At 40.6% G+C, this 57,671-nt stretch carries 49 protein-coding genes (2 of these 49 cut by a window edge); 23 read left to right on the forward strand and 26 right to left on the reverse strand.

The genetic code is table 11. The features are described 5' to 3' along the window. From dcm to KV40_RS33795, 3 genes are all read left to right on the forward strand, one after another. A protein-coding gene (gene dcm, locus KV40_RS26645) for a DNA (cytosine-5-)-methyltransferase (RefSeq protein ID WP_036487612.1) crosses the window boundary here: on the forward strand, window positions 1-735 show its 3' portion. The gene continues 333 nt to the left of window position 1, outside the view; only the last 735 of its 1,068 coding nucleotides appear in the window; its start codon lies off the left edge, out of view; its stop codon occupies window positions 733-735. Between the two features lie 3 nt (window positions 736-738). Next, entirely contained in the window at window positions 739-1,332 is a 594-nt protein-coding gene (locus KV40_RS26650; protein ID WP_036487614.1) for an HNH endonuclease, read from the forward strand. A gap of 124 nt (window positions 1,333-1,456) precedes the next feature. Continuing rightward, complete coding sequence (locus KV40_RS33795; protein ID WP_072013917.1) at window positions 1,457-1,594, forward strand: photosystem II reaction center protein K; 138 nt, start codon at window positions 1,457-1,459, stop codon at window positions 1,592-1,594. 67 nt (window positions 1,595-1,661) lie between these two features. Here KV40_RS33795 and KV40_RS26655 read toward each other — a convergent pair whose 3' ends face one another. Beyond that, window positions 1,662-3,221, reverse strand: a complete 1,560-nt coding sequence (locus KV40_RS26655; RefSeq protein WP_036487615.1) for a BamA/TamA family outer membrane protein — start codon at window positions 3,219-3,221, stop codon at window positions 1,662-1,664. Window positions 3,222-3,228: 7 nt separating this feature from the next. Then, window positions 3,229-3,693, reverse strand: a complete 465-nt coding sequence (locus KV40_RS26660) for a hypothetical protein (RefSeq protein WP_036487616.1) — start codon at window positions 3,691-3,693, stop codon at window positions 3,229-3,231. A 767-nt stretch (window positions 3,694-4,460) separates the two neighbouring features. Here KV40_RS26660 and KV40_RS26665 point away from each other — a divergent pair. Continuing rightward, the gene (locus tag KV40_RS26665; protein ID WP_081942952.1) at window positions 4,461-5,108 is read left to right on the forward strand and encodes a tetratricopeptide repeat protein; all 648 of its coding nucleotides are present in this window, start codon (window positions 4,461-4,463) and stop codon (window positions 5,106-5,108) included. A 142-nt stretch (window positions 5,109-5,250) separates the two neighbouring features. On the opposite strand, the gene KV40_RS26670 is transcribed toward KV40_RS26665, so the two are convergent. Together KV40_RS26670 and psaM are read right to left on the reverse strand one after the other, a co-directional pair. Further along, a complete protein-coding gene (locus tag KV40_RS26670; protein ID WP_036487617.1) occupies window positions 5,251-5,604 on the reverse strand; it encodes a hypothetical protein in 354 nt (117 codons plus the stop codon). A gap of 137 nt (window positions 5,605-5,741) precedes the next feature. Further along, window positions 5,742-5,837 (reverse strand): photosystem I reaction center subunit XII, encoded by a 96-nt coding sequence (psaM, locus tag KV40_RS26675; protein WP_036487618.1) that lies wholly within the window; start codon window positions 5,835-5,837, stop codon window positions 5,742-5,744. Between the two features lie 298 nt (window positions 5,838-6,135). Here psaM and KV40_RS26680 point away from each other — a divergent pair, with 298 nt between their 5' ends. Then, entirely contained in the window at window positions 6,136-6,846 is a 711-nt protein-coding gene (locus KV40_RS26680) for a DUF475 domain-containing protein (protein ID WP_036487619.1), read from the forward strand. Between the two features lie 34 nt (window positions 6,847-6,880). Here KV40_RS26680 and KV40_RS26685 read toward each other — a convergent pair whose 3' ends face one another. The 3 genes from KV40_RS26685 to KV40_RS26695 form a co-directional block, all read right to left on the reverse strand. Continuing rightward, complete coding sequence (locus KV40_RS26685) at window positions 6,881-7,090, reverse strand: hypothetical protein (protein ID WP_036487620.1); 210 nt, start codon at window positions 7,088-7,090, stop codon at window positions 6,881-6,883. 92 nt (window positions 7,091-7,182) lie between these two features. Further along, window positions 7,183-8,814 carry a SpoIID/LytB domain-containing protein gene (locus tag KV40_RS26690; RefSeq protein ID WP_052055995.1) on the reverse strand — a complete coding sequence of 544 codons (1,632 nt, stop codon included), beginning with the start codon at window positions 8,812-8,814 and terminating at the stop codon, window positions 7,183-7,185. Window positions 8,815-8,892: 78 nt separating this feature from the next. Next, window positions 8,893-12,255, reverse strand: a complete 3,363-nt coding sequence (locus KV40_RS26695) for a hybrid sensor histidine kinase/response regulator (protein WP_036487621.1) — start codon at window positions 12,253-12,255, stop codon at window positions 8,893-8,895. Window positions 12,256-12,532: 277 nt separating this feature from the next. Here KV40_RS26695 and purU point away from each other — a divergent pair, with 277 nt between their 5' ends. Next, a complete protein-coding gene (gene purU, locus KV40_RS26700) occupies window positions 12,533-13,387 on the forward strand; it encodes a formyltetrahydrofolate deformylase (protein WP_036487622.1) in 855 nt (284 codons plus the stop codon). 11 nt (window positions 13,388-13,398) lie between these two features. On the opposite strand, the gene KV40_RS26705 is transcribed toward purU, so the two are convergent. Beyond that, complete coding sequence (locus KV40_RS26705) at window positions 13,399-13,833, reverse strand: YraN family protein (RefSeq protein WP_036487623.1); 435 nt, start codon at window positions 13,831-13,833, stop codon at window positions 13,399-13,401. Window positions 13,834-13,943: 110 nt separating this feature from the next. Between KV40_RS26705 and KV40_RS26710 the strand changes: the two genes are divergently transcribed. Beyond that, complete coding sequence (locus tag KV40_RS26710; RefSeq protein WP_036487624.1) at window positions 13,944-14,435, forward strand: pentapeptide repeat-containing protein; 492 nt, start codon at window positions 13,944-13,946, stop codon at window positions 14,433-14,435. 112 nt (window positions 14,436-14,547) lie between these two features. Here KV40_RS26710 and KV40_RS26715 read toward each other — a convergent pair whose 3' ends face one another. Continuing rightward, a complete protein-coding gene (locus KV40_RS26715; protein ID WP_036487626.1) occupies window positions 14,548-15,696 on the reverse strand; it encodes a mechanosensitive ion channel family protein in 1,149 nt (382 codons plus the stop codon). Between the two features lie 22 nt (window positions 15,697-15,718). Next, window positions 15,719-16,816, reverse strand: a complete 1,098-nt coding sequence (locus KV40_RS26720) for a mechanosensitive ion channel family protein (RefSeq protein WP_036487628.1) — start codon at window positions 16,814-16,816, stop codon at window positions 15,719-15,721. A gap of 280 nt (window positions 16,817-17,096) precedes the next feature. On the opposite strand from KV40_RS26720, the gene KV40_RS26725 reads away from it, so the two are divergent. From KV40_RS26725 to KV40_RS26745, 5 genes are all read left to right on the forward strand, one after another. Then, entirely contained in the window at window positions 17,097-20,012 is a 2,916-nt protein-coding gene (locus tag KV40_RS26725) for an RNA helicase (protein ID WP_036487630.1), read from the forward strand. Then, window positions 20,013-21,038: an NAD(P)/FAD-dependent oxidoreductase gene (locus KV40_RS26730; RefSeq protein WP_036487632.1), complete on the forward strand. Its 1,026-nt coding sequence runs from the start codon at window positions 20,013-20,015 to the stop codon at window positions 21,036-21,038. A gap of 48 nt (window positions 21,039-21,086) precedes the next feature. Further along, entirely contained in the window at window positions 21,087-22,334 is a 1,248-nt protein-coding gene (locus KV40_RS26735) for a hypothetical protein (protein WP_036487634.1), read from the forward strand. 1,285 nt (window positions 22,335-23,619) lie between these two features. Beyond that, a complete protein-coding gene (locus KV40_RS26740) occupies window positions 23,620-25,560 on the forward strand; it encodes an Rne/Rng family ribonuclease (RefSeq protein WP_036487636.1) in 1,941 nt (646 codons plus the stop codon). Between the two features lie 35 nt (window positions 25,561-25,595). Then, the gene (locus KV40_RS26745; RefSeq protein ID WP_036487638.1) at window positions 25,596-26,198 is read left to right on the forward strand and encodes a ribonuclease HII; all 603 of its coding nucleotides are present in this window, start codon (window positions 25,596-25,598) and stop codon (window positions 26,196-26,198) included. A gap of 10 nt (window positions 26,199-26,208) precedes the next feature. Here KV40_RS26745 and KV40_RS26750 read toward each other — a convergent pair whose 3' ends face one another. Continuing rightward, on the reverse strand, window positions 26,209-26,787 hold the full coding sequence (locus KV40_RS26750; RefSeq protein WP_036487640.1) for a DUF1997 domain-containing protein: 579 nt from the start codon (window positions 26,785-26,787) through the stop codon (window positions 26,209-26,211). A 122-nt stretch (window positions 26,788-26,909) separates the two neighbouring features. On the opposite strand from KV40_RS26750, the gene pheA reads away from it, so the two are divergent. After that, window positions 26,910-27,755: a prephenate dehydratase gene (gene pheA, locus KV40_RS26755; RefSeq protein WP_036487642.1), complete on the forward strand. Its 846-nt coding sequence runs from the start codon at window positions 26,910-26,912 to the stop codon at window positions 27,753-27,755. A gap of 7 nt (window positions 27,756-27,762) precedes the next feature. Here pheA and KV40_RS26760 read toward each other — a convergent pair whose 3' ends face one another. The 8 genes from KV40_RS26760 to KV40_RS26795 form a co-directional block, all read right to left on the reverse strand. After that, window positions 27,763-28,407, reverse strand: coding sequence for an LON peptidase substrate-binding domain-containing protein (locus KV40_RS26760; RefSeq protein ID WP_036487644.1), 645 nt, complete (start codon window positions 28,405-28,407; stop codon window positions 27,763-27,765). Between the two features lie 191 nt (window positions 28,408-28,598). Beyond that, window positions 28,599-28,916 (reverse strand): 30S ribosomal protein S10, encoded by a 318-nt coding sequence (rpsJ, locus tag KV40_RS26765; RefSeq protein ID WP_018399487.1) that lies wholly within the window; start codon window positions 28,914-28,916, stop codon window positions 28,599-28,601. 128 nt (window positions 28,917-29,044) lie between these two features. Next, on the reverse strand, window positions 29,045-30,274 hold the full coding sequence (tuf, locus tag KV40_RS26770) for an elongation factor Tu (protein ID WP_036487650.1): 1,230 nt from the start codon (window positions 30,272-30,274) through the stop codon (window positions 29,045-29,047). Between the two features lie 26 nt (window positions 30,275-30,300). Beyond that, window positions 30,301-32,376, reverse strand: coding sequence for an elongation factor G (gene fusA, locus KV40_RS26775; protein ID WP_036487652.1), 2,076 nt, complete (start codon window positions 32,374-32,376; stop codon window positions 30,301-30,303). 140 nt (window positions 32,377-32,516) lie between these two features. Beyond that, window positions 32,517-32,987: a 30S ribosomal protein S7 gene (rpsG, locus tag KV40_RS26780; protein ID WP_036487654.1), complete on the reverse strand. Its 471-nt coding sequence runs from the start codon at window positions 32,985-32,987 to the stop codon at window positions 32,517-32,519. 287 nt (window positions 32,988-33,274) lie between these two features. Then, window positions 33,275-33,646, reverse strand: a complete 372-nt coding sequence (rpsL, locus tag KV40_RS26785) for a 30S ribosomal protein S12 (protein ID WP_036487656.1) — start codon at window positions 33,644-33,646, stop codon at window positions 33,275-33,277. A gap of 135 nt (window positions 33,647-33,781) precedes the next feature. Beyond that, complete coding sequence (locus KV40_RS26790; protein ID WP_036487657.1) at window positions 33,782-34,132, reverse strand: iron-sulfur cluster assembly accessory protein; 351 nt, start codon at window positions 34,130-34,132, stop codon at window positions 33,782-33,784. A gap of 120 nt (window positions 34,133-34,252) precedes the next feature. Continuing rightward, window positions 34,253-34,669, reverse strand: coding sequence for a cupin domain-containing protein (locus KV40_RS26795; protein WP_036487660.1), 417 nt, complete (start codon window positions 34,667-34,669; stop codon window positions 34,253-34,255). A gap of 903 nt (window positions 34,670-35,572) precedes the next feature. Between KV40_RS26795 and gltB the strand changes: the two genes are divergently transcribed. Next, window positions 35,573-40,216 (forward strand): glutamate synthase large subunit, encoded by a 4,644-nt coding sequence (gene gltB, locus KV40_RS26800; RefSeq protein ID WP_052055996.1) that lies wholly within the window; start codon window positions 35,573-35,575, stop codon window positions 40,214-40,216. Window positions 40,217-40,315: 99 nt separating this feature from the next. Here the strand turns inward: gltB and KV40_RS35355 are convergent, their stop codons facing one another. Next, window positions 40,316-40,471 carry a hypothetical protein gene (locus tag KV40_RS35355; protein WP_156114202.1) on the reverse strand — a complete coding sequence of 52 codons (156 nt, stop codon included), beginning with the start codon at window positions 40,469-40,471 and terminating at the stop codon, window positions 40,316-40,318. Between the two features lie 337 nt (window positions 40,472-40,808). Between KV40_RS35355 and KV40_RS26805 the strand changes: the two genes are divergently transcribed. Both KV40_RS26805 and ylqF read left to right on the forward strand, forming a co-directional pair. Then, window positions 40,809-42,017, forward strand: coding sequence for an S-layer homology domain-containing protein (locus KV40_RS26805; protein WP_036487662.1), 1,209 nt, complete (start codon window positions 40,809-40,811; stop codon window positions 42,015-42,017). Between the two features lie 161 nt (window positions 42,018-42,178). Continuing rightward, entirely contained in the window at window positions 42,179-43,027 is an 849-nt protein-coding gene (gene ylqF, locus KV40_RS26810; RefSeq protein WP_172657353.1) for a ribosome biogenesis GTPase YlqF, read from the forward strand. A 41-nt stretch (window positions 43,028-43,068) separates the two neighbouring features. Here the strand turns inward: ylqF and KV40_RS26815 are convergent, their stop codons facing one another. After that, entirely contained in the window at window positions 43,069-43,755 is a 687-nt protein-coding gene (locus KV40_RS26815; protein WP_036487664.1) for a phosphatase PAP2 family protein, read from the reverse strand. Window positions 43,756-43,840: 85 nt separating this feature from the next. On the opposite strand from KV40_RS26815, the gene KV40_RS26820 reads away from it, so the two are divergent. From KV40_RS26820 to KV40_RS26830, 3 genes are all read left to right on the forward strand, one after another. Continuing rightward, window positions 43,841-44,116: a hypothetical protein gene (locus KV40_RS26820; RefSeq protein ID WP_253274396.1), complete on the forward strand. Its 276-nt coding sequence runs from the start codon at window positions 43,841-43,843 to the stop codon at window positions 44,114-44,116. Between the two features lie 108 nt (window positions 44,117-44,224). Beyond that, window positions 44,225-45,100 carry an SDR family oxidoreductase gene (locus KV40_RS26825; RefSeq protein ID WP_036487668.1) on the forward strand — a complete coding sequence of 292 codons (876 nt, stop codon included), beginning with the start codon at window positions 44,225-44,227 and terminating at the stop codon, window positions 45,098-45,100. A 60-nt stretch (window positions 45,101-45,160) separates the two neighbouring features. After that, a complete protein-coding gene (locus KV40_RS26830; protein ID WP_036487670.1) occupies window positions 45,161-46,240 on the forward strand; it encodes a glycosyl transferase in 1,080 nt (359 codons plus the stop codon). A 2-nt stretch (window positions 46,241-46,242) separates the two neighbouring features. Here KV40_RS26830 and KV40_RS26835 read toward each other — a convergent pair whose 3' ends face one another. Together KV40_RS26835 and KV40_RS26840 are read right to left on the reverse strand one after the other, a co-directional pair. Further along, window positions 46,243-47,754, reverse strand: coding sequence for a protein kinase (locus KV40_RS26835; RefSeq protein WP_036487672.1), 1,512 nt, complete (start codon window positions 47,752-47,754; stop codon window positions 46,243-46,245). Between the two features lie 128 nt (window positions 47,755-47,882). After that, the gene (locus tag KV40_RS26840) at window positions 47,883-48,431 is read right to left on the reverse strand and encodes a redoxin domain-containing protein (RefSeq protein WP_036487674.1); all 549 of its coding nucleotides are present in this window, start codon (window positions 48,429-48,431) and stop codon (window positions 47,883-47,885) included. Window positions 48,432-48,669: 238 nt separating this feature from the next. Here KV40_RS26840 and sat point away from each other — a divergent pair, with 238 nt between their 5' ends. Next, a complete protein-coding gene (sat, locus tag KV40_RS26845; RefSeq protein WP_036487676.1) occupies window positions 48,670-49,836 on the forward strand; it encodes a sulfate adenylyltransferase in 1,167 nt (388 codons plus the stop codon). 186 nt (window positions 49,837-50,022) lie between these two features. After that, window positions 50,023-52,374, forward strand: coding sequence for a caspase family protein (locus tag KV40_RS26850; RefSeq protein ID WP_052055997.1), 2,352 nt, complete (start codon window positions 50,023-50,025; stop codon window positions 52,372-52,374). Window positions 52,375-52,398: 24 nt separating this feature from the next. Here KV40_RS26850 and KV40_RS26855 read toward each other — a convergent pair whose 3' ends face one another. Both KV40_RS26855 and cimA read right to left on the reverse strand, forming a co-directional pair. Further along, window positions 52,399-54,009: a hypothetical protein gene (locus tag KV40_RS26855; RefSeq protein WP_036487678.1), complete on the reverse strand. Its 1,611-nt coding sequence runs from the start codon at window positions 54,007-54,009 to the stop codon at window positions 52,399-52,401. A gap of 47 nt (window positions 54,010-54,056) precedes the next feature. Further along, window positions 54,057-55,700 carry a citramalate synthase gene (gene cimA, locus KV40_RS26860; protein ID WP_036487680.1) on the reverse strand — a complete coding sequence of 548 codons (1,644 nt, stop codon included), beginning with the start codon at window positions 55,698-55,700 and terminating at the stop codon, window positions 54,057-54,059. 188 nt (window positions 55,701-55,888) lie between these two features. Here cimA and KV40_RS26865 point away from each other — a divergent pair, with 188 nt between their 5' ends. Continuing rightward, complete coding sequence (locus tag KV40_RS26865; RefSeq protein WP_156114205.1) at window positions 55,889-56,425, forward strand: hypothetical protein; 537 nt, start codon at window positions 55,889-55,891, stop codon at window positions 56,423-56,425. Window positions 56,426-56,603: 178 nt separating this feature from the next. Continuing rightward, the gene (locus KV40_RS26870; protein ID WP_036487683.1) at window positions 56,604-57,299 is read left to right on the forward strand and encodes a hypothetical protein; all 696 of its coding nucleotides are present in this window, start codon (window positions 56,604-56,606) and stop codon (window positions 57,297-57,299) included. Between the two features lie 88 nt (window positions 57,300-57,387). Here the strand turns inward: KV40_RS26870 and KV40_RS26875 are convergent, their stop codons facing one another. Next, window positions 57,388-57,671, reverse strand: partial view of a 2-phosphosulfolactate phosphatase family protein gene (locus KV40_RS26875; protein WP_036487685.1) — the end only. The gene runs 454 nt beyond the window's last position; only the last 284 of its 738 coding nucleotides appear in the window; the start codon falls outside the window, past its right edge — the gene reads right to left on this strand; the stop codon is at window positions 57,388-57,390.

The following is a 57,671-nucleotide window of genomic DNA, read 5'->3' on the forward strand; positions in this document are numbered from 1 at the left end:
AGTATTGGCAAACGAGAAGGTTTTTTACATCAAACTCAGGGAACCTTATTTTATTCTATTGCCAAAATTTTAGAAACCAAAAAACCTTTTTGTTTTTTACTAGAAAATGTTCCAGGCTTAGTAACTCACGACAAAGGCAAAACTTTTCAAGTTATTTTACAAACCTTAGATGCTCTTAACTACGATACCCGCTACATAATCTTAAACGCCGCACGATTTCAGCTTCCTCAAATTAGAGATAGAATTTATATAATAGGTTTTCAAAGAGATTATTTAAACAGCAGAATTAATTTTTCTTTTCCTTTAGGAGAAGACAATAACGTGTATATAGACAGGTTTATAGAGCAAGGTGTCGGAAACTATTCAATCAGCAAACATTTACAAAAAACCTATTTATTTAAAAAAGATGATGGTAGACCTCAAATAGTCGATTGCTCTTCCAAAATTAAAGTAAAAACTTTAGTTTCGACCTACCATAAAATTCAAAGATTAACTGGCACATTTGTTAGAGATGGCGAAACGGGAATTAGATTATTAACTCAAAATGAATGCAAATCTATTATGGGTTTTCCTGATAATTTTGTTTTTCCCGTTTCTCGTACTCAAATGTATAGACAATTAGGAAACTCTGTAGCTGTTCCCGTTGTCAAAGCTATTGCCGATCGCATTTATCAAACAATAAGTGCTAATTGTCACTTTGTCCAAAATAATGCTGTTTTAAATAAAAATTTTTGAAACATGGATGAAAATAAAAAACTGTCTCAAAAAGAGTTTATTTTTCAATATTATTTAGAAAGACCCAATCGAGCTATAAAACACCAAGATATTATTCCTAAAATAGTTGAGGCTTGGCAAGAACTTTATGAAACACCTTTGGCAGATCCAGACCGTGCAATTAGAAAACTTTTTGAAGAAGGTAGATTAGTCAAGGTAAAAAAAGGAGTATATAAATACGATCCCAATTATGTGGCAATAGCAAAAGCAGATACTTTTCCCGAAGCAATGAGACAAGAGATATTTGCCAGAGATAATTACAAATGTGTAATTTGTGGTCAAGGTAAAAAAGAAGGACTAGAAATACATGCCGACCATATCAGACCAAGAGAACTGGGCGGCGAAAATACTATTGAAAATGGACAAACTCTTTGTAGTCGCCATAATATGCTGAAAAAAAATCTGCATCAAACAGAAACAGGCAAAAAAATGTTTATCAAACTATACGATTTAGCCAAAAAAGAAAAAGACGAAAGACTGGTAAACTTTGCCTTAGAAATTTTATCGATATATGAAAAGCATAATATAAACGGTCATATATCTTGGCAGGAAGAATAATTAAAAGAAGTATTATCGTTCACCAATATTCAATCGGTATCAAAAGCCCAAGATTGAATAAGACACGAACCATGATAATATTTTTACTATATTTTAAGAAAATTCTTGGAAGGTAGATAAATATATGGAAGCTGCAATGCTATTGGCAAAGCTGCCAGAAGCTTATGCTATGTTTAACCCACTAGTAGACGTTTTGCCCTTGATTCCCTTGTTTTTCCTGTTATTGGCTTTTGTTTGGCAGGCTGCAGTCGGATTCAAATAAATTTAATTTATCGTCTGTTTGTGTTTTAAGGCATCCCATATCAGGGATGCTTTTTTATTGGCTAAACTCAAAAGCGATCGCCAATGGCAAAAATTATTTCACTATCTCCCTCATCATTAAGGGCAAACTCCAATCTCACCGCTCCAACAGGAGTAAGGGCGCGCAAGCCCAAACCGTAACCCAAACCGCTATTAGGCTTATCTCGCACTTGCGCGGGTCGTCCGATAACATCGTCGTTCGTACCTAAATCGCTGCCGTAATCGATAAAAAAAGTGCCACCTACGTCGATATATCTTTTAAATACCCTAAAAGCTGATATTGGATAGCGATATTCTGCCGTAGCTTGAATAAAGCTACGTCCCGTACTTAGTTCCCCCGATCCATAACCGCGTACCGAGCTAGAACCACCCAAAGTAAAAGCTTCATAAGGCGGTACTTCTCCTAAAATAGTTCCTCCCTGAAAATTTAGTACCAAAGTTCGTGCTCCCTCAGTAAAACCAAAGAGATTTAGAGGCAAGTAATGAGTATAGTTAGCCGCCAGACGATTGTAAACAATACTGGCATCGCCAACGGGAATAGATTGGTCGCTACCAAATTGAAGCTTAAAACCTTCGGTAGGGTATTGAGAATTGTTTTGTCGATCTAAAACAGCAGCAAAATTAATAGTCAACAGATCGTCTTGTCCGTCATCACTTACAGTTAAGCGATCGCCCAATTCGTCGCGAGCTTCGATGCTTTTAGAAAAAGCCCTTTCTCTCACAGAAATACGCTGATAGGAAATACCAATCGCGCCGACAAAATCTCTAGCCAGAGGTTGAAAATACTCCATACCACCGCCAATACGATGAATCCAAGGATCGTTATCATCAGGTAGATCGACATCGATATCGCCTTCATCAAACTCAGGCTCTACATTTCGTTGATTGAAAAAATTAATTCCATAACCCGTATCGTGCCTGAGATAATTGCGATAGCCTAGATTAAATCCAAATTTTTGTTCGCCTCCTTCTATACCAAGGCTTGCTTGCTGGTTGGTACCGCCAAGATTTCTCAACCCAAAGCGAACACCTCCAGATGTACCTGTAGAGCTATTAGACAAAGCATGAACTACATTTGGTTTAACCGTACCTTGTAAAGCCGTAGGCGGTTCTAAAGTCAAACCAAAAGCAAAATAGGCAGACTTCTTTTCTGCTACTGTCACTACCATTACGGCTTCATCAGTTGTCGCCCCAGGCTCTAAGGTTAATTTGGCGAGATCGACAATGTCTAGTTTTCTGACTCCATTTAAGCCTTGCAGGGCTAATTTTTGGTTATAAACATCTCCAGGCTGTAGGGCAAATTCACGAATAATAATTGTTGGTTTAGTTTGTCCCGTAGTTATATCGCCGTTTTTATCTACAAAACGTACTTCAATTTCGCTAATAGTTATGTTGTTGCCTGCTGGTACGGTGGTTGTTGTTTCTGTCTGTGACTGAAAACTTGAATTAGATTGACTAACTTTAACAATTCGTTCTGACGATAGGCGATCGCTAGAACTAAACGTTAGTTTTGATTGCGCCAGAGCCGTTTTAATTTCACCAAAACCAACTGCAATAAATGACAAACAAAATAAAGACGACTTAATCATCTATTATTTAAAGCACTTTATGTGTATGTTCGTGCTGTTTGACATTATCTTCAGGACGCACGATATTTTCAGAGTTAAGAACTCTTTTCCGTTCCAAAGAATAGTTAAAATCTTGTTTAATAGTTCCTAAAGGTATATGTTTTTTAGCTTCAGGACGACTTTTGTAGGTTCGAGCGGCAGCTAAAATTCTTTCCTCGAAACGCTCGCACAGACTAGCATCTTGAGGTAGTTCTGAGGGAATTTGAATTTTATCTCCAATTAAAATCTCTCCAAGAGTTTTAGAACAAGCTGCTTGATAAGAAGTCGGAATTTTCTCGATTAGTGCTTCTAATGCAGCCGAAGGAATTGGTTCGACAATTTTAACTTCTGTTACTTCTCCTTCTTCTCTCAAGAAACAAGTAGCAACTCCTAAAACGCAATAATCTTCTGTAGATAAATCTGTGGCTTGTGTAAGTAAGGTCGTGTTAGTCATAAATTTAATTTTAGGTATAGCATTTTTTAGCTAATTCGATACAAAAACAATCGATATTTAGCAATGTAAATGAATTTATCGGGCAACACAAGCCCTGGATATTTTCTCGGTAGACGGCACTCACGTTTTGAAAAAACAAATCCTACGGAGAAAGCTACTCTCCAAAAGGGCTTCAGCAACGCCAACGGAACTATTCCGTTCAATATTGTACCCAAATAGCCACTTTCATCAAAAATTGTTATGAAACCAAACACTTGTTTTAAGCAATAAGTACTAATGATAAGTTGCCAGTTAAAAGTTACTAACAAGCTGGACTGGCGAAAAACTTAAATTAATGATAAAAAATGATATTTTTTTTAAATCTTTGGGAATTCTGCTTAAGTAAGCTAGTTGGTTTTGATTTCTGTTGTGTACTAAGAAAGTTTCAATCTCATTAAAACTTAACCGAATCTTCATCTAAGAACGGTCAATAATTATGAGATAGTGCGCTTAGTATCCAATTCGGTAGTCAGTGTCCCTCTGAAAGACCATAAGTTTTAGGTTGCTTTAAATAAGCTTGAGTATTTGTCAAACCCACTGTCTTTTTCAAAGAAAACCATCAGAGCGTAAAGGTAAATCAATACGCAGCGATTACACGGGACGTTCCAGCTAGAGAGTTAGGTCAGACAACGTAGCTTTTTTAAAGAGGTTTAATTGATGCCATGCCAATCGAAAATCGAGATTGCGAGCGATTTCAGTCCTCAAGTGCGAGCTTGTCATCTTCTAATATGACTGAAACATCGATGTGTCTGTTTTCTCCTCTATCTTACGGAGAAAAACTAAACTCAGAAGCCAGACTTAAAACTTTTTTAGCAGAAAAAGCATCTCAAGGAGATTATGCAGTTGCGATCGCTATACTAGATCGATTAATTGCCCTCCGTCCCAATAGTGCGATTAACTACAACAATCGAGGTTTAATGCACTTCCGTAATAACCAAATATTAGAAGCAATCGTCGATTTGTCTCTGGCTTTAGAGTTAGATCCCGAACTTGACAGTGCTTACAATAATCGAGCCAATTGTCATGCAGCCCAGGGTAACTTAGCAGAAGCGATCGCCGATTACGATTTAGCACTCGATCTCAATCCTGCTAATCTTAGAGCCTGGATCAATCAGGGAATTACTTTCCGCGAACTGGAAATGTATGACTCGGCTCTAGAAAACTTCGACTTTGCTTTAACAATTGGTACCCGTTATCGAGAGAGAATTTACGCCGAGAGAGGACGCTGTTATTATTTAAGAGGCGATTGGAATTGTGCTGTTGCCGATTATCAGCGGAGTTTGGAACTGTTAAAAGACGATCTCAATCGAGCTAAATACCGAGAGAAAGTCATGGGGTGGTGGGAAGAATTATACAATCATCTGCGCGGGAAATGAGCAGGGGACTAAGATACGGGGAGACGAAGGGATTTACGGTGCTTACAAGCTCTGAAGGCTTCCTCCAGAGACAGCCCCTCCTCTACGAGAGTGAAATCTCCAAGTACCCAAGTCTCCCTTGCACCCCTGCACCCCTGCTTGGTTATTCTTCTTGGCGATCGCTATCTTTATTTGGCAGCCAATAAATTCTGCTGCGATTGGGTGCTAACAGCGAACTATATTGTTCCATAAGATTCCGAGTTTGTTGGGGATCGAAATTATGATTGAGTTGCTGGCGTAGTTCTGCGACTTTAGCTTCTGTTTGACTTACCTGAATACGAAGTTCTTTTAACTTTGCCTGTTGAGAAAGATGATATGGGAGTAGCTTAACTAAAGAGCCAATTGAAGCGATCGCAATTATCCAGCTAAAAATCAGCTTGAGCCAAACTTCACCAGTAACTCCACGATAAGTACTTTTTTTGTGAGAACGCTGCGATCGGGGTCGATTTCGATCCATTTAAATAACTCCATTACTAAGCTCTGGCTGAGACTTTAGATTAGCAATTTTTTAGTCTTTTGCCGATCTAAAACTCAGCTTTAGCTAGCAAGGAGCTATTTATTTCCAGACTTTAGCAGTCTTGAGTAATTAAAGACTTATTTGTAAAGTTCTGTAGACAGACGAATTGCCATAATTCCGGGAATTAAAGCCACCAACAAAGCTACAAAAACTTGAGTATCAGATAAAGGCATAAAAATTTACTCCTGTTTAAACTTAAAAAAAGATATTCATTCCTTAATTTGCGTCATAATTGACCCCAAACCAAACAAATCGTTACAAGATGCAACATAATTAATAAAAGCGGTGAGAACCTGGCAAGGAAACCTCGCTTAAGGAAGGCTTACCAAGTCGCCAACTAAAAAATCCAGAATTTAGAACCAAGTTTTGGTAAAGTCGCTATGCGACCGAGAAAATAAATACAAAAACCAAAGATATGTTGCAAGTAGCGACAATATCTTCAATAGTTATCGCTCTGGAGAAAGACAGTGAATGCTTGAAGATTCATTTGATTATTTTGATTATTTAGCGGATATGGGGTTTCAAACTCCTCTGATTTTATTAGTTTTAGTAGTTTTAGAAGCCGTACTCTCAGCCGATAATGCGATCGCCCTGGCATCAATCGCTCAGGGTTTACCCGATGCAAAAATGCAGCGCAAGGCTCTTAATGTTGGCTTGATCGCCGCCTATGTATTAAGAATTGTTTTAATTTTGACTGCTACTTGGGTGATTCAATTTTGGCAATTTGAGTTATTGGGAGCAATGTATTTATTGTGGTTGGTGTTCAACTACTTCGTTAATGACGAAGATGAGTCAGAACAACCCAAAAAACACCTCAAGTTTTCTTCTTTCTGGCAAATAATTCCCACAATTGCAATCACCGATTTAGCTTTTTCTCTCGATAGCGTAACTACAGCGATCGCTATTGCCGATGAAACTTGGCTGATTATTGCTGGTGGTACTATCGGAGTCATTTCGCTGCGATTTCTTGCCGAATTATTTATTCGTTGGTTAGAAGAATATACTTATTTAGAAGATGCAGGATTTATTACTGTCGGTTTTGTCGGATTGCGGTTATTTCTCAAAGCACTTTTCCCTGGCTTAATTATCCCCGAATGGGTGACAATTGCCATAGTTGCAGTATTTTTTACCTGGGGGTTTTCTAAGCGAGAGCCAATAGAATCGTCAGGTGGAGATGGTTAAATTTGAGTCAATAGAGATGCTTGAAAATAATTATTTAACGACTTAGCTTTAAAGCGTTAACAGGTACCTCGTTCCAAGTCTCGACAGTTCGCAAGCGAGCTACCCAACCTTTTTGCTTTTGTTCGTCACTGAGATTATTTTGCCAATTTTGATGGCAATCTTTGGCAGCCTCTTCATCAAGACAGGCAATACAAGAATAAATAATGCCGCTCGGATCGATTTGCTCGTTCACCCAAATAGTCATTAATAGCTAGAAATTGCTAAGTATTATCGATAACATCCTACGACAGTTTGAGCCGTTGCCCGACCGTATGCAATTAAATTTCATCAAGATTGTTACCGATTGCTAGATAATCGAACCTCGTCGCGCCAGAAAACGATTGAATCGTTTAAAGGTTGAATAGTCGTTTGAGGATAATAGAAGCTGAGAATTTGTGCTGCTGTCCAACCGAGATTGGCTAAATTGTAAGAGCCGTACTGACTCAAACCCACTCCATGACCGAAACCACCGCCAATAAAATTATAGGCTTTGAGTCGCTTGTCTTCATCGTAAACTGGTTCTAAATAAAACAAAGTGCTGATGGGTGCTTCAAAAGCACTGCGAACATCGTTTTTGTGAAGCTGTATTTTGCCCTTATCGGTTTGAATTGTCAGAGTTAAAATTCTGCCAGAAGGCGATCGCTTTTGGACTTGCATCCACTCGATAGTAGTAAAATTTGCTAGTGGATGATGGGTTTTGTTTAAATAGCGGCGCAGATCTCGATCTAAATCTTTGATTTTGCTGGTTTTGTGCCAGCGAAAGACACTACGTCCTGTTTCGTTAAACCCTTGTTTTAAACTTAAAAAACGACGTAGATTGGTTTCGTCGTCTAGAGGATGTTCGGACAAATTCCAAACCTGTTGGGTAGAATCGATAATTGCCTGAAGATAAGGACGATCTGCACCCTGCCAAGCATCATCGAAAGACGCAGTAACTCCTCCAGTAGTAGAGGAATAGAGAGCATCTACCAGTTCGTTTTGGTAGGTCAAAACCAAACCCCTGCTAGCTTCAATAGCGCGATCGCTGGTAGGATTAGTTCCCGATAAACCTTTGTATACCTGGCAGTGTACCGTAGCACAAAGCTGATAGTCATCGGCAGCAAAACGCCGTAAATTTCTCAAGGCGTAGGTACGAGCGATGATAGTCTGTGCGGCAACGGCTTGAGGTGGCGCACTTGCGCCAATTTCGTATGGTACGACACCTCTAAGATAGGTTTCTAAAGGAACGTGGTTAACTAAAGTATATTCACCAAAAGCGTTGGGTTGCAGTTCCAAACTACCACCATAAAGACTAGGAGTATCATCACCATCATTAATTTTGACTTTTATTAAGTTTTTTTGACTAGTAATCTCGACTTCATCCTGCTGATATTTTTTACCAGCAATAGTTAGAGTAGCTTGTGGTTGGTGAGTTAGCATTTCTGACGATAAATAAGCTTCCTCATAACCATTTGCCTGTAAACTGTGCAGCAACCAACGACGAACTAGAGGAGTCGAATAAACATCTCGTTTTGCCCAAACTTGCCAGCGTCCAGGCTGAAGTATTTCTACTTCGATGCCGAGCTTTTTCCAGGAGTTAGCAACAGCTTCGGCAGTTTCAAAAGTGGCGCGATCGCTTAACACCAGCCTTTCTGATAACTGAGGTTTGCTTAAAGGTTGTGGCTCTATATCAAGTACGATCTTTTGAGTTTGAATAACTTTTTTAGTTTCGGGAAAACTTACCGTAAGAGAATCACCTGAAGTACTACTAATTGTAACTTCTTCAATTGCAGGTTCCTTATCGTTAATGGGTTTAGCACCCAATCTTTGAATTATCCCAACCTGTAGCTCTATTTCATCAGTAGCAACAGCAACAGCAGTTTCTATTCCCAAAAAGCAGCTTAGTAAAGCGATCGCCAAACTACGACCAACCACGGTAATCTCAAACATTAAAATATAACTTTTTCTAGCGATGATAGGTGAAAATACTAAGTTAAATTGCGAAGCAAATCTTCGTAATTTAACGCACTAATCCAAATCGATGCGATCGATTAAGACTTCGCCATCGATCATTCTCTTGGCAGCATCTAGCAAAACATCTTCAACATAGGGCTTGACAAAATAGCCTCTGGCACCCTTTTCGGCGGCAATATTTCGCATTTTTTGCGCTCCCCGAGAAGTTAGCATGGCAATGGGCAATGTAGATAGTCTTTCATCTTGTTGAAGCTGAGCCAATAGCTCTAAACCATTCATCCTCGGCATCTCAATATCACAGAAGGCAATATCGCATGGCAGTCCCTCTTTGAGTTTTTCCCAAGCCTCTCGACCATCTCTAGCTTTTTCAACACGGTAGCCAGCTTTTTCAAACGTCATTGATAGTAGCTCTCTTACTGTTACCGAATCGTCAATAATCAATACCAACGGTGCCTCATCAAACTCCCTATTAGAAGATGCAGGGGAATTAGATTGTGTTTCCGCAACTGCCACAGCAACTGGCTGAGATTTTTCTTCGGCTTTACTAACTTCAATTAATCGATGGGCAACATCCATCAAGTCTTTCTCGGTGTATGGCTTAGTCAAATAAGCCTGTGCTCCCAACTCACTAGCTAATTTGCGGTGTTTGTCAGCACCACGAGAGGTCAACATTGCTACGGGAAGCCGTTTAAACTCATCATGCTTTTGTAGATTTGAGAGCAGTTCCAAACCGTTCATTCTTGGCATCTCGATATCGCAAAAGATCATGTTGCAGGGCAAACCGCCACGTAGTTTATCCCAGGCTTCTTGACCATCTCTAGCCTGTTCGACACGATAACCCAACTTGATAAAACTCATTGATAGCAGTTCGCGAACGGTAATCGAATCATCTACTACTAACACCATTGGTTCATTGCGTACGTTGGTTTCAGCAGTAGCATCGCTCTTAAGCAGATTGAAGTCCATTTTGATGGTTCTTCTACCCTGAGCAATTTCAATTAACTCCAATACATCGCCGATAGGCAAAATCGTGCCGTCACCCAAAACTGTCGCTCCTGCAATACCAGGAGGTTTGGGTAGAGAACCTTCAATTTGTTTGATAACAATTTCTTGTTCGTTTTGTATTTCGTCTACTTCTACGGCTAAAAAATTATCGACGCTACGCAGAATCACAACAGATATGGTATCGTTATCTCGATCTTTAGCACTGTAGCTCGCTCCTCTTCTAATTTTACGATTGTAAGCTAGCAAATTGCTTAAAGGCTGCAAAGGCAAAAGCCGATCTTGCCAGGAAACACACTTTACTCCATTAGCATTGGTTTTAAGTTCGTTGGCAAAGTATTCCTTGGTCTTTTCTACCCCGTCTATTGGAAAAGCAATTTGATTATTTTTATCTACACAGATCAAAGCTTTACAAATACTCAAAACCAGAGGTAGCCGAATTGTAAAAGTCGTACCTTTACCAATTTCAGATTCAATACCAACTGTACCGCGTATTTTCTTAAGGTCGGTTAGAACTACATCCATTCCTACACCACGACCTGCAAAATCATCTGCTTGGTCTTTGGTACTGAATCCTGGATGAAACAACAAATCGTAAATCTCAGGTTGGGTTAAGTTTTGTGCTTGCGCCCAAGTTATCAGATTTTTCTCAACGGCTTTATTTTTGACTCTTTCTGGATCTATACCCGCACCATCATCGGCAACGGTGATTACAGTTTGGTTTCCTTGAATAAAGGCTTGGATACTAATATTACCTGCTGCGGGTTTGCCCAATTTAAGGCGTTTTTCTGGTGGTTCGATCCCGTGAGAAATGGCATTATTTACCAAGTGAGTCATGGGATTGTAAAGATTTTCAACAATCAGTTTATCGATTAAAACTTCTTTACCTTCTATATGTAGTTCTGCTTGTTTTTTTTGTTGGCGAGAAATTTGGCGAACCGCTCTAGGTAAACGGTCTGCTGTGAGACCAAAGGCAATCATCCTCGAAGAGTTGATTCCTTCTTGTAGCTGAGTTGTAACTTGTCGCAGAGTCTGGGTTACTTTATCGCTCTCATCGACTACAAACTGAATATCCGATGCGGCTTCTCTAACTCGAACAATAAGCTCGATGATTTCTTGCGAGAGTAAGTGAAACCCCGTAAAACGATCCATTTCCAGTGCGTCTAGTTCGTCCGATTGGGAGTTGACCTTTGCTTCAGAAAAATTAGAACGCTCGATATTCCCTGCTGCTACTGCATTAGATTTGCGGCTAGCGAGCAATGCACCTTCTAAAAGCGATCGCTCGTAAGTATCGTGCATTCTTGCGCCCACATCCCCAAGAGACTGAACGTGACCGAGTAAATTATCCATAAAACGTCGCAGTCTATCGTGGTCGTCTTCTAGTCGGTTACGTTTAACTACCAGTTCTCCAATTAAGTTATTGAGATTGTCTAATTTGCGTACCGATACCCGCATCGTTTGATCGAAGGTATTGGCTTTGGCAGCTTGGTCGGTTTCAGAGGTGGATTGGGCTTTAGAAACGGATGCAGGGGTTGCAGTTGAAGATGGCGATGGCGCATTCAGCTTGGATTCATCTAAGCCGACAATAGCATCGAGGTCGGCGAAGTCTGAATCGGAATCCAAACTCATTCCCAGGTCAACTGTTTCTAATGGTGCGTCTAGATCGATTGAATCTAATGATTCTGGTTGTGTTTCCAAACCAAGTAGATTATCTAAGTCGCCGAGGCTGTCATTGTCCAGTGAATCTTCGATCGGTTCTAATTCGCCCAAACTCTCATTGTCTAAAGATTCGAGATTATCTAAGTCGCCAAAGCTGTCATTGTCTAGCGAATCTTCGATCGGCTCTAGTTCGTCCAGACTCTCATTATCCAACGATTCAAGATTATCTAAATCGCCAAAGCTGTCATTGTCTAGCGAATCTTCGATCGGCTCTAGCTGCCAATCCGAATTATTTTCAATATTTTCTAGATCTAGAGAATTATTCAAATCGAGAGCTAAAGATTCGGTTTCAAGCCGTTCTTCATTGACAACTGTTTCGGAATTTTCTATTGAGTCAGGCTCTGGCGATCGCTCCAACTGAAAACTGTTTTCTATATCAGTGTTGTTATTTTCTGCCTTGTTGTCGAGCGGATTGCGAAAATCCCAATCCGATAGCTCGAAGTCTAATTCGCCTTCTATAGTGTCTGGTACAGATGGTTTTGGCTCTTCCGATTGCAAAGTAAAAGAATCTTCAAGATCGTTCGATTCTTCCAAGATAATATCGGTGACTAATTCTGAATCTTCTTCTGTCCATAGATCTTGGAAATCACTGTCTAGCTCTTCATTTTGAGAAGCAGTTTGAGGCTCGTTTTCTGAAAGATTTAAATCTCGTTCATCCCAGTTATCATTTGCTCGGGATTTATCTTGGCTATTCATAATATTTTCTCGAACCAATTTTGATACTTTACAAAGACGAAAATCTCACTTTAATTCAAGTTTCGCCATAACCGCCTGTTTAAAATAGTGGCTTTAACTAAATAGATAGCAACAATAATTTCTATCCAATTTTAGTTTTCCCAAAATTGAAGCGTCAAATCTACTTTCGTATTAACAAATTATAAATAATATTAATGTAGCTTAATCCAACTATACGTGCTTTGTAAGTTTGAAGATGCTCTAATGCTTATTGGTAATAGATCTTTTAGCTAAATAAATGACAACTCCAACTGCAACCCTACTTATTTCTTGTCCAGACCGCCCAGGACTAGTTGCTAAGTTTGCTAACTTTATTTACAGTAACGGTGGCAATATTATTCACGCCGACCTGCATACAGATTTAGCCAATAATTTATTTTTAACTCGCATCGAATGGCAGCTACAGGGATTTAACTTACATCGCAATTTGATTGCGGGGGCTTTTGAGGCGATAGCCAAACCCCTGGCAGCAACTTGGCAGCTACACTTTTCCGATAGCTTGCCGCGTATATCTATCTGGGTAACAAAACAGGATCACTGCCTGTTAGATTTACTCTGGCGACACCAAGCCAAAGAATTGCAGGCAGAAATTCCCTTGATTATCAGCAATCACTCGAATTTAAAATACATTGCCGAACAGTTTGGCATTGATTTTTATCATTTGCCTATAACCAAAGAAACCAAACAGGAACAAGAAGCCAAACAGCTAGAACTGTTAGCAAACTATGACATAGATCTGATCGTTTTAGCTAAATACATGCAGATCTTAAGTGCCGATTTTATTGCAAAATTTTCTAAAGCGATCAATATACATCACTCTTTTTTACCCGCTTTTGCTGGAGCCAATCCCTATCATCGAGCTTACCAGAGAGGAGTTAAAATTATCGGTGCTACAGCACACTATGTCACTCAAGATTTGGATGAAGGACCAATTATCGAACAGGAAGTAGTAAAGATTAGTCACCGAGATACTACTGCCGATTTGATTCGTAAAGGTAGAGATTTAGAACGATTGGTTTTAGCGCGTGCAGTGCGGTTTCACCTACAAAATAGAATTTTAGTTTATGGCAATAAAACAGTAGTTTTCAGCTAGAGTCTACGAATTCAAGCTAGCTCGAAAGCCGATTTTAAATAGGTTTGCAAATTAAATTGATAGCGATCGCCGTTAAGTGTCATCTGACTGGTAGTCAAGTAGTTGACTCGGCTATCGAAATTAGCTGCCAATGTATAGTTGACTAAAGCTACATCAAAGCGACAGGGTAGTTCTGCTAGTTTGGAGTTTTGAGCCAAAAACAGCATCGCCGTCTGACAGATTTTTTCTTGTTTGCGAGTATCGATCGCCAGCAAACCATTACTATCCCAATTGCGATCGCCTCGTGTTTTAACCTCAACAAAAATCAAACAAGCTTTACATTGATGTGTGGCGATTAAATCGATTTCTCCCCAACGACAAGACCAACCCTGATGTAGTAATTTATAACCCTGGGTCTTTAACCAAGAAGCAACTAGCCGTTCGCCTAATTCACCAAGATTTTTCATATTGGTTTAGATTTCAGATTTCTATCGAATTGTAAGGCAGCAACAATGTTATGCCGAGTCACAGAGGATATTTTAGTAAAATTTTACCCATTGAGATTTAAGCAACAATTATGAATCTAAAAAAAATTATCACTCGCGTCTTTATTTTTACACTTGCTATTAGTTGGGTTGGAAGTATTTTTGCAATGCCAGCCTGGAGCCGTAACTACAATAAGGAAGTATTGACAGAGACGGATTTTTCCCAACAAGATTTAACCGATGCTAGTTTCGATCATACAAATTTAAAAGGTAGTGATTTTAGTCACGCCAATTTGACAGGAGTACGCTTTTTTGGAGCTAATTTGGCTGGAACCAACTTTGAAGGAGCAAATTTACGTGGTGCTGACTTAGAATCAACTCGAATGACCAGAGCCAATCTAAATGACGCAGTTTTAGAAGGAGCTTTTATGACTAATGTAATGCTAGATAATGCCAATATTGAAGGAGCAGATTTTACCGATGCCTTAATGAGTGTCAGAACTGAAGAGACTTTATGTGAAATAGCCAGCGGCACTAATTCCACTACAGGACGCAATACTAAAGATACTTTGTTTTGTCCGTAACTTAGGCTTTGGGCTTTAGGGAATGGGGAACAGCGAACAGGTAAGAGTAAATACTTTTTACTTGCTACTCGCTACTCGCTACTCGCTACTCAAAAAAACCTCCCCTGCTTCATCAAATAGTAACTGGCGACTCAACATAAATAGTCGGTTCCTGCATGACAAAATTAATTTCGTAATCTCGAAGTTGTTTGGAAATAGTTTGGTTGGCTAATTCCAACAATCGCTTACGTAGCTGAATTGAATTTTCTGAAGATCCCAAAATAAAGAAAGTTACCCTGGCGCGAGTTCCTGGCTTATCTTCTAGTTCAAAAAGCTTGATTTTGGTACTGCCAGGATCGATTCCAAATAAAGCATCCGTACTTTCACTAACTATTTGCTCGACTAATGCCTGTTCTCGTTCTGCTAAAATTTCCAAAAAATCCAGGTAGAGCAATACCATTACCTTTTTACCTCTGGTAATATTTTCGATATCCAAATTAGCCAAAGTTGAATTGGGAATAATTACCAGAGTGCTTTTAGCTGCGGTTCTAAGTTTGGTAGAGCGCAAGCCAATCGATTCAATTCTGCCATATACATCCTCGGCATGAGGATTGAGACTAACACGGATATAGTCGCCAGGAACAAAAGGACGGTCTAAGTACAGTACTATTGTACCCAAAAGCTGCTCTAAAGTATTTTGAGCGGCAAAAGCGATCGCAATACCACCAATTCCCACCCCTGCCAGTAAGCCAATTAAATTTATATTTTGGCTTTGAGCAAAGCTTATAACTGCTACAAACCCAATAATTACATTGGCTATAGTTTCAAATACGAGTAGCATCTCGTCTATTTCCAAACCTAGTCTGCGAATCATATCGATGCCATAGACTCTGACAAACTGCCTAAACAGACGAGAAATCAGCCAAGCAATGCTAGCTATTACGGCTAGATTGAGAAAAAATTTAGCAACCTCATAAAAACCCTGGTATTCCTGAATCAAATTAAAGCAAATGGAAACTAAAACTAAAGTTCCAGCAATTTTAATTAGCTTTTCTAAAGGAACAATTAGCTTCTCGTAAATTTGCGAAAATTTATCGGGAAAAAGTTTTTGGATAATCGCTCTTACTAGTACAGTAGTATATCTTCCAATAAGTAAGGCAAGTAATATAAAAATTAAAAATATACCAATATTAAGAGCATGTTTGATAATCGTGCTTCTAGTCGAATCATCTAGCTCTAACCACTTTTCAATCGTTTTTTGAATTGTTTCCGAAATATTCATACCAAGTCAAAATGTTTGGTTTTTAGATTGTAATTGGTGAATCAACATTTATCGTTCTTTCTTCTAGATCGAAAGCGATACTGTATTCTTTTAGTTGCTTGGTAATACTTTGATTTGCTGCATCTAGAAGCTGACGACGTAAATCCATCGAAACTTCTCCAGAGCCTAAGATAAAAAAGTTGACTTGTGCTTGAGTGATTTTTTGGTTATTCTCAGCTACTAAGTTTTTAAAAATCACCTCTGTATTGCGGGGATCGATACCAAAAATATCTTTTGTACTTTCTAAAATAATTTGCCGAATTAAAGCTTTTTCTTCATCGGGAATAGTACGGTAAAAAGTCAAATAAATTAGAGAAATAACTTTTTTAGCACCAGTTAAATTCTCAATATTTACCTGAGTCAGTACGCTATTAGGGACGATAACTAGACTACCTTTACCCGAAGTCCTAATTTTAGTCGATCGCCAACCAATTGATTCTACTCTGCCAAATGTGCCATCGGGCAGATGAATATAGTCGTCAATAACAAAAGGGCGATCTAAATAAAGTACGATTCCTCCTAATACCTGTTCGAGAATTTTTTGGGATGCAAATGCTACTGCCAAACCGCCAATTCCCAAACTAGCAACCAAACCAAAGATATTGATTTTATGTGTTTGAGCAAAGATAAAAACGATTACTAAAACAATAGTGAAGTTGGCAAAAAGTTTGCCTAAGATTAAAAATTCACCAGTAAGCTTACGTCCTCTTTGCAGTGCAGCATCTAATAAAAAATTATCGAAAACCTGACTAAAAATCCGAAATCCCAACCAAATAAAACTGACAGAAATTACCACACTCAAGGGAATTTCAATAACGTTAATCCATTTGGGCAGGGGTAAAACTAGTAATGCCAGATCGAAAAAAGCTAATAAACTTGCTATCTTTAACCAATAGCTATCCGAGCCAACTATTTTTTGATAAATTTCACTAACTTGAGGAGATAGCAAACGCTCGCTAAGAAAACGCATCAATTGAAATAGAAAAAAAAGTCCAAAAAGAGCCATAATTGCCGTACAGCCAATTAAAACCAGTAAAATATCGGTGTCAATATCAGTCACTTCTGTTAAGTAAGCATCCATTTTGTCAAACCTGATTACCTAATATAAGTAAATGGTGCGATTGCTCTTAGCGATAACAGCGCGTACGCAAGGGAGCGTGGCTTGAAACAGAGCCTATTCGCGCCATGCCATTTAGATTAAAAATAAAACCAGATAAGAACTAATTTAACCTTTACTATTTCAAAATCAAGCATAACCCATACCATAAATTTGTAGGAAAAGTTCTCAATTCCAACAAAAATGTCACAATGTATGTATCTATTAACAAAATACTTAAGCTTAAAGCTCTATTGAATAGCGCGTGAATTTAATTGCTTCTACTTCCGAGATAAATCTAAAAACAATATTTCCATTTGAGTTAGACGATTTTCAAAAGCAGGCGATCGCCGCTTTGGCTGCGGGAAAGTCGGTAGTAGTGTGCGCTCCTACAGGTTCGGGTAAGACTTTAATTGGAGAATACGCTATCTATCGCGCCTTAGAACAAAACAAGCGAGTTTTTTATACTACTCCACTCAAAGCTCTATCCAATCAAAAATTTCGCGATTTTCAGGCACAGTTTGGAGCGGGAAATAGTCAGAAAATTGGGTTGCTAACAGGAGATATTATTATCAACCCCAATGCGGCAGTGGTGGTAATGACCACAGAAATTTTCCGCAATATGCTATACGAAACACCCATCGGACAGTTAGGAACTTCTTTAGAAGACGTAGCGGCAGTAGTCTTAGATGAATGTCACTATTTGAGCAATCGCTTTCGTGGTACAGTTTGGGAAGAGTCGATTATTTACTGTCCTCCACGAATTCAGTTAGTGGCTCTTTCGGCAACGGTAGGCAATCCTGAAGAGTTGACCGATTGGATAGTTAAAGTCCGTAATGCCCGTCCAGATGATGGCATAACCTATGAGTGCGAACTTGTTAATTCCGATTTTCGTCCCGTACCCCTGCGTTATTATTTTTGCGATCGCCGAGGATTACATCATCTTTTAGATCGTACTCAGAGTAAACTTAATCCCAAACTTAAAGGGCTGCCTTCTAAAACTGGTTCCCGCAGGCGAGGGGGAAAACCCAAGCACCCTGGTATATTTCAAGTAGTGCAGCAGCTAGCAGCTAACGATATGTTGCCAGCAATCTATATTATCTTTAGTCGTCGGGGATGCGATCGCGCTGTAGACGAACTAGATTCTTTGGCTTTAGTAACTCCCGAAGAAGCAACACAAATAGAAGCAATATTGCTACATTTCTTTTTGGTTGGCAATTTGGAATTGCAAAATGCTTTGCTGCAATATTTAGCCGCAGAAAATGAAATTTTAGTAGATTTGCTTCGAGAATATTTAGCACAAAACCCCAACGCCGAGACAAATTTACTAACTTATCTCACTGCCAATCCCAATCAGAAATATTTACTCTGGCAATTTTTGTGCGAACAGTCGCAAATTGCCAGAATCGACCAGATAGAACCGTTAATGCGGGGTATTGCCTCCCATCATGCAGGACTCTTACCAGCCTGGAAAGAATTAGTAGAAAGATTGTTTGAGTCGGCGTTGGTTAAAATTGTTTTTGCTACCGCTACTCTAGCTGCGGGGATTAATATGCCCGCTCGTACTACGGTAATGTCTGCTCTATCCAAACGTACCGATGGCGGACACAGTATGTTAACTCCCTCAGAATTTTTACAAATATCTGGTAGGGCAGGGCGCAGGGGTAAAGATAAAGTTGGTAATGTAGTAACTTTACAAACTCCCTATGAAGGAGCTAAAGAAGCAGCATTTTTGGCAACTTCGGAAGCAGAACCCCTCAGAAGCTGGTTTACGCCTTCTTACGGTATGGTGCTCAATCTCTTACAAAAATACTCCCTTAATGAAGTCAAAGAGTTGCTAGAAAGAAGCTTTGCCGAATACTTAGCCCAGAAAAAACTCGCTCCCGAACAACAGACGATTGCCGAAATCACTACCGAACTAGCTAAGTTAGATGTAGAGCTTGCTCCCTTACCCATAGGACAGCTAAATAGCTATCAAAAATTGCGAGATCGCCTGAAAGAAGAACGTCGATTGCTAGGTATTTTACAGCAGCAAGCTGAAGCTGAAAGAAAAAATCAAATTAAACCTTTAATTTCGCAAATAGAACCTGGAAGAATTGTCGGTTTAAAAGGCAGACATCTAAAAGTCAGTTCTCCAATTGCAGCAGTTTTAATCGATCCTCAAGTTCCAAGTTCGGGAAAGGCACCCAATTTATTGTGTTTGGGAGCTGATAACTATTGGTACATTGCCGCAAATGCTGACATTAGCGAAATTAATGAAGGTTTTCTGCCTGGAGAACTTGTTACCGAAATTCCCCAGCAGTCTTTTGAAAATATCAAACTGGGAAAATGGCGCAAAGGCGACGAGTATACGGCAATAATTGCCAACCAAATTGCCGATTATCTCATTCCCATACCTCCCGCTCCCGAAGTCAACGAACAACAACAAAGATTAGATGTAGTGCAGGAACGTTTGGACGCTCACCCACTGCAACAGGTAAGCAATCCCAATCGATTGCTCAAAAAACACAAACAAAGATCGGTCTTACGAGAAAAGCTGCATCGGACTCAAATCAAATATCAAAAACAAAAATCCAATCAATCTTATTATTGGGAAGATTTTCTCAACTTAATCAAAGTCCTACAGGAGTTTGAAGCACTTGACGGCTATACTCCCACCTTTTTAGGGCAGGCAGCCGCTACCATTCGCGGCGATAACGAACTGTGGTTGGCTTTGGCATTTGTCTCTGGAGAATTAGAATACTTAGAACCAGCACGTTTAGCAGCTACCGTTTGCGCTTTAATTACCGAAACTCCCCGCGCCGATGTCTGGTGTGACTATCCGCCACCACAAGAGGTGTTAGAAGCTCTAGGAGTCAAAAAACGTTCTTCTGAGGGGGGTAGAGAAACTTCAGTGATTCGCGAGTTGCGAACTCAGCTATTTCAAGTGCAGCGTCGCTATGATGTCGGTCTACCCGTATGGCGAGAATACGAACTAGTTGGTTTATGCGAACAGTGGGCATTAGGGATTGAATGGAACGAACTTTGCGAAAGTGTAAGTTTGGCAGAAGGAGATATTGTTAGAATGCTACGACGTACTGTAGATGTACTCTTGCAAATACCGCAAATACCCAATATTTCGTCTATTTTATCCGATAATGCCCGTGAAGCAGCGGCGATGATGAAGAGGTTTCCTATTTAAATGAAACTATATGATGTCGCTATAGTTGGTGCGGGTATGGCAGGTTTGACTTGCGCCAGGCAATTACAGCAGCAAGGATACCGAGTAATAGTTTTAGAAAAATCACGCGGTGTGGGAGGAAGAGTTACTACTAGAAGAGTTGGAGATCGCCTGACGATAGATCGGGGTTTGCCCTGGTTGGAAGTTCAGGGAGAACAAACTCAAAAGTTAATCGAGCAACTACAGCAAGAAGCAATAATTGAGCCTTGGAATGGTAGAGTTTATCGTTTAAACCGCCAGGGAAAGATACAGCCAACTGAAGCTAAAAATCGCTATGTCGCACCACAGGGAATCAATGCGATCGCCAAGTATATAGCCAGAGATTTGGCAATTGCCAAACAGTGTCGGATAACGAGTGTTAGATATAAAGATAACGCCTGGCAGCTTATTTCAAAGACAGACAGTATAAGCGCGAAAGCTATGGTTATTGCCGTTCCCGCACCTCAAGCCGTAGATATCTTAAAGGGAATAGAGCTTGATGTGTCTGCCGAGTTTACCAACCAATTGCAAGCGGTAAAGTATTATCCCTGCATTACGGTTTCTGCTGGATACGAACCATGCTATTTTTCAGATTTACCGCCTTGGGAAGTGTTAAATTTTGACTGTAGCGAAACAATTGCCAAAATCATTTTTGACAGCAGGAAAAAAAATAACGATCTTCAACCCGTATTTATTTTTCATAGCACTCCTCAGTTTGCTGACAAATATTTAGAGGAAACAGATTTACAACCTATTGGAGAACAGCTACTAGCTGAGGCAGCTATATTACAGTGTACTTGGTTTAAATCTACGCAATGGATGCAGGTTCATCGCTGGCGTTATGCAATTTCTAGAGACTGGTTAGATCGCAGTTGTTTGGTTACCAAATCTCCTCTACCATTAGTGTGTTGTGGTGATTGGTGCAGCGGAAAAAATCTCGAAAGTGCTTTGGTTTCTGGGTTAGAAAGTGCGGAAGCGATCGCCAATAAAGTAGCAGATAATAACTAGGGACGAACGGCGGTTCGCCTACAGAAAAAAACTATATATACATCAATCGTGCAACCAGTCGATCTTGTAATTCTCTCTAATGCTCCAGGAGAAATAATTACCTGGGTGCGTCCAGTGGTTAAAAATCTGCGACAGCAGTTGGGTAACGACGTTTCACAGGTTAGAATTTCGGTAGTTTTGTCTCCCTGTCCTCACAGTACGGGAAAAGAGGCAGAAATTGCCCTCAGCTATCCTCAAGTAGATCGAGTCTTGGCTGCTAGAGATTTTGGGCGGTTTTTGCTGTGGGGAAAAACCAAGAAAAATTGGCAGTGGCGACGACAGGGAATAGTTATTTTTCTGGGTGGCGATCAGTTTTACACGGTGGTTATCGGCAAACGCCTCGGTTACTCTACTTTAATTTATGCGGAATGGGATGCCCGTTGGTATCGCTGGATCGATCGCTTTGCCGTTATGAATCAAACGGTAGTAGAAAAGTTACCCAGGTCTTACCGTAAAAAATGTACTATCGTAGGAGATTTAATTGCTGACGTTGCTTTGGAAGTAAAGGAAGATGACTCTAATAAAAACGATCGAACGCCACTTATCGGTTTGCTGGTAGGCTCGAAACCTGCCAAACTGTCTCAGGGCGTACCATTGTGTCTGGCGATCGCCGAAAAAATTCAGCAGCAACGACCCCAAACTAGATTTGTCATTCCCATTGCGCCTACGTTAGAACTAACAACCATAGCTAAATACGCCAACCCACTATCTAACGGTCGTTTAATTGCTAAGTTGGGCAAAGTTAGCGCGAAACTAATTTTATCAACCGCAACTCCTTATTTAATTACTAGTAGCGGTACTAAAATCGAACTGATTGCTTATCCTGCCTATAAAACTTTGAGTGAGTGCCAGCTATGTCTTACTACTGTAGGGGCAAACACTGCCGAATTAGCTTCGTTAGCCATACCGATGATTGTTTTGTTGCCAACTCAGCAGCTAGATGCAATGCGTGCCTGGGATGGTTTGCCAGGAATTTTGGCTAATCTACCAGGTGTTGGAACAGTTTTAGCCAAGCTAATCAACTGGTTGGTGCTAAAACAAGGACGTTTATTCGCATGGCCTAATATTTGGGCAAAAGCAGAAATTGTACCCGAATTAGTGGGCAAATTAGAAGCAGAAACTGTTGCCGCTTTGGTGTTAGATTATCTCGATCGCCCTGACAAACTAGAGCAAATGCGCGATCGCTTGCGCCAAGTTAGAGGTAGTTCTGGGGCGGCAGCGAAAATTGCCGCAATAGTTAAATACCAGCTATACTGAAAAAATTATTGTTGTTATTAATAACAATATTGTTTTTTTGAGCAACGCTCAATTGCACGCGCTAGAGACTTCCTCCAGCGACCGATTGAGTAAAATTAACTATTAAGGTTACATTGTAGGTTAAAATTCAATTTAGTAAAGTTGCAGCTTGAGTGTTTTACAATTTCGACTATGGCAAAATATTGAAATAATTTATCTAGCTAGCTAAATTTAAAAATCGCTCTAAAATTGTCTGCTATTTTGCTGCGACCGCTAAAAGCAAATGAATTTGCTAGATCGGCAACGGTCGAGTAGCAAAAATCGATTGCAGCATTAGCTAGCCCAAACTAAAGTAAAAAATGCGAGAAAAATGATTAACTGCTGAGATGATGCAGAATTAATCCCTTCGACAACTAAAAGCGATCGAGTTACTGGGGTTTGAGCTAGTCTTATTACTAAAGCATAATTATTCGCATATTACCGTTTTATAAAAAGTTACGGTTGAAAAGTTGTTTTTAATAGTTTTAGCTAGTTGTTTAGATAAAGTTTTTTATGTAGAGCCACAGCACCTTTACTCGATCTAGGATTTATTTAACTGAATTTTGCTATGTAGCTGCTAGAATCGGTATAACGAGAGCGACTATCGCTCAAAACAACACGACCTCAAGTGTTCAAAAATTTATTCGGTCGAGTTAAGTTTTTGTTCGGTTGGCATCGTCGAAGAAAGATATTCGATGTAAAACATCTTCTATAGACGTTAGGAAGTTACTTAGGTGCCACATCTTCAAACTGGAAGAGAAAAATCATAGAAGAATTTAACTTCTGCAAACTTTAAATAACTTCCTATTTACTTCTTTCTCGAGCGATCTTTAGTCTGTAAACTAGATCGTTAGTACTAAAAAATCGATCGATTTTTGCATGAGCCTACTAAGTTTTTTATCCAAAGCATTTTTAGGCAAATAATTTTCTATCGTGCAAAATTGTAACAACTTTATAGCTAATTATTAATTAAAGATTGATGTTTAATCTAAAGAAAAAAGCCAACAATTTAAAGCAGTCGATACAATTATTCGATATAAAATAGATAAAAAAGTAAAGCAAGACTACGAGCTAAAATTTAGATAATATTACTTATGTTAAATTTGCTCGTTCATTTCAGGCTTTTGTAGTTACAAAATACTAGATATTAAAAAAATTGTGAGCAGCGATTGCGCTAATTAGAGTTTCAACAAGCCAGGTTAAAGATTGAGTTTACTTTGTTTGTCGGTTACAGCGCGATCGGATATTAAGTTTTCGAGGAGGATTAATGCCAAAACAAATTATTATTGCCGAGCAACATCATCTAGCAGCGGTCTTTTGGGAAGAACACATACAAGAATTAATCGTAGCTACTGGCAATCAACAGGTTAGCGATATTTATCTAGGTTCGGTAGAAAATGTAATTCCTGGTATAGATGCAGCTTTTGTAAATATAGGTGATGCCGAACGTAACGGCTTTATTCACGTCAGCGATTTGGGTCCTTTGCGTTTAAAGAAAACCGCAGCCGCCATTACCGAACTATTAGAGCCACACCAGAAAGCCCTGGTGCAGGTAATGAAAGAACCGACGGGTAATAAAGGTCCTAGATTGACGGGTAATATAACTTTACCAGGACGTTACCTGGTACTAATGCCTTATGGTAAAGGTGTCAAACTATCTCGGCGTATTTCAGTTGAAAACGAACGCAGTCGTCTTCGCGCTCTCGCTATTTTAATTAAGCCTCCAGGCATGGGTTTGCTTGTCAGAACTGAAGCAGAGGGAAAAGCAGAAGAAGCTATTATTGAAGACTTGGAGTTTTTGCAAAAACAGTGGGAATCAATTCAATATCAGGCGAACTCTGCTAAACCTCCAATATTACTAAATCGCGATGACGATTTTATTCAGCGTGTTTTGAGAGACGTTTATTCGGCTGATGTCAATACGATTGTGGTAGATTCGCCAGCAGGAGTCAAACGAATCAGACAACACCTGATGAACTGGAGCGGTGGGCGTTCTCCTCAAGGAGTTTTTATCGACCATCATCAAGAACAGCAGCCTATTTTAGAATATTATCGGGTAAATGCAGCAATTCGAGAAGCACTGAAGCCAAGGGTAGAACTACCGTCGGGTGGCTATATTATCATCGAACCGACAGAAGCTCTAACAGTTATTGATGTTAACTCTGGTTCTTTTACCCGTTCGGCAACAGCCAGAGAAACGGTGTTGTGGACTAACACAGAAGCAGCTACAGAAATCGCACGTCAGCTACGCTTGCGTAACATTGGCGGAGTAATCGTAGTTGATTTTATTGATATGGACTCGCGGCGCGATCAGTTAAAATTACTCGAACATTTTACTAAAGCTTTAAAAGGAGACAAAGCTAGACCGCAAATTGCTCAACTCTCCGAACTAGGTTTGGTTGAGTTGACCCGCAAACGTCAGGGTAAAAATATTTACGAGCTATTCGGTCAAACATGTCATACCTGCGGTGGTTTAGGTCAGTTAGCTAACCTACCAGCAAAAGCCGAAGCCGAAGCCATAGAAAGTTCGCCAATAGCGGTTCCAGCTATTGCCCGCGAATCGGCTAATAGCGTTCGCCCAATTTTGCCCAATTCCGTCGAGCGCAGCGACCGTAGCGCACCAGTAGTCGAATCTTCTCCAGATTTAGATCGCGACCGTCCCGCTCGCCAACTAGAATTAGCAACTAACGACAGAGATCTAGGAGATATAAATGGTAGTCGCCGTCGCCGCCGCCGCTCTAAAGATTTGTTAATTAAAGACGAATCGGGAGAAGCTGAAACTTCAGAAGCTAATATTAATAATTTAGACCGCGATAGCGATCGCTACAACAATAACGACGAGCGCAAATCGAGACTGCAATCTCGCGTGCGAGGAGAAGAAGCCGACTTAGAAACGGTCTTTGTAGAACTGTCCGAATTAGAGCAGGAGATATACGCTTTATTAGGAGTGTCTCCTATTATTAATACGCAAAAAGAATATAAAGATCCTAAATCAGTTTTAGTGTATGTCAGAGCGGCTGAAGAAGCTTTACCAGTAGCAACTGCTGCTTCAAAAGCATCAAACACGACTGACGCTACAGACAACGAAACCGCTTCAAATTCACCAACTGTGGAATCCAAAGAAGAAAACAATGGCTCTGCTGAGGATACTGAAGATACATCCGATCGCCGTCGCCGCCGTCGTCGCCGTTCGTCAGCAACTAAATAGGTACGGAATTTGCAAGTAGAGTATCGACCGAGAACATGTCCGATTTAGACGATCGCAGCTCTAAATTAGTAACAATTGCTGGAGTAGATGAAGTAGGTAGAGGAGCTTTATTTGGTCCTGTAGTAGCAGCGGCAGTAGTCGCTCCTCTGTCTAGTTTGCCCAGGCTAATAGAATTGGGTGTTAAAGACAGTAAAAAACTTACGGCTGCCAAACGCCAACAGCTAATCGAACCAATTATGGCTACGGTTATTGACGGACAGATCGGATTGGCAAGCGTTGCTGAGATCGACCGCCTGAATATTTTAAGAGCTTCTTTATTAGCAATGAAAAGAGCCGTACTACGGTTAAAATGCACGCCGACAATTTGTTTAGTAGATGGCAAATATAAAATTACCGATCTATTGCTAGAACAACAAACTTTGGTAAAAGGTGACGAGCGATCGCCGTTAATTGGTGCGGCAAGTATTTTAGCCAAGGTATGGCGAGACAATTTAACGGTCGATCTGGCAACTACCTACCCTCAATACGATTTAGCCGCCAATAAAGGTTATCCAACCTTAAAACATCGTCTCGCACTGCAAAAGTATGGGGCTTGTCCAGAACATCGCAGTTTATTTGTTCGCAAATATATAAATTAACTAACTGTCTTTAATGAATCTCTTGTATTCCCAATTCATTTTTTGACACTGTCTTTTCTTCATTATCCGCCCACGTTTGGTAATCTCGAACTAGTTGAGCGGTTAGTTTTTGTTTGATTCTGACCAAAACACTTTTTAATAGTTTATTGCCAGCTCTTTCTAAAAAAAATTTAGGAGTTAGAGCGAGCGCGCTAGGTATTTCTACGCTAACTTCAAGATCTGCTTGACCTTCTAGAGTAGTTTGTCCGTTAGTTTCTTGAGGATATAATATTCCTTTGAGTTTTAAAGCAAAGCGACGATTGATATAGTCTATGCCCTTAATTTCACATCCCTGTGATTGGAGATATACAGTTCCCTTGTTTCCCGACCAAACTTTGAGGATGACAATCGGCTGGAAATGGTATATTTCCATAAAATTAATCGGACGCATTTTTAACTCGTACAAGTTGTCTTCAAGCTGTTTCATCAAGCGAGGATTGGCAATTGCCTCAACTACCCTTTGAGACTGACGTAAATAATGCTGTATCGGAATATCGCGATTTTCAACAGCTATGTTTATTGATTCTGAGGAGTTAAAACTAGCGTACATAAGTAACAAATCGATCTAGAATTTCTATATTTATTAATTCTAGGTTACATTTCTTCAGAAAAAAATTAATTTAAAAACTTCGGGCTGAAGATGTATATTTTTTGTTAAAGATAAACATGGCAATGAAGGTTTCAATAGCTTATTTAGGTCCTACTGGTACCAATTCCGAAACGGCAGCCATAGCATATGCTAGTTGGCTAGCTAATCACAAACATCAGGAGGCTGTTTTACGCTCCTATCCCGGCATTACTCAAACATTAAATTCTGTAGTTAGCGGAGAAACTAATTTTGCAGTAGTTCCGGTAGAAAACTCAATCGGAGGAAGCGTCACAGTAGTCTTAGATGCTTTCTGGGAATTAGAAAAACTAAGGATCGTTCAGGGATTAACCTTACCCATTGCTCATGGGCTACTTTCTTACAGTGCTTCTTTAGCAGAAATTAAAACAGTTTATTCCCATCCTCAAGCTTTAGCTCAATGCCAAAAGTGGTTAGAAAAGTTTTTGCCCCATGCCAAACTTATTGCTACTAGTTCTACTACTGAAGCCATCCAGTTTTTAAAACGCGATCGCTTGTGTGCGGCAATTTCTGCTCCCCGTGCCGCTCGGCTCTATCAAGTACCACTACTAGAACGAGATATTAAAGACCGCCCCGATAACCATACTCGCTTTTGGCTGGTCGGACTTTCTGCCAGTGATGGGGGTAACTACCTTTCTCTAGCTTTTAGTCTTTCTAAGAATGCCCCTGGCGCATTAGTTAACGCTTTGCAAGTTTTTGCTTTTCGTCAACTCAACTTAAGTAAAATTGAGTCTCGCCCCACCAAACGTTCGCTAGGAGAATACATCTTTTTTATCGATCTAGAGGGAAACTCGAGCGATCCAACTGTAAAAGCGGCTATAGCAGAATTGTCCGACTGTACGGAGAGGCTAAAAATTTTTGGTAACTACAATTTACTGCCAATGACCGAATAGAGATACTTCAATCATTCCCCAAGGCATCTTTGAGTACGGTACGTGCTGCTAAATGATTGCGAGTCGAACTTAAAATTTCTTGTTCGCGTTGTAAGCGTTTTAGGGTATCCTGCATTTCTAATAAAGACTGCTGTTCTGAAGCTACGCCGTAGAGATTACTTGCTACCCAGTATGATAGTTCTGTAGGCAAACTAGGTAAATCGTCGGGAAGTTCGATTTTTTGATTGGTCAGTTTGGCAGACAGCCGAACCACATCCCGTAACAGTTCTTCGACTTCTTTGGCTATCGGTCTTAAATCTTCACTGGGAGAGCAGTCTTCAATCCACTCTACCAATCCCACTCGATAGGGCTTTTCGCGCACGTATTCTAAGACTCTAAATCGCTGTTGACCGAGGGTTAACATTTTCATGCGATCGTCTGGCAATCTTTGAAAATGCAAAATTTCCGCACAGCAGCCATAGTTAGCGATTTTTCCCGTAGCAGGATCGATCGCCAAAACCCCAAAACGGCGGTCATTTTCTAAAATCGTGTTCATCATGATGCGATAACGAAATTCAAAAATGTGTAGCGGTAGGGGGCGAGTGGGAAATAAAACTACTTCCGGGAGGGGAAATAGAGGTAGTTCTCTTACGGCGATCGAAGAAGATGTCATCTGAGCTTGTAGCTAACTTAAGCGTATTGTTTCTTGTTTAACTTTAACTAATTTTTGCTTGAGAAGACAGGTTAAAATCACCCTTAAAATTGTTTTTAACAGGCGAAAGGTAAAACAGTTACTAACATAATTAAATATAAATTAAAACAAATTGTAAGATCCTGTTTCACTATTTTCCGTTTAATTATGAATTACAGCTTCACTTCGATATCGACTCCTGCAGGCAAATCTAGTTTCATTAAGGCATCAATAGTTTTTGATGAAGGCTGGTAAATATCGATAATGCGTCGATGAGTGCGCGTTTCAAAATGTTCGCGAGAATCTTTATCTACGTGAGGAGAACGCAAGACGCAGTAAATTCTTCTTTTAGTTGGCAGGGGAATAGGACCAATTGCCGTAGCGTTGGTACGATTAGCAGTATCGACAATTTTTTCACAGGATGTGTCGAGTAAGCGGCGATCGAAAGCTTTGAGACGAATGCGTATTTTTTGTTGTTGAATCGTTGCCATTATTTAATCTTTAATTTTCGAGGTACAAGTTTTAAAAAAAGCAGAATTCTTGCAGCAGACTTAGACTACATTTTTAAGCTTGTAGTTAAGTCTGCTGTTAAGGTTGTAATGATGTACTGCCTCAATCGCTATTTTACGATCTTGGCGACAACTCCAGCACCAATAGTACGACCACCTTCACGAATGGCAAAACGCATTCCTTGTTCGATCGCAATTGGGCTGATTAGTTCTACAGTCATTTTAATACGGTCGCCAGGCATAACCATTTCTACCGCGCTACCGTCATCAGCAGTATAATCTTTGATTGTGCCAGTTACATCTGTAGTACGAACATAGAATTGAGGACGATAATTTTTAAAGAAAGGAGTATGACGACCGCCTTCTTCTTTAGTCAGTACGTATACTTCACCTTCAAACTGAGTGTGAGGAGTAATCGAACCTGGTTTGGCTAGAACCATTCCGCGCTCGATATCTTCTTTTTGAACACCGCGTAGTAGAACGCCGACATTATCTCCTGCCATACCTTCGTCGAGAGTTTTTTGGAACATCTCTACGCCAGTTACTGTAGTGCTACGAGTATCTCTAATGCCCACAATTTCAATAGTTTCACCAACCTTAACCTTACCCCGTTCGATCCGTCCTGTAGCAACCGTACCACGACCAGTAATCGAGAACACGTCTTCTACTGCCATTAAGAAAGGTTTATCGATTTCACGTTCGGGAGTAGGAATATACTCATCCACGTTGTCCATTAAGGCATAAATTTTATCTACCCACTCATCATCCCCCTGAGCAATATTAGGGTTAGAAGTAAGGGCTTCTACCGCTTTGAGAGCAGAACCTGCCACGATTGGAATATCATCTCCAGGAAATTCGTATTCACTTAATAGTTCGCGGATTTCCAGTTCGACTAGTTCGAGCAGTTCTTCATCATCTACTTGGTCTTCTTTATTCATAAATACGACCAAGCTAGGAACTCCTACTTGTTTTGCTAGCAGAATATGTTCGCGAGTTTGAGGCATCGGACCGTCAGCCGCCGACACTACCAAAATTCCACCGTCCATTTGCGCCGCACCAGTAATCATATTTTTTACATAGTCGGCGTGTCCGGGACAGTCTACGTGAGCGTAGTGGCGGTTTTCGGTTTCATATTCTACATGAGCCGTATTGATGGTAATACCCCGTGCTTTTTCTTCGGGAGCGGCATCAATGTCTTCATATTTTCTAGCTGTAGCTTTACCTGAGGCTGCCAGAGTTAAAGTAATTGCGGCTGTTAAAGTAGTTTTACCGTGGTCTACGTGACCGATAGTACCAATATTAGCGTGATCTTTATTCCGTTCAAACTTTGCGCGTGCCATGAATTTTATTTGTTCCTTATTCTATATTATGCGTTCCCTTTATGTTTAGCGATAATTACCTCAGCGACGTTGCGAGGCACTTCATCGTAGTTGCTGAACTCCATCGAAAAGATACCGCGACCTTGGGTTTTGGAGCGGATATCAGTAGCATAGCCAAACATTTCTGCTAAAGGTACTTTTGCAGATACTTTAGCTAAACCTTCTTCGGAGTTCATTCCCTCAATATTGCCTCGGCGAGAATTAAGGTCGCCCATCACATCTCCCAAGAAATCTTCGGGAACTTCGACTTCAACCTGCATCATTGGCTCTAGCAATACTGGAGCCGCTTTGTTTACAGCAGCCTTAATTGCCATCGAGCCTGCAAATTTAAAAGCCATTTCATTAGAGTCTACATCGTGGTAAGAACCATCAACTAGAGTAACTCTGATATCTATCAAAGGATAACCCGATAAGATACCAGATTCGCAAGTTTGTTTGACTCCTTCCTCTACAGCAGGAATATATTCTTTAGGAATAATTCCACCGACAATTTTGGAGACAAACTCGAAGCCAGTACCTGGTTCTCCAGGTTCGACTTCAATAACCGCATGACCGTATTGACCTTTACCGCCACTCTGTTTGATATATTTCCCTTCTGCTTGGCTCTCTCTGCGAATAGTTTCGCGATAAGCCACCTGGGGTTTACCTACAGTAGCCTCAACGTTAAACTCTCTCAACATTCGATCTACTAAAATTTCTAGATGGAGCTCGCCCATTCCCGCAATTACGGTTTGATTGGTTTCGGGGTTGGTGCTGACGCGAAAAGTGGGATCTTCATCCGACAGTGCTTGTAGAGCTTTAGATAATTTTTCAAAGTCGCTTTTGGTTTGAGGCTCTACAGCTACAGAGATTACAGGTTCGGGTATGAACAGAGATTCAAGGATTATCGGATTGCTTTCATCGCACAAGGTGTCTCCTGTAGTAGATTGTTTCAACCCTACTGCCGCACCCAAGTCTCCTGCTCTCAACTCATCTACTTCAATCCGCTCGTTGGATTTTAAAACAACTAGGCGAGCAACGCGCTCTTTTTGTTCTTTAGTAGAGTTATAGACATAGCTACCTTTTTCCAGAACGCCAGAATACACTCTCATAAAAGTCAAACGACCAAATTTATCAGAGGCAATTTTGAATGCCAGTGCTGCAAAAGGTTCTTCGTCATCAGAATGTCTGACAGCCTCACCACCGTCTGGCAATAGCCCTTTAATTGCAGGTACTTCTGTAGGAGCGGGTAAATAGTCTACTACTGCATCCAAAAGTAACTGAACGCCTTTGTTTTTAAAAGCAGAACCGCAGAGCATCGGTACTATCGAACCAGCGATCGCTCCTTGACGCAAAGCGGCTTTAATTTCTGCCTCTTCAAATTCTTCCTCCATCATAAATTTTTCGAGAAGTTTTTCGTCAGTTTCAGCGATCGCCTCTATTAACTTGCCACGATATTCTTTGGCTTTGGGCAGCAACTGTTTTGGAATTTCTGTATCTTCGATGTTTTTGCCGAGATCGTCGCGATAGATCTTAGCTCTCATCCGCACCAAATCTATAATTCCTTCAAATTCTGCCTCACTACCAATAGGTATCTGAATCGCGATCGCATTAGCTCTCAGACGCTCTCTTATCTGTTCGTGCACTTTGAAAAAGTTGGCTCCAGTACGATCCATTTTGTTGACAAAGGCAATTCGCGGTACGTTATAACGATTTGCTTGCCGCCAAACTGTTTCGGATTGAGGCTGTACGCCTCCTACAGAGCAAAAAACCGCAATTACGCCATCTAACACTCGCATTGAGCGTTCTACTTCGATGGTAAAGTCAACGTGACCTGGAGTATCGATAATGTTTATTTTATGGTCATTCCAACTGGTACTTATGGCAGCCGCAGTAATGGTAATGCCCCGTTCTTTCTCTTGCTCCATCCAGTCCGTAATTGCAGCTCCATCATGAACCTCGCCCATTTTATGGGCGATGCCAGTGTAGAACAGTATTCGTTCGGTTGTTGTTGTTTTGCCCGCGTCAATATGTGCCGCGATGCCTATATTACGTACTTTTTTAAGCGGTATAGTACGTGCCACAAATGCCTCCTTGCCGCTGGCAAGATTTATTGTTAATTGTGTTTGTTAAAAATTATTGGGTTTATCTACAATTTTATACTTTTCCTAATGTTTCTTTTCTAAGTACTCTAGCAAGAGGCGATCGCTCTCGAGAATAAAACCTAATAGCGATAGTGGGCGAAGGCTTTATTTGCTTCTGCCATGCGATGAGTTTCATCTCTCTTTTTCATCGCTCCCCCAGTTTCGTTAGCGGCATCCATAATTTCGTTAGCCAACTTACTTGCCATTGTTCTACCTCCCCTGGAGCGAGAAAATTGAATCAGCCAGCGTAAAGCCAATGTGGTACCCCTACCCTGTCTTACCTCCATTGGAACTTGATAAGTTGCTCCACCAACACGACGAGCCTTTACTTCTACTAGAGGAGTGAGATTCTTAATTGCTTGCTCGAATACTTCTAAAGGTTCATTACCAGTTCTTTCTCCAATCATCTGCATTGCATCGTAAATAATGTTAGCAGCTAGAGATTTTTTGCCGCTACGCATGATGCGTCTAATAGTCATACTAACCAAACGACTATTATACACTGGATCTGGGGGAACAATACGTTTTTTTCTAACCGAACGTCGAGACATTAGTTTATCTTACGAAAATATAAATTACAGTTTCAATTTGTTTACAGATACAAATAATATACCTTTGCCGAAAAACGCTCTGAGTTTCCTCAATTTTACTTTATGCTATTGGCACTAATTGAGGTAAGTTTTAGCCGTGTTTCACTGCTAAATAATAGTCGACCGAGCGGAAAAAGGGACATCTCTTAACCATTTAACTATATGAATATAAATAAAATATAGTTACTACAGATGAGAATGCCTGCGTTTTTAAATCATCCGTTGGGGAAATTCAAACAGTATCCCGTTTACTTGGGACGCTTGGCACCATATTTGGAACGACCCTGCTTCCTATCTTTTACTCCCGTCGTATCTAAGGTACCTCTTACGATGTGATATCGTACACCTGGCAAATCTTTTACCCGACCACCACGAATTAAAACTACAGAGTGCTCCTGTAGATTGTGTCCGATACCTGGAATATATGCTGTAACTTCAAATCCCGAAGTCAAACGAACTCTAGCAACTTTTCTAAGTGCCGAGTTGGGTTTTTTGGGTGTAGTCGTATAAACTCTAGTGCAAACACCACGCCGTTGAGGACACTCTTTGAGAGCGGGAGATTTAGTTTTCTTTTTTGATTTAGAGCGTTCGCTACGAATTAGCTGCTGTATGGTGGGCATAAGCTGTGTAATCTTTACGGTAAAATCTTCATTAACTTAAAATTGAAAGCCAAAAATAATAGCAGACAAATTCTGATTATAAACACTATAATCTTGCTATGTCAAATTAAATTAATATTTGCTGTAGCAGCTTTACTATTCTACTGTAAATGACAAACCACAGTCACAATTCTCAATCGCCAGAGAATTTTGAAACCGAAACCCACCACCCATCAAATCTTCTGAATAGTCTAACTTTAAGTCCTGTAGATAAGCATCGGATCGAGCATCGACAATAAAACTTATTGCGCCTACTTCGTATATACGCTCTTCTGAAGCTGGAGCGGACAGGGACTTTGTTTGCGGATTTTCTAACTTTAAAACATAAAATAAGCCAGAGCAACCTCCTGTTTTGACTTGCAGTCTGACTAAGCTGTCTGGCTGTTGGCGACTCGCTCTAATTCTCTCAATTTCTTTAGCGGCACTTTGGCTAATATAGATTGCCATCGATTTTTCTTATTTCTATCTATCTCCGAATTAATGCTACAGTAAAACCTCGATATAAAAGACCGAGTATGAAGCTCTATAGAGCAGATTTTTACCTGGTTTATTTACATAATTTTGAGTTTACCGACGAGAGTAATCGTCTTGAAAACGAATAATATCGTCTTCTCCTAAATATTGACCGTTTTGAACTTCAATTAAAACCAAATCGATCACCCCAGGATTTTCCAGTCGATGAGAAGTACATTGAGGTACATAAGTAGACTGATTGCTGCTGAGAATTTTTTCTTCACCGCCACAAACTACTCTTGCAGTACCCGAAACTACTATCCAGTGTTCGCTGCGATGGTGGTGCATTTGTAGACTCAAACGATGTCCTGGTTTGACTTCTATACGTTTGATTTTATAACCTTGACCTTCCTCCAAGGTAGTAAAAGAACCCCAAGGACGAATTTCGGTAGCTGTAATTCCTACTTGAGGTAAAGATTCGGGAATTGCCAACTCATGTTCTTTAGCTGTAGTTTTGGTAGATTGAGACATAAAATTTTCGCTAACAAGCGTATACTAGGTTTACTCGTTATTCTTTTTATGATTGTAGTTCTATGTTTATGTTTATTTGTCATAGATGTTACCTACGATCCAATCCAAAATAACAAATAATTTTTAAAGTGATAAGGGTAAAAGCGGTCTAATTTAGCGAATTATATACAAATTCGTTAAATTTATAGTAAAGTAAATACCTAATTCTGTAGTAATTTTATATTATTTTAAAACTTTAGGCTCGAATCGAAGACGAGTGTTTTGTTATTTTGTATATTTTTATACCAAACAAACTAGCAAGTGTTCGCTAACCTTTAATATTAAGAGCGTAGTGTCAAGATTGTTAAGTGCTTTACGATCTACGATTAGATAAAGCTTTATTGTGGTCATAGATTGCTAGATTGTCGCAATCGCCAACGATAGTGCGGGTATTTTGCTATTCATTATGACTCGTTGCTTCAATGAGCTTCTAGGGCGAACGGTTTTCTATCAAGACAGCAGCAAAACCACACGCTAATTAATGTATGGCGCATGGAAATGCTGGGCAAAATACGGCAAAGATGACGTTCACTTCGTAAAACCTTAAGTTTTTTTTACAATCATAAACGCGCTACTGTCTTGCTGTAAGTCTTGATTAGTTATCAGAACAATTCAGTTCTAGCCTTGCTGACAGTTATATAACCAACAACTTTGTGTATGTATATTAAAAGTTTTTTTATGTTATGTGCGACTAAAGCAAGCGATCGCTCTCAACGACTATAAATTGTGAGTTTTTATAAAATTATAATTTTCACTATGCAAGACGACGAAAAAAGCATTTTAAAATACTTTATCTTCTATTTTTGAATCCTGTCTTAAAAGTTATTTAATAAATTAATTACATTTAGTTAGAGTGAGCAAGAAATGAACCAAAAAATCAATAAAAATCAAGAAGAGTATACCGCTCGACCATTTAACGGTCAACGGTGGCTAGTAGAGGAAAGAGATGCTTGTGGAGTAGGATTTATTGCTTACCAAGATGGTAGAAGTAGTCATAAGCTAGTCGAACAAGCATTGAGTGCTTTAGGTTGTATGGAGCATCGCGGTGGCTGTAGTGCCGATGGTGATTCGGGAGATGGTTCTGGAGTAATGACTAGTTTACCCGACAAAATATTTGCCAGCTGGTTTGCAGAGCATGACATAGAAATGCCGCCAGCAGAAGCCTGGGGGGTGGGAATGGTTTTTTTACCCCAGGAACCCGAACTAGCTTCAGAATGTAAAACATTTATCGAACAAGCCGTTAGGAAAGAAAATTTAGAAATTTCAGGCTGGCGGCAGGTACCGATAAATCCTGATGTTTTGGGGGAACAAGCTAAAGACAATCAACCTCAAATCGAACAAATCATTGTCACTTCACCAGACAATCTGTCGGGAGACGAACTAGACCGCAAGCTATATATAGCTAGATCCCAAGTCGGCAAAGAACTATCCGATACTTTTTATATTTGCTCCTTCTCTTGTCGCACAATTGTCTATAAAGGCATGGTGCGGGCAGCAGTATTAGGTAATTTTTATCGAGATTTAACTAATCCCGATTACGAAAGTATTTTTGCCGTCTATCACCGCCGCTTTAGTACCAATACTATGCCTAAGTGGCCCTTTGCCCAACCGATGCGCCTGCTGGGTCACAACGGCGAAATCAATACTTTGCTTGGCAACATCAATTGGATGGCAACCAGAGAAAAAGAACTAGTAGATGGTTTTACCGAAGACTTGTTACCTGGTTGGCAGCAAGAAGAAATTGAGGCGTTAACTCCAATCGTCAATAATGACAATAGCGACTCTTACAATCTCGATAGCGCGATGGAGTTGCTAGTGCGTACAGGACGGAGTATACCAGAAGCAACAATGATTTTGGTACCTGAAGCCTATCAAAATCAGCCGTCTTTGCAAGAATATCCCGATATTGTAGATTTTTACGAATATCATAGTGGTTTACAAGAACCTTGGGATGGACCCGCGCTCTTGGTTTATAGCGATGGCAAAACTGTTGGTGCGACATTAGACCGTAACGGGTTGCGTCCCGCTCGCTACAGCATTACTAAAGATGGTTATGTAATCGTAGCTTCAGAAACGGGGGTTGTCGATTTACCCGAAGCCGAAATCATTGAAAAAGGTAGATTGGGTCCGGGGCAGACAATTGTTGTCGATTTACAAACCAATGAAGTATTGCGTAACTGGGAAATTAAACAGCGAATAGCCCAAACCAAACCTTATGGAAAGTGGGTAAAACAATATCGTCAGTCAATTGAAAAGCAAGAATTTGGCAACGAAAACCTACTGAATCCTGAAGATTTGCTCAAACAGCAAACTGCTTTTGGCTATACTGCCGAAGACGTAGAAATGATCGTCGAGTCGATGGCGATTAATGGTAAAGAGCCGACTTTCTGTATGGGTGATGATATCCCTTTGGCGGTACTGTCAGACAAACCTCGCCTATTATACGATTACTTCAAACAGAGATTTGCTCAAGTAACGAATCCCCCAATCGATCCTTTGAGAGAAAGTTTGGTAATGTCTCTGTCAATGCAGTTAGGCTCGAAGGGCAATTTACTTAATCTCAAGCCAGAAGATGCGAGATTGTTGAAACTAGATTCGCCTATCTTAAATGATGAAGAATTAGCCGCAATTACGGCATCTGAATTTCCCAATCGAACACTTTCTACCCTATATCCCATAGCTACGGGTCCTGCTGGATTGGAAACTGCGGTAAATAATTTATGCGATGCAGCAGCAGCAGCAGTAAAAGCTGGCACTGAAATTATCGTGTTGAGCGATCGCCCTGCCGAACATAAAATTGGCGAAGAATATAGCTATATCCCACCGCTATTAGCTGTAGGAGCGGTTCATCAGCATTTAATTAAAGAAGGTTTGCGCTTGAGAGTTTCTTTAGTCGCGGATACGGCGCAATGTTGGAGTACCCATCACTTTGCTTGTTTGGTAGGCTACGGAGCTTCGGCTATTTGTCCTTATCTAACTTTGGAAACTGTCAGGCAGTGGTGGAGCGATCCTAAAACCCAGAAGTTGATGAAAAATGAGCGATTGGAGACAATTACCCAAGCTCAAGCACAGTATAACTATCGTAAGGCGATCGAGGCGGGATTGTTAAAAATTCTCTCCAAAATGGGGATTTCTTTACTTTCTTCCTATCACGGAGCGCAAATTTTTGAGGCTTTAGGATTGGGAGTAGATTTGGTTAACTTAGCATTTGCTGGGACTACCTCGCGTTTGGGTGGTTTGACTCTTACCGAACTCGCACAGGAAGTAGTAGCTTTTCACGCGCGGGCTTTTCCTGAATTTCAGGGTAAAAAGCTAGAAAACTACGGCTTTATTAAATACAAAAAAGGCGGAGAATATCATATAAATTCTCCTGAAATGGCAAAAGCCTTACACAAAGCGGTAGAGAGCAAACAATACGACCATTACGAAGTTTACAAACAGCATTTGCAGCAGCGTCCCGCTACCGCTTTACGCGACTTACTAGATTTAAAGAGCGATCGCGATTCAATTCCTTTAGAACAAGTAGAGTCGGTAGAAAGCATCGTTCAGCGTTTCTGTACTGGGGCAATGTCTTTAGGCTCTCTATCGCGCGAAGCTCATGAAACTTTGGCTATAGCGATGAATCGTATTGGCGGTAAATCCAATTCGGGAGAAGGAGGAGAAGATTCGATTCGCTTTAAAGTCCTCGATGACGTTGAAGACGGTAAGTCACCTACCTTACCCCATCTAAATGGTTTGAGAAACGGCGACACTGCTAGTTCGGCAGTCAAACAGGTAGCATCAGGTCGCTTTGGCGTAACTCCAGAATATTTGATCGCTGCCAAACAGCTAGAAATTAAGATGGCTCAGGGGGCAAAACCAGGAGAAGGCGGACAGTTACCAGGGAAGAAAGTTAGTCCGTATATCGCTACTCTAAGACGTTCCAAACCAGGGGTCACTTTAATTTCTCCCCCACCCCACCATGATATTTACTCTATTGAAGATTTAGCGCAATTAATTTTTGACCTGCATCAAATCAATCCTTTAGCAGGAGTATCGGTTAAACTAGTTGCTGAAATCGGCATTGGCACAATCGCTGCTGGCGTAGCTAAAGCCAACGCCGACGTAATTATGATTTCGGGTCATGAAGGGGGTACGGGAGCATCTCCCCTCAGTTCGATCAAGCACGCAGGGGTAGCCTGGGAATTGGGAGTGACCGAAGTACATCGCGTACTATTAGGTAATCAGTTGCGCGATCGCGTCATTTTACGTGCTGACGGTGGTTTGAGAACGGGCTGGGATGTAGTAATGGCGGCACTAATGGGAGCCGAAGAATACGGCTTTGGTTCGGTGTCGATGATTGCCGAAGGCTGTATTATGGCACGAGTCTGTCATCTAAATACCTGTCCTGTAGGCGTTGCCACCCAGCAAGAAAAACTCAGAAAACGCTTTAGCGGTATTCCCGACCATGTAGTCAACTTCTTCTATTTTGTTGCTGAAGAAGTGCGATCGCTGCTAGCTAAACTGGGTTATCGCAATCTTGCCGACATTATCGGACGCACCGACTTATTAACTCAGCGTGAAGATCTCAAACTAACCAAAACTAACAGCTTGAATTTAGACTGCTTGCTCAATCTGCCCGATGTTAGAGAAGACCGCAGTTGGCTGGAACACGAAGCAGTTCATAGTAACGGTGCGGTTCTTGATGATGAATTACTGGCAGATTCAGAAATTACCGAGGCGATCGCTAATAGCGGCAAAGTTACTAAAGAAGTAAAAATTGTCAATACCGATCGCAGCGTTGGCGGACGTATTGCAGGGACGATCGCTTCTAAATATGGCAACACTGGCTTTAGCGGCGAAATAAACCTTAATTTTCACGGTTATGCAGGACAGAGCTTTGGTGCCTTTAATCTTCCTGGCATGAATTTAACTCTGCGTGGCGAAGCCAATGACTATGTAGGCAAAGGAATGCACGGTGGCGAAATTGTGATTACCCCTCCTGAAGCTGCCGCTTATGATGCCGCAGCTAACGTCATTGTTGGTAACACCTGTATTTATGGTGCTACTGGTGGCATTCTTTACGTCAACGGTAGAGCGGGAGAAAGATTTGCCGTCCGTAACTCCTTTGGTAAAGCGGTCATTGAAGGTGCTGGCGATCACTGCTGCGAATATATGACTGGTGGCGCGATTGTAGTTTTAGGTGTTGCGGGTCGTAACGTCGGTGCGGGAATGACTGGCGGCTTGGGCTACTTTTTAGATGAAGACGGTTCCTTTCCTGCTAAAGTCAATCCTGAAATTGTCAGCATTCAAAGAGTTTCATCTCCTGTAGGGGAAAAACAGCTTAAAGAAATGATTGTCAATCACGTAGCTAAAACTGGTAGTTCTAAAGGTCAGAAGATTTTAGACAATTGGGATACTTATCTCGGTCAATTCTGGCAGGTAGTACCGCCCTCAGAAGCTGAGAGTCCCGAAGTTAAGGCTGATGTAGTTATGGAAGAAGCAGAACAACCTCTTACTTCCGTGTAGACAATAGTTTGAATTAAATGTTTAAGACTGGTAAATAGCTGCCAGTCTTTTTTTATTTGTTAACTAATACACAATCAATTGAATTTTCTGCGCTAAAACTTATGTCAAAAATTCATAACCTTGTCGATTAAAATGTACGCCATCTTCAGCTTTGAGAAATTTGGAGTAGTCTGAGTGCGATCGCATTAAAGACCAGAGTGCGCCTCTAGTATTATCTCTTATCACACCAGAGTTAATAACGATCCAACCAGGCAAAACTTACTTGAATCTGGAAGTAAGTTTCAAGGTTACATCAGGGTCTTTTTCTTTAGCAGTAATGCTCCCAGACAAATTAGCTTAGGCATAGGCGTAAATTTGGCAAATTCAACGCTCAGTCGAGCTTAAAGAAATTTTTTTTAAAAACGTTATAAAATTGCCGATCGCCATTACTCTATATACATATATTATTTTTACAGCGGTTCTTGACAAAATAAAGTTCTATATTTTCTTTTGTTAAAGCTCGGATGGCGAACGTTTTTTACTACTATTTCTCTAATTGCCAAACCGTTAGACAAATACTCGTTTACTAAAAAATATATATAGCTTGTAGCTTATGACTAATTTATCACCTCAGCCACCAGAGAATAACGAGCCTCAAAGAAGACCAGTCGTTACTTTTGACGAAATGGTTGGGATTATTGTCGCTTTTACCACTGTTGGTGCGATATTATTCTGGTCTTTGGGTAATAAAATTGGCTCGAAGACTTTTTCACAGTCAAATAATAATTTTTTATCTTTAGGCGAAGATCGCGGCGAAGGGGAAAGAATAAGTACCGATACTGGTTTCAATCGAATATTGACTTCAGAAGATTCAGAGCCTTTGCAAAGAAGTTCTAAATATTTAAATCGCCAGTCAACAACTGGTACTATTACATCTCCCTCTAACGAGTCGAACCGTGAAACTATTTTTGCTCGACCCCAGGCAAATAATTTTCGGTTGGATTCCCGTTCCAGGTTGACACCTACACCTTTGACTTTAGATAGTTTGATCGAGAATCCCGAAGTAGTCGAATCGCCTCAAATCGGCTCGCCACCAGTATTAACTACTCCCGAAACGGAAACCCCAGATATAGAAACACCCGATACACCAGAGACTCCCAAAACACCCATAGCAGAGTCACCAGAAGCAGAAACACCCGATACAGCAGGGACTCCCAAAACGGTTTTCAAAGATGTTTCTCAAGATTATTGGGCTTATCCTTTTGTTGCCACCTTAGCAGAGCAAGGATTGATAACTGGTTCGTCAGAAAATCTTTTCGAGCCAAACAAACTAATTACTAGAGCTAGTATGGCTACTATGGTTAGTATGGCTTTTAACCGACCTGAAAATCAGGCATCAAAAAGCTTTACCGATATTACAGACCAAAACGCGATCGCCACTGATATTAATAAAACGGTCGGTATGGGGTTTATGAAAGGATACTCCGATAGTGAGTTTCGTCCCTTAGAGAACATCCCTCGCTATCAAGTTTTAGTTGCTTTGGCTACTGGTTTGGGACTGACACCATCTCAAGAACCTCAAGCAATTCTACAACAGTTTAACGATCGCGATGGGATTCCCGACTGGGCGACAGAACAAGTAGCAGCAGCGACAGAAGCAGGTTTACTGGTAAATCGTCCTGATTTTGCTAATAATGCTCTCAATCCCAATCAACCTGCTACTCGTGCTGAAGTAGCGGCGATGATTTACCAAGCTTTAGTTCAGACGGGTAAAGTCGAGGCAATTGACTCCGAACATATCGTCAACCCATCCAATCAATAGATTATTAATTTATAAATAACTATAGAGGCGCGATTGCTGCAATCGCGCTTTTTAAGTTTTGATTTAAAAAGACATATCGCATTACGTATATAAATTAGTACTTGCTACTTTTAACTTTTAACTTTTAACTTTTAACTTTTGACTTTTAACTTTTGCTATATATGTCAATTCCTTCTATTCAATGGTATCCAGGTCATATTGCCAAAGCCGAACGACAGCTAAAAGAACAACTCAAGCGCGTCGATGTGGTTCTGGAAATATTGGATGCGCGAATTCCCCTGGCTTCCCATCACCCCCAGATCGACGAATGGATCGGTGACAAACCTAAAGTTTTAGTATTAAACCGCGTAGATATGATTCCCGAAGCGGTAAAGCATAACTGGCTGAAGTGGTATCAGTCGCAACAACTGCAACCTTATTTTACCAATGCCAAACAAGGTAAAGGCATCAAAGCCGTTAAGAGTGCCGCTCAAACTGCAGGAAAAACTATGAACCAAAGAAGGCGCAATCGCGGTATGCGTCCCCGTCCTGTAAGAGCGGTAGTTATTGGCTTTCCCAACGTGGGCAAATCAGCTTTAATTAACCGTTTGGTAGGTAAAAAAGTTGTAGCTAGCGAACGCCGTGCGGGGGTAACTCGTCAGTTACGCTGGGTAAGAATCTCTGATGAGATCGAACTATTGGATGCCCCTGGTGTAATTCCCTGGAAGTTAGACCATCAAGAAGATGCCGTAAAATTGGCGATTTGCGAAGATATCGGTCAAGCCTCTTACGACAACCAGTTAATTGCTGCGGCAGCAGTTGAGTTTTTAGTAGAGTTAGATTTTGGCAACATATTAGAATCGCGCTACCATCTCGATCCCCACAGTGTGACGGGAGAGGCTTATATATATCAACTGGGCGATCGCCTGTATCAAGGAGATCGAGAAAGAGTCGCTCGGCAAATACTGTATGATTTTCGTACGGGCAATATGGGCGCAATTCCTTTAGAACTTCCGCCATTGTCGAACTAACCTTTTGAGAATGGCACTGACACTACTAATTATCGAACGTTTTAATTATGCTTCCTCTGGCGTAGCTTCAGCATAGTAACACAGCTGATTAACCATAAAAAACCGACTCCGTAACCAGTGATAACATCAGTTGGCCAATGCACTCCTAAATAAAGCCGACTCATACCAATTGCACCAATTAAAATTGTTGCCAAACTATAGATAGCAAAAGCAAATTTCGGATAGTGTGTTGCCAGCAAATAAGCAATAAAGCCATAAAGCACCATCGAACCTAAAGCATGACCGCTAGGAAAACTATAAGATGTTTCGTCAATTAGTTTTGTCCAAAGTTGGGGACGAGGTTTGTTAAAAAACACTTTTAATCCCCTGTTAAGAATAAATGCTCCAGAAGAAGCGATCGCCAACATTGTGGCTTCTTGATTGTTACCTTGCCACCAAAGAATTATTAAACTAATTCCGAAAATCGGAACCACTACAGGTGGATTCCCCAAACTTGTAACCACAAGCATTACTCGATCTAAATGGGAATTAGCAACAGAATGAATCGAGAGGAGTATTGTTTTATCAAAAGCAAAAGCTTCTCGTTCTAAAACCTCCTCGGCAAGCTGGGCAAGAACATACAAAGTTAATAAAGAAATAGAAAGCCCAAAAATGCCAACTGTAGCAATTAATGAGGCAATCCGAGGATGGATATGGCGGCTCCAAAAATTTATTAAAAATCTAATCATAAGATTTATTCTAAAATTTGGTAATTTTCTACACCAAAAAATGAAATACATAGGGATAATTTTATTAATCTTGTCGTTCTTTTATTTGACTACCTCTCCAGCTCTAGCCATCGATATGTGTCGCAATATAAAAGGGCAAAAGCTTTGTATAGTCAGAATCAAACGTAGTGCAAAAAACTATTGGGAATATCGAACCAAGGTAGAGATCGACGGTAAACGAAGAGTTAAAGAAATCTATAATTGTCGCGATTACGCTCCGCGTACCGCCAAAGGCGATCGCACCGTTACTAGAAAAGGTAAAGTAGCAATTCCCTTCAAACCCAATAGCCTTGGCGAATTAGTGTGCGATTTATTTTCTTAAAACCCAAAACCTAGTGCCTAGAGCCTATATCAACCGAAGTACAATTTATATGACCGAAAATTGCTATATATAATAAACACAGTACGGAGATGGAGATAAATAGTGGCAATGTATTTGGTTACTGGTGCGACAGGATCTTTAGGACGTAGAGTTGTCAGACAATTAAGAGACAAAGATATGCCAGTCCGTGCTTTTGCGCGTTTATCTGCTAATTACGGAGAACTAGCAGATCGAGGTGCGGAAATTTTTATTGGCGATTTAAGACAGGAAAGAGACATTACCAAAGCTTGTCGAGATGTGCGCTATATCATTAGCTGTCATGGTTCTGGCAAGAATGCTCAGGCGTTAGACTATCGAGCTAATATCGATCTAATAGATCGCGCTATAGAAAACAATGTCGAACATTTTGTCTTTATTTCGGTTCTGGGTGCCGACAGAGGCTATCAAGATTCTGCCACCTTCAAAGCCAAAAGAGAAGTAGAAAAATATTTAGCGGCTAGCGGGTTAAACTATACTATTTTGCGTCCTTCGGGATTTGCTAACAATCTTTTACCTCTAGCAGAAAGATTTCGCGATACGGGTATTTATTTACTGATCGGCGATCCTAAAAATCGTTCTTCGATTGTCAGTACTGATGACCTGGCTACAATTGCGATCGCTTCTACCACTACCGAACCAGCTAAAAACCAAACTTTCGCTGTCGGAGGTCCCGATATTCTCAAACGAGAAGATATTCCCCGTATTTTTGCTCGTTTATTTGATAAAGATCCGATTGTTATTAATCCCCCGTTAACCTTATTTGATGGCTTGCGATCGGGAATTGGCTTAATCAATCCTCAGCTACAAAAATCTCTGGGTACCCTACGGACTTTGCTGGCACACGAGTTTTTCTGCAATATGGATGAAATTGCCCGTCTAGAATCGACTTTTGAAATTAAAATGGAGTCTTTAGAGAGTTTTCTACGGCGTTATTTAGGAAACTAAAGAATTAAAAAATTTACACTATACTCGTGGTTGGGAAAGGATCGAATAGCATTTTAATTTATGGCTCAACCAGCAGTATATATCGCAGTTACAGGACACGGTTTCGGTCATGCGGTTCGCGCCGCTACTATTGCCAGTAAACTACAGCAACTCAATTCCAATATTTCGATTATTTTTGTCACCGTTGCTCCTCAGTGGTTACTAAAATCTTATTTAACTACAGACTTTGATTATCGTCCTCGTATTTTTGATGTGGGAGTCATTCAAAGCGATAGTCTAAAAATGGATAAACAGGCGACTTTGAAAAAAATGCAGCACATTATTGCTAGTGAAGCCGCAATTATTACCGAAGAAGTTGAGTTTATTCGTAATAATAACGTGGGACTCATTTTAGCCGATGTCCCTGCTTTGGCTACAGCGATCGCTAAGGCGGCAAAAATTCCCTGCTGGATGGTTAGCAATTTTGGTTGGGACTATATCTATAGCCATTGGGGCGAACCTTTTCAAGAAGTCACTACCTGGATTAAAAAGCATTATTACCAGAGCGATCGCCTGTTTCGCTTACCTTTATGCGAACCGATGAGTGCTTTTCCTAACATTACCGATGTTGGTTTGATTGGCGATCGACCTCGCTACAGTAAAGAAGAACTACAGCAAAAATTTAATTTAAACACCCCTCCAGAAAAAACCGTATTGCTTACCTTTGGTGGTTTGGGAATTCAGGCTATTCCCTACCACAACTTACAGCGGTTCTCCGACTGGCAATTTATTACCTTCGACCGCTACGCGCCAGATTTACCTAATTTGCTCAAAATTAATGATAGTTTTCTTCGTCCCTTAGACTTTATGCCCGTATGCGGTAGAGTATTTTCTAAACCTGGCTTTAGTACTTTTTCTGAAGCTTTATGTCAAAACGTGCCGATAGTTTCTCTAACACGCCAAGACTTTGCCGAATCTGAAATACTAATTAATGGTATTCGCGATCATTCTTACCATCAAATTATTACCCCTGAAAACTTTTTTGAGGGAGAATGGGATTTTCTGCATCACGATTCATTACCACCCCGTAAAAAAACTACTTTAGCTACAAATGGTGCAGAGACAATTGCCAGAGAAATTATTACTTTTCTCACTAGCTAAATTTAATTGTAAAATGGCAACTCAATATCTAAAGATTCCAGCATTTTTTGTGTGGTTTTAAGATATTCATCGTATTGAGTTGCTTCTGCTACGTAAGTCACAATATAGATGCGGTTATCGATCGCCGCAAACGTTTCTTTTTGCTTTAGTTGCAAGCCATTTTCCTGTCGGGAATAAACTATTGTTCTAGCCTGATAGTTGGCAAGCATAGTTCTTTCTGGTGCGCCTTCTAACTTATTACCTTCTTGTTCGAGGCGTTGGATAGTTGTTTGAAGATACTCATCTAAAGACACAGAATTAAAAGACAAATATTCTACAGAAATATAAACGCTTTCTCTAAATGGATCTGAAGGCTGTTTTAAAGGTGAAGTAAAAACTACTATTTCTCCCGTAATTGGATCTTCTGATTCTTGTATAGTCCAATTTGGTGGATATTTAATTGCTAGATAATAATTACTATTTACGTATGAAGAAAAATTGCGATAAATGTTGCGATTAAAACCAATAAATAAAATAATTAATGCTACAGCAAAAGGTAATAATAGTAACGCCCCAAACTTAATTTTTCGATCGGCTTTCAACTTGGATTTCGTCGGTTTATTCCTAGCTGAGATTTTTTTTTCGCGAGGAGGTAAAGTAAAAGGAAGGGGTAAAGCAACCGTGTTTTCTTCTTGCTTTAGTTCGGCGATCGCTTCAGCAGCAGATTGGTAACGTGCCGCCGAATTTTCGTCAATCATTTTACTGAGAATTCTATTAAGTTTGTAGCTGATATTTACTCTAGTACGATTGCTTATTTCTGCTAATAGTGGTTTTTGATAGTTAGCCCGATCGACATTCTGTAGTTTCGGAACTTCTCCCGTCAGGGCATAAACAATTGTTTTTCCTAAAGCATAAAGATCGCTACTGTAGTTTGGGCTACCCTCACGCTGTTCTATTGAGACATAATCGTCATAACTTTGACGAACTAATGGCGATGGCTGCTGTCGATAAAACAATTCCAAAGAATTTCTTATCGTACCGAAATTGGACAAAGTTATTTGCTTGTCTGACTGAAGCTGAATTAGATTTTCGGGTCTAATATTGAGATGTAGAATTTGCTTTTGATGAATAAATTTTAGAACTTCTAAGCTGCTTTGCAACCAAAAGATTGCTTCTAATTCATTTAAAGGTTTATCTGTTAGATGCTGCTCTAAAGTTTTACCCGTACATAATTCCGTTACTAAGTAAAACTCCCTTTCTTCAACAAAATAGTCTAACAGTTGCGGAATTTGTAAATTCTGCCCCAAATTTTTTAAAGCAAGTGCTTCTGTTTGAAAGAGCTTGGTCAAATTCTGCCAAAATTGCCAATTGGCAGTATTATTTTGAGACGGAAAATAAAGTCTTTCTATCTGACACTGAGAGTTTTCTAAACTGTGGCGATCGCAAGCTAGATATAATGCGCCTAAAGGTTCGCGTCTCAATTCTCGTACGATAAAATAGCGATCGCCTATAAGTGTTCCGACTATTGACTTCATCTAAAGTCTCAAAGATATTGCAATTTATAAAAAGTAAGCTAGTATCGCTATTCTATTAGATAGAATTAAAAATTGAGTATGCTAAATTACGGACGCGCTAATTGGCAAAGCGTTTGGGATAAATTTTTTTAACTGTTAGATTTCAATTCATCCAAACGCGCCAAAACTTCCTGGCTGTGAATGCTTGGTCTGACTCCCAGGTAAATTTCCTGCAAAATTCCTTGTGGGTCGATTAGATAAGTATGTCTTAAAGATTTACCGCTCAACCAGGAACCATAAGCTTTACTTACCCTACCATCGGTATCCGCTAATAAAGGGAATTTGAGTCCTTCAGCATCGCAAAATTGGGCATGAGAATCGACATCATCGACGCTAACACCTAAAACCCTGGCATCTCTGGCAACATACTCTGGTAAATCCTGTTGAAAACGTTTGGCTTCAAGGGTACAACCAGAAGTAAAATCCTGGGGATAAAAATATAATACAACCCAGTAGCCGCGATAGTCTTGAAGATTCACTTCCCCTTCTCTACTATTGGTAGGAAGAGTAAACTCTGGTGCGGATTGTTGTAAAGCAGGCTGTTTGCCACCCAAAGCCATAGCAACAGGTGCTATTTGCCATAATAATAAACATAGAGCGATCGCTACTAACCATCGAGACAGATTCAAACGTTTCATAATCTACAAAAATATGATTTACTTAACATGAGTTTACAAGTATCGGTCGCACCTTAACAAAAAGTAAATCATTGATTTTAAGCGATCGATGACAAAAACTCAAAAATCAATGTAGCAGCTATAGAGCAATAAACGCGGTTAACGTAGCCTGTCGAGCAAGACTCTGCTAAAACGTTAACCTTTACCGCGTTTTGCTAAAGTTGATTATGATTGTCGATCGCAGCTAGACAAATTAAACATGAGTACAGACACAATTCCCCCTCATGGCGGCAAATTAATCGACCGCCTTGCTACCCCAGACGAAAAATCGGACTTTTTGGCTAAAGCCGATTCTTTACCTAGAGTTCGATTGGATAAAAGAGCGACTTCAGACTTAGTAATGATTGCTATTGGTGGCTTTAGTCCCATTAGCGGCTTTATGGAACGACAAGATTATTTAAATGTCGTCGATAATATGCGTCTTGCTAGCGGTATTCCCTGGTCGGTACCAGTAACCCTTTCTGTTAGCGAAGAAGAAGCAAATTCATTAAAAGAAGGCGACTTAGTACGCTTAGACAATCCTAACGGTCAATTTGTTGGCGTACTACAGTTAACAGAAAAATATAGTTACGACAAAAAACGCGAAGCAACCCAAGTTTATCGCACTGATGAAGACAAGCATCCTGGAGTCAAAGTTATTTACGAACAAGGTTCCGTAAATTTGGCGGGTCCAGTATGGCTGCTAGAACGTTTTCCCCATCCTTTATTTCCCAAATATCAAATCGATCCCACCGCATCGCGGGCGGCGTTTGCCGAAAAAGGGTGGAAAACGGTAGTCGGATTTCAAACTCGCAATCCCATTCACCGCGCTCACGAATACATTATCAAATGTGCTTTAGAAATAGTTGATGGTTTGTTCTTACATCCTTTAGTAGGAGCGACCAAAAGCGATGATATACCTGCCGAAGTACGGATGCGCTGCTATGAGATTATGATGGAGCATTATTTTCCTCAAGACCGCGTTATTCTGGCAATAAATCCTTCGGCAATGCGCTATGCAGGACCTAGAGAGGCTATCTTCCACGCTCTAATCCGTAAAAACTACGGCTGTACCCACTTTATTGTCGGTCGCGACCATGCAGGAGTAGGAGACTATTACGGAACCTACGACGCTCAAAAGATCTTTGAAGAATTCGAGCCAGGAGAATTAGGTATTACTCCTCTAAAGTTCGAGCATGCTTTTTACTGTACTCGTACCAAACAAATGGCAACGGCTAAAACCAGTCCTAGCAACAAAGAAGAACGCATTCATTTATCGGGAACTAAAGTTAGAGGCATGTTGCGTGAGGGTAAGTTACCACCACCAGAATTTTCTCGTCCCGAAGTTGCTTCAGAACTATCAAGAGCGATGCAGGTGAAAGTTTAAAGCTCGATCGATAAAATTTAGCTCATTTGGAGAAGGAAGCCTGTTTCTTCCTTCTTCTCAAAGGCACAATGGTACAATTGGTTACGTATTAAAAATTTAGTTTGCCAAAAAATTTAACTTTAAAATATTGGGCTATATTTTATAAGCTTTTTTGCAGCTAACCGAAAACTATCGGCTATATTTGATATGCCGATCGCCAATTTTCAAATGCTAATGGTTGATATGGGACTAGATCGCCGAACTTTTTTACAACGGGCTGGATTATCTCTGTTCGCTCTAGGAGTTACTGAGGCAAATATCTCGGCTTGGGAAACCTTTCCAATCGCTTCTTCAGTTAAAGGTTACTCTCAGGCTTTAGCGGCAACCAACAATCGTAAGCTTGCTTTACTAATTGGTATCAACCAGTATAAAAATGAGCGTCTCAACGGTTGTGTGACCGATATCGAACTACAGCGAGAGCTATTGATCGATCGCTTTGGCTTTAATCCTAAAGACATTATGACCTTGAGCGATCGCCAGGCAACCAGAGAAAACATTGAGACTGCTTTTATCGAACATCTCGCCCAACAAGCTAAAGCTGACGACACGGTAATTTTTCACTTTAGCGGTTATGGCGGTCGCGTTAAAATGCCTCCGTCCGAACGAGACACTAACTTAACTGTCTCAGAAACCAATCGCGAGGGATTGGTCAATACTCTAATTCCAGCAGATGCAGCGTTACCTACTAAAACAGAACCTGCCGTTAATATTCTTTTGCAAGATACCCTATTGCTCTTAGCGCAATCTCTCGATACTGACAAACTAACCCTGGTTTTGGACACTGGCTTTGGCAATAACGATCGACGAATATTACGCGGCAATGTACGCCTTCGCTCTAAAGCAAAAATAGCAGAACAAATTGGTTCTGAAGAACTGGCGTTTCGCGAACAGTTGCAAATTAAGTTGGCTGGCAAAGGATTAAAGCCGTCTCGCAGATTGCCTTCTATTCCAGGTATCGTATTAGCTGCTGCCAGCAACAATCAGATTGCTGCTGAAGGTCAATGGAGTGGTTTTAGTGCTGGTTTATTTACTTACGCACTAACCCAGTCTCTATGGCAAATGACCCCCAACAGTAAGATACAGACCATAATTGGACGTAGTGCCGAAACTGTAGAGCGAGTCATGGGCAGACAGCAGCAACCCATCATGAAGAACGATCTCGTCAAGCCTTCTATCGGATATTATTTGACCGATAGTAATTCTGTGAATGCCGAAGGTGTAATAACTGCGGTTGAAACCAACGGCAATATAGAAGTCAAACTAATTGGTATACCAGCAAACATCTTAGATTGTTACGGTAGCGATTCTTATCTGGACTTAGTTTCTGTTGAGAGTGGCGGGCGAAACTTGCTTCAGGTTAAATCGCGAGAAGGAATAATTGTCAGAGTAAAACCTGCAAATTCCGATCCTGAAACTATCGAAAAAATTAAGGAAAAGAAATTAGTTAAAGAGGTTATTCGGGTATTACCGCGAGACTTGGGTTTGACCGTCGCTTTAGATGCCAATCTTCAAAGAATCGAACGGGTAGATGCTACCAGTGCCTTAGCTAATATTAAAGCCGTTTCTTCAGTAGTAGCAGCCGGCGAACAAAATGCTGATTGTCTGGTCGGTAAAGTTAAATCAGAATCGAGTCAACCACAGACTGATTCTGTAGCCAAAACTCAAGATAAAGATTCGTCTGCTTTCAGCTACGGTTTGTATTCTAGTGGTGGCTTACTAATTCAGCGTACGGCAGGTAATGCTAATGAAGCTGTTAAATCTGCTATTAGCCGTCTTAGCTCTCAGTTCGATAATATTTTGGCAGCCAAATGGCTAGAGTTGACCGTCAATGATTTTTCTTCCAACTTAAAAGTTGCTTCGACTTTAGAATTAGTTAAAAACAATAAAACCTCGTCTCTACAGCGTGCCACAGGGGAATTTTCAGATAATCGCAAACAAGCCGAACGAGAATTGCTTTTATCGACAGAAACATCGGCTTCCATTCCCGTGTTAGCTAAAGGTTCTCACATTAGATTTTGTCTGACCAATGAATGCGAAGTGCCGCTTTACGCGCTGTTAATTGGTATCGACTCAGACCGTAACGTTTTTGCTTTGTATACTCCTCAAGAAACCGATAATGCTGAAACAACGGCAGTCCAAAATTTAGTTATTTCACCTCAAAGTCAGTTGCTGGTTCCAGAATCAGAAGATTCCTGGAAATGGAAAGTTACTATCTCGGCAGGAATTGCGGAAGTATATGCTATTTTTTCTACTCAACCATTCAAGCGCACCTTAGAAGCTTTAGCAGCCCAGCCCAACCTCAAATTAGACCGAGAACAGGTGCTAAACGTTCCCAATCCTTTAGAGGTAATTCATGCCATGTTAAAAGATTTACATGAAGCTAGTTCGGTGTCTGAAGAGTTGCTAGGCTCTAACACAAATGTTTATGCTTTAGATGTCGATAACTGGGCAACCCTCAGTTTTGTTTATGAGGTAGTTACAGATTACTCTACTGTGTAGTAAATGTTTTGATAGTTAACCCAATTAAAACTCAAAATTGGGCATTAGTTTGAGGATGCCAAGACCCAACTCTGCTCCATCCACGGCTTTGGTTTCAAACACTGCTAGCATATCTTTAGGTTGGGGATTGCCGCGATTGTTGCCCTTTGCTCCCATAGAAACGACCAAACCACAATAACCATGAGTTTTTTGACAACTACGCTGCCAGCGTTGCACCGCTTGAAGCTCTTGGGGAATACCTCGATCGTACTCGGCAAAAACATACAGTTCGCCATCTTTAGTTTGTAACATACCCAAATCGAAAATATCGCCACTAAAAGGGTCTTCGCCAGGATTAAAACAAACCGATTTTAAACCTCCTGCCGATTTGATGCGTTCTATGGTAGCTTTGGCTTTGGGACGAGTAGTTTGAATGAGAATTATCGGTAGCTTTTTGCCTTGAGGAACGACATTCAAAGACTGATAATAAGTTCGTTTTTCTTGTTTGAGTTGTTCGACTATTTGCCAGGGAATAAAATTTAGGGTCACTAACGAATCGTCGGGAATGAGATCTTCTTGAATGGGAATATCGATTTTAGTAGGTTCGGCAGCATTAACGAGGCGATCGCTACTACCAATTGCCAAAAGTTCGGTGGTTAGTTCGGGTACTGTAGAAATTGTAGATGAAATTATCGTTTGCTCCCCTGTATCTTCTGGAGGTAGTTCGATTTGATAAGCTTCAGAAATTGCCGCTATTGGTTCTTGAATTAGATGCTGGTGATGAGAGCGACAGAAAAGTAATAGTGTTTCTAAAGCACCATAGACTATTTTGGATTCTTCTTCATCCAAAAAAGGTCTGATTCCTTCATAAGGATGTAGGCTGCCAAATATCGGCACAACTTCATCAAAATCTAAATCGGGATCGTCTTCTACTTCGTAATTGAGAAACCAACAGTCTTGGGTCAAAAACAACTTTTCTAGCTGTGCCTCAGAACGGCTTTCTGCTAAGATTGCCTGTCGAAATTGTTTGAGGGATTCTAAAGAACGATAGAATAATACTCCATATTCGCTGGACATCATGCCCATAATACACAGGTAAACTGTATCGATCGCGCAATCTTCCAGCTTGACTACCAAAACATCGCTGTCGGCTAGTAACTCCCAGGGAGAAGCTTGCCATACTCTGAGCGCGGCGTTTTCTAAATGAGATTCGTATGAAGGTGGCAAAGCAGGAGGTCTTCTATTGCCGATTTGCTCGAACCCTTGAAATAGACTATCGATTAAAGGAAGATTGGCTGCATACTCAACTTTGATCTCTAGTTCTTGTAATACACCTCGTAAAAAAAACTGAATCTCGCGATCGCGCACGACAATCTTTTGAGGTCGGGCTGGTCGTGCTGGATGCTGGGGAGATTCGATCGCTCGCAGCAAAGCCCTTACTATTGCTTCGATCCCCATTTCAGAATCTACAATATCCATCGCTCTTACCGAACCTTCTACAACATCTACCCAAATAATACATTCACCACCAGCCTCTAAGTCTGGCTCTAAATGAGAGGCAATATTTCCTAGAGAACGGCGATCGCCCTCCCAAACACTGGTGTTTTGTGGAATATTTTTTAGCCTGCTTCTGGTTGTTTTGGGAAGAAGAGTCATAAGTTGAATGCAATTGATTGGTTTTGCAGGTCTACTTCGAGTTAGAGCTACAGCGAGGTAGATTTGCTAGTATGTTTGGTTTTGTCAGCAGTTTGTAGGAGCAAGCCATATTCAATACCTTCTACTACTGCTTGATAGGAAGCATCGAGAATGTTGGTAGATACTCCTACTGTAGTCCAACGCTCCAGACCGTTACTCGATTCGACTAAAACTCTCGTTTTAGCTTCAGTGCCTGCCGCTCCGTCTAAAATTCTTACCTTATAGTCTGTCAGTTGGAATTGGGCGATTTGAGGATAAAATTTAACCAGAGCTTTACGCAAGGCACTATCGAGAGCCGATACGGGGCCGTTTCCCTCTGCCACTTCTAGTAACTTTCTGCCGTTTACTTCTACTTTTATCGTAGCTAAAGCATTACTTGCCATATAAGCTTCTTCTCGGTCTAAATCGCAGTGGACTCGAAATCCTTGCAATTGAAACATTTGCGGTCGTTGATTTAAAGCCGAGCGCATCAATAATTCAAAACTAGCTTCGGCAGCTTCAAACTGATAGCCATCATTTTCTAAAGCTTTCAATTTTGCTAGAATTTGTCTGCAAGCAGGATCTTGCTTATTTAGACTAATGCCAAACTTCTCGGCATAATGAAAAACATTGCTCAAACCCGACTGATCGGAAATAACGATGCGCCGTTGATTGCCAATAAGATTCGGATCTAAGTGTTCGTAAGTTATAGGATTGCGTTCTACTGCCGAAACGTGAACTCCTGCTTTGTGGGCAAAAGCCGAACGACCTACAAAAGGAGCGTTATCTTCGGGTGCTAAATTAACAATTTCGCTAATCGCTCTACTAGTCTGCGTTAATTGTGCCAACTGTTCTGGTTCGAGGCAACTATAGCCGAGCTTTAGCTGTAGATTGGGGATTAGAGTACAAAGATTGGCATTGCCACACCTTTCACCATAACCGTTGATCGTTCCCTGCACCATATCCGCTCCCGCCATTACTGCCGCAATTGCGTTACCAACTGCCGTCCCCGCATCGTTGTGAGTGTGGATACCTAATTTACCGCCAGAGCGATCGGATTTTAATTCGGGCATTTTCGTCACCATTTCGGTAACAATTGCGCCGATTTCGTGGGGTAGAGTGCCGCCATTGGTATCGCACAGGACTAGCCATTCAGCACCAGCGTCTAATGCAGTTTTGAGAGTTTCGAGTGCATAATCGGGATTATTTTTATAGCCATCAAACCAGTGTTCGGCATCGTAAATTACTTTTCTGCCACAACTGCGGAGATACTCAATCGTATCGCCAATCATTGCTAAATTTTCTTTTAGGCTAGTTTTTAAGCTTTCAGTAACGTGCAAATCCCAGGATTTACCAAAAATAGTTACCCAGCGCGTTCCTGCTGCCAAAATTCCCTGTAACATCCGATCTTCTGCTGCGGCTTGGTGAGGACGACGGGTAGAACAAAAAGCCACAATTTCTGCTTGTTTTAATGGTTGTTCTTGCAACTGCCAAAAAAACTGTACGTCCTTGGGATTGGCACCAGGCCAACCGCCTTCAATAAAAGGAACGCCCATCTCATCTAGTTTACGGGCAATTTTTAGCTTGTCATCTAAAGATAAAGCAATTCCTTCTCCTTGAGAGCCATCCCTTAGAGTCGTATCGTAAAGCCAAATTGTCCGTTCCTGATTCATGAGTTTGGGGTTCTACTAAAATTAAATCGATCTATGTTAATTAAGAATAGATCGAACAACACACTCTATCCTAAATCTTTTTAAGGCTAACAAATCTTTACGGTAACAGTTTGACAGCAAACTTTGCGATCTTTTAAAAAGACTTTGAACAACAAAAAGATAATCCGAGCTAGCAGTAACAATTGATGATGAATATTTTTAGAATTTCGCCAATTATCCAAATTACTCTATTTTGTCTGTATATCGGACTTACCGTTCCTTTGCCATTTCTAGCCAAATTTACTGCTGCTCCCGTATCTCCCTGGCTATTGTGCCTGGGCATTTTGTTGGGAGCGATCGCGCTAACGGCAGCTTTAAGCGAACGAGTAGTCTTAGATGACGAGAAAATACAGGTAGCATATCCTGGCTGGGTACCGCAGTTTTTTCGTAACGGCTGGTCTTTACCCTGGAAAGAAATTTGCGATCTAAAAATGCGAACTACAGGTCAGGGAGGATTGGTTTATTACTTTACTACTAAAACTACAGAGCGAGCCTATTTGTTGCCCATGCGGGTTGCAGGGTTTGCCAAGATGGTTAATATTGTTGCCGATAAAACGGCGATCGATACTAGCGATATTCGTCCCCTCGCTCAACCTTGGATGTATTTAATTTTATTTGTCTGCACGATGTTTTTGTGGCTCACTGATGCTTGGGCAATTTGGTCGGCAACACATTTAATTAAGTAAAAGTAATTAAATATGAAATTTTATCAAATAGAAAATCGAGATCGATACTGGTAAAAACCCTATAGCTTGAGGCAAAAATAACGATTGACTGTATTGCACGAAAATTATGTACTATTGTTAAGATAGTTTAGTAAGTATATCTTGGGTTAGATTCAATTTTTGTAAAGTTAAGCTTTAAATGATTTCATTTAGTTCGGCACAACCAATTATCCGTCGCAAACAAGAAGCACTCGATTATCAAGACCGTCAAGGATTGTGGCAGTTTGAGTTAGCAGTTCGCGATCGCACTTTGCTTTCTAAGTTCTATACGAGAATCGACCAGGTTTTTGTAATTTGGGGATTGATTTCAGCAACTATTTTTTTTACGGCGCAGTTTGCACCTATTAGCTGGATAAGCCAAGCGATTTTTTGGTCGGTACTGACAATTATCGGCACGGTAAGTATGACAGCGTTGACTCATTTCTGGGTCAAAGTCGAACGTTTGCGCTGGGTATTGTATGCCTGGATAATCTTGATGTTAGCTGGAGTTGTCGTTACCGATCTGGGAATTTTTCTGGGATTGGGAACAATTTTGATGTATCTCTGCCATCTATGGTTGGCTTTATGTGCCGTTGGTTATTTCTTTACAGGATGGGGATTGCGATCGCGCGCTCTAACAATTTCAGGCATAATCCACTTACTAGGTATCTTAGCTTTACCCTACTGTATGGGCTGGCAGTTTTTCGCCACGGGAATAATTATGACCGTTAGCTTATTAGTATTTGCCGAAACTCAATGGGATATGCGATCGCCTATTGATAATTACGCCTTGTTAAGCGAAGCCCAACAAGAATTCAATCGACAGCAGTATTTAATTCGTAAAGCTGAAGGATAAAGTTTATTTATAGATTGAGGTTAAATATAACTCTCAGCGAAATAGTAAAGGCGATCGCGTTAGATATATTGGATATTTAAAGAAAAACCTAGCCGTATTTAACTAAAACCCCAGGCTCTTTTTGAATGGGAAGCACATTTAAAAAATCGGTTCTGGCACAGTATTTTAAATCTTCATCACCGTCTAACTTTAAGAGACGCTGTCCGTGACTGCACTGACGGAAAACATTGAGTAAATTGTCACGCCACTGACTGTAAAGAGCGATCGCGCCAATGGTTTCATCATTGGCAATAATATCAATTGCAGGTAAATCGCTATTTTGCAAAATTAATTGAGCGATCGCGCCAGCGCAGGCGGTATCTTCAACCGAGT

Origin of the sequence: Myxosarcina sp. GI1 (assembly GCF_000756305.1) — a bacterium.
GTDB lineage: Bacteria > Cyanobacteriota > Cyanobacteriia > Cyanobacteriales > Xenococcaceae > Myxosarcina.

Excerpts from the sequence above, each read along its gene's own strand:
- KV40_RS26650 (WP_036487614.1), top strand. The coding sequence starts at position 739 with ATGGATGAAAATAAAAAACTGTCTCAAAAAGAGTTTATTTTTCAATAT.
- KV40_RS33795 (WP_072013917.1), top strand. The coding sequence starts at position 1,457 with ATGGAAGCTGCAATGCTATTGGCAAAGCTGCCAGAAGCTTATGCTATG.
- KV40_RS26655 (WP_036487615.1), bottom strand. The coding sequence starts at position 3,221 with ATGATTAAGTCGTCTTTATTTTGTTTGTCATTTATTGCAGTTGGTTTT.
- KV40_RS26660 (WP_036487616.1), bottom strand. The coding sequence starts at position 3,693 with ATGACTAACACGACCTTACTTACACAAGCCACAGATTTATCTACAGAA.
- KV40_RS26665 (WP_081942952.1), top strand. The coding sequence starts at position 4,461 with ATGACTGAAACATCGATGTGTCTGTTTTCTCCTCTATCTTACGGAGAA.
- KV40_RS26670 (WP_036487617.1), bottom strand. The coding sequence starts at position 5,604 with ATGGATCGAAATCGACCCCGATCGCAGCGTTCTCACAAAAAAAGTACT.
- psaM (WP_036487618.1), bottom strand. The coding sequence starts at position 5,837 with ATGCCTTTATCTGATACTCAAGTTTTTGTAGCTTTGTTGGTGGCTTTA.
- KV40_RS26680 (WP_036487619.1), top strand. The coding sequence starts at position 6,136 with ATGCTTGAAGATTCATTTGATTATTTTGATTATTTAGCGGATATGGGG.
- KV40_RS26685 (WP_036487620.1), bottom strand. The coding sequence starts at position 7,090 with ATGACTATTTGGGTGAACGAGCAAATCGATCCGAGCGGCATTATTTAT.
- KV40_RS26690 (WP_052055995.1), bottom strand. The coding sequence starts at position 8,814 with ATGTTTGAGATTACCGTGGTTGGTCGTAGTTTGGCGATCGCTTTACTA.
- KV40_RS26695 (WP_036487621.1), bottom strand. The coding sequence starts at position 12,255 with ATGAATAGCCAAGATAAATCCCGAGCAAATGATAACTGGGATGAACGA.
- purU (WP_036487622.1), top strand. The coding sequence starts at position 12,533 with ATGACAACTCCAACTGCAACCCTACTTATTTCTTGTCCAGACCGCCCA.
- KV40_RS26705 (WP_036487623.1), bottom strand. The coding sequence starts at position 13,833 with ATGAAAAATCTTGGTGAATTAGGCGAACGGCTAGTTGCTTCTTGGTTA.
- KV40_RS26710 (WP_036487624.1), top strand. The coding sequence starts at position 13,944 with ATGAATCTAAAAAAAATTATCACTCGCGTCTTTATTTTTACACTTGCT.
- KV40_RS26715 (WP_036487626.1), bottom strand. The coding sequence starts at position 15,696 with ATGAATATTTCGGAAACAATTCAAAAAACGATTGAAAAGTGGTTAGAG.
- KV40_RS26720 (WP_036487628.1), bottom strand. The coding sequence starts at position 16,816 with ATGGATGCTTACTTAACAGAAGTGACTGATATTGACACCGATATTTTA.
- KV40_RS26730 (WP_036487632.1), top strand. The coding sequence starts at position 20,013 with ATGAAACTATATGATGTCGCTATAGTTGGTGCGGGTATGGCAGGTTTG.
- KV40_RS26740 (WP_036487636.1), top strand. The coding sequence starts at position 23,620 with ATGCCAAAACAAATTATTATTGCCGAGCAACATCATCTAGCAGCGGTC.
- KV40_RS26745 (WP_036487638.1), top strand. The coding sequence starts at position 25,596 with ATGTCCGATTTAGACGATCGCAGCTCTAAATTAGTAACAATTGCTGGA.
- KV40_RS26750 (WP_036487640.1), bottom strand. The coding sequence starts at position 26,787 with ATGTACGCTAGTTTTAACTCCTCAGAATCAATAAACATAGCTGTTGAA.
- pheA (WP_036487642.1), top strand. The coding sequence starts at position 26,910 with ATGAAGGTTTCAATAGCTTATTTAGGTCCTACTGGTACCAATTCCGAA.
- KV40_RS26760 (WP_036487644.1), bottom strand. The coding sequence starts at position 28,407 with ATGACATCTTCTTCGATCGCCGTAAGAGAACTACCTCTATTTCCCCTC.
- rpsJ (WP_018399487.1), bottom strand. The coding sequence starts at position 28,916 with ATGGCAACGATTCAACAACAAAAAATACGCATTCGTCTCAAAGCTTTC.
- tuf (WP_036487650.1), bottom strand. The coding sequence starts at position 30,274 with ATGGCACGCGCAAAGTTTGAACGGAATAAAGATCACGCTAATATTGGT.
- rpsG (WP_036487654.1), bottom strand. The coding sequence starts at position 32,987 with ATGTCTCGACGTTCGGTTAGAAAAAAACGTATTGTTCCCCCAGATCCA.
- rpsL (WP_036487656.1), bottom strand. The coding sequence starts at position 33,646 with ATGCCCACCATACAGCAGCTAATTCGTAGCGAACGCTCTAAATCAAAA.
- KV40_RS26790 (WP_036487657.1), bottom strand. The coding sequence starts at position 34,132 with ATGGCAATCTATATTAGCCAAAGTGCCGCTAAAGAAATTGAGAGAATT.
- KV40_RS26795 (WP_036487660.1), bottom strand. The coding sequence starts at position 34,669 with ATGTCTCAATCTACCAAAACTACAGCTAAAGAACATGAGTTGGCAATT.
- gltB (WP_052055996.1), top strand. The coding sequence starts at position 35,573 with ATGAACCAAAAAATCAATAAAAATCAAGAAGAGTATACCGCTCGACCA.
- KV40_RS26805 (WP_036487662.1), top strand. The coding sequence starts at position 40,809 with ATGACTAATTTATCACCTCAGCCACCAGAGAATAACGAGCCTCAAAGA.
- ylqF (WP_172657353.1), top strand. The coding sequence starts at position 42,179 with ATGTCAATTCCTTCTATTCAATGGTATCCAGGTCATATTGCCAAAGCC.
- KV40_RS26815 (WP_036487664.1), bottom strand. The coding sequence starts at position 43,755 with ATGATTAGATTTTTAATAAATTTTTGGAGCCGCCATATCCATCCTCGG.
- KV40_RS26825 (WP_036487668.1), top strand. The coding sequence starts at position 44,225 with ATGTATTTGGTTACTGGTGCGACAGGATCTTTAGGACGTAGAGTTGTC.
- KV40_RS26830 (WP_036487670.1), top strand. The coding sequence starts at position 45,161 with ATGGCTCAACCAGCAGTATATATCGCAGTTACAGGACACGGTTTCGGT.
- KV40_RS26835 (WP_036487672.1), bottom strand. The coding sequence starts at position 47,754 with ATGAAGTCAATAGTCGGAACACTTATAGGCGATCGCTATTTTATCGTA.
- KV40_RS26840 (WP_036487674.1), bottom strand. The coding sequence starts at position 48,431 with ATGAAACGTTTGAATCTGTCTCGATGGTTAGTAGCGATCGCTCTATGT.
- sat (WP_036487676.1), top strand. The coding sequence starts at position 48,670 with ATGAGTACAGACACAATTCCCCCTCATGGCGGCAAATTAATCGACCGC.
- KV40_RS26850 (WP_052055997.1), top strand. The coding sequence starts at position 50,023 with ATGCCGATCGCCAATTTTCAAATGCTAATGGTTGATATGGGACTAGAT.
- KV40_RS26855 (WP_036487678.1), bottom strand. The coding sequence starts at position 54,009 with ATGACTCTTCTTCCCAAAACAACCAGAAGCAGGCTAAAAAATATTCCA.
- cimA (WP_036487680.1), bottom strand. The coding sequence starts at position 55,700 with ATGAATCAGGAACGGACAATTTGGCTTTACGATACGACTCTAAGGGAT.
- KV40_RS26865 (WP_156114205.1), top strand. The coding sequence starts at position 55,889 with ATGAATATTTTTAGAATTTCGCCAATTATCCAAATTACTCTATTTTGT.
- KV40_RS26870 (WP_036487683.1), top strand. The coding sequence starts at position 56,604 with ATGATTTCATTTAGTTCGGCACAACCAATTATCCGTCGCAAACAAGAA.